A 57671-nucleotide genomic window follows, 5' to 3' on the forward strand; every position below is an offset into this window, starting at 1 on the left:
TGGCTGGCTTTACATCAAAAGCGATTAAAGGTAAGTATGGTATTCGCGCTGGTAATACAGGTGAGCTCTTTTTTGAAGATTTACGTGTACCAATAGAAAACCGTCTTGGCGAAGAGGGTGAAGGTTTCAAAATTGCCATGTCTGCGTTAGATAATGGTCGTTTTACGGTAGCGGCTGGTGCAGTTGGTTTAATCCAAGCCTGTATAGAAGCTAGTGTGAAATACTGTCATGAACGAGAAACATTTGGCAAGCCGATAGGAGAGCACCAGCTCGTTGGGCGAATGCTTGCTAATATGGAAGCTGGCTATCAAATGAGCCGACTTCTTGTCTACCGCGTTGGAGAATTAAAAAACAAAGGTGTTCGAAATACAAGAGAGACATCTTTAGCAAAATGGCAGGCTTGTGATTTTGCTAATAAGGCTGCAGATGATGCGGTACAAATTCATGGTGCGTATGGTTATTCAGACGAATATCCTGTGGCTCGTTATTTACGAAACTCAAAAGCACCTGTTATTTATGAAGGAACGCGTGAGATTCATACCATTATGCAGGCTGATTATGTTTTAGGCAAACGTCTAGATAAGCCGTTAACTAAAATGTTGCCTAAATGGCCATTTGAAGAATAGAACGAGAGGGGAATTATTCCCTCTCGTCTTTTTTTTTGTGTGAAGCCCCTGTTAAAAAATTTCAGAAAAATGTAACTTTCCAACCTTTTGCTAGTCTAATTGATAAACAAGTATATGAAGGGAAGGATAAATGATGAAAAGTAAGTGGTTGGCAATTATGCTGATTGTCGTTCTAGCTATCGTGCCTGGCATTTTCACATGGACGATTACTACAGATGTTACTGCAAAGGCAGCAAGCACAAGTATGGCCGAGCAAAGCTGGCAAGCATCTTTTTCAGTTGCTTTAAAGAAAAACAAGATAACTAAAGACTATGTCTTTATTACAACAGAAAAAGGTCAAAAAGTACCCGCAACAATTGAATTGCTAGAAGATCAGAAAACATTAGTTGTAAAGAAATTAAAACCAGGTAATTATCAATTACATGTGAAGAAAGAAGCATTCTCACAGGGGGGATTAAATGTCTCATCACAAGTTATTCCATTCACCATTATAGAGACGTTAACTGCTGTAAAATCTGAAAAAGAACTACAACAATATTTCAAAAAACTGTTGTCGACTCAAAGAGTAGGAATTAGAGAGGAAGAAAAAGCAGATAGTGCGACTAGTTCAGCGGTTGAAGATAATGCAACAGCTAATAACGAGTCTACGACCAATAATCAAGTAGAAGGGGTAGAAGAGGGTGATATTGTTGTCGTAAAAGAGGGCTTTATTTACAGTGCGAAAGATCAAAGCATCACAGTTGTGAATGCTAAAGACCCAAAAAATTTAAAATTGACTACGAGCATTAAACTGAAAGAATCACGATATATTTCTAAACTTGCATTATATGACAATTTATTAATTGCCATTGGGGATGAGTATATTGAAAAAGCAGGTACAGCCATGGTAACAGCCTCCTTTTATGATATTTCGAATCCAGGCAATCCAAAGCATGTACGAGATGTTGGGCAAGAGGGCTTTTTACAGGATATTCGCATTACGAAGGATACATTATATTTAATTGGTAATATGTATCCGAATTATTGGATGCTCCAAGAAGATGTAAAAGCAGATTTAAAACCTAAAACATTTGATAGTATGGTAGGCACAGCATACAAAAGTCTACCTTTAGAGAAAATCTCGATATTACCTAATACAATGGATGGTACTTATAGTTTAATTACAGCTGTTGATTTAAAAAATGGGGCTAAGACAACAGCCAATACAAAGGGGTATCTGGGTGGTAGTAGTGGTCTTTATATGTCGGAAAATGCTCTGTATTTAACGACTCCAATATATGAAAGCAATCATGCGGCTTCATCAGATAAACGTGCTATGGACATGATTTGGTTACCACGAGCAGCAGACACTCAAATTTTTAAGTGGAATGTAGATGGAACGACTTTGAACTTTGCTGGAAGTACGGAAGTAAAAGGAACCGTGTTAAATCAGTATTCAATGGATGAATACAAAGGCAATTTCCGAATCTTCACAACAGAGGGGAATACATGGGATGAGAAAAGTACTTCCTATAATCACCTCTTTATTTTAGATGAACATTTAAAAGCACTTGGTTCAGTGAAAGATATGGCACCTGGAGAAAAAATATATTCTGCACGTTTTATGGGGGAAAAAGCATATGTGGTGACATTTAAACAAGTAGATCCTCTGTTTGTCATCGATGTAGCCAACCCGAAAAAGCCTGCCGTACTTGGAGAATTGAAGATTCCTGGCTTTAGTAATTACCTGCATCCATTAGATGAGACACATTTAATTGGCATTGGTTATGATACAGAGCAACGCTATGATGCTTATACGAAACGTAATTTTACTGTGACAACGAATATGAAGATGTCACTTTTTGATGTATCAGACTACCGTAACCCGAAAGAGCAGTCGACCGTTAAAATTGGTGGGAAAGGGTCATACTCTGATGTCCAGTACAATCCAAAAGCACTTTTCCGTCATGAGCAATACAACTACTTTGGCTTCCCGGTAGTGCTGTATGAGGCAGGTAAAGGGGATGACATTGTTTACCAAGGTCATGGAGCTCAAATTTACGAAATTACTGCAGACAAAGGTATCGTATTAAAAGGGAATATTATCAATCGTTCTACGAATGAGCCATATGAAAATTGGGAGCAGGTTGTACAACGAGTTGTCTATATAGATGACGCATTGTATACAGTAGCGCGTAATGAGGTAAAGAGCTATCAATTAAATAACTTTAAGCCATTAGATACATTAACATTCAAATAGTAAGAAAAGTCCAATGAATCCCGTTAAAAATTCATTGGACTTTTTTAAATTTAATTGTTGGGAATAATACATCCTATTGGCGATAGGGCATAATCTCAGAAACTGTCACGAATTCATAGCCTTGCCCTTGTAAATAAGCTAACACCGCATCTAGTCCATCAGCAGTCGATTGATGAATATCATGCATTAGGACAATGGCATTATTGTGTAAATTATTTTTAATATTTGGCAGTAATTGCTGCGCATTGCGATGTTTCCAATCTAATGTATCAATTGTCCATAACACGACAGGAATAGGAATTTCAGCGTTAATCGTATCATTCGTTGCGCCATAAGGTGGCCTAAAAACTGTGGCACCGTGATTAATAGCTTTCTCGATTTCAGTAGCTGTAGAATTATACTCTTTCATTACTTGTTCTTGCGTAAGCTTTGTTAATACAGGGTGATTCCATGAATGGTTGCCTATTTCATGACCACGTGCAAGAACATCTCTGGCAATATCGGGATAATATTGTACACGACTACCGAGCATAAAGAAGGTAGCTTTTGCTTGGTACTTATCAAGGATATTTAATATTTGTTCTGTTACTTTTGGGTGGGGACCATCATCAAAAGTTAATGCTATACGCTTTTTATTGGGATCACCTGTAGGCGGTGGATTTGTTGGTTTTACATTTTCCATAGCGATTTGAAACTCTGAGGCTAACAATGGATTAATAAGCGAAAGGGGTAGTTTCACTATTGGGGCTCCGGCTGCTCCGCTAGCAATCTCATATTCATCGAAATAGAATTTCAAGGAATCGTCGACAATAGCAAAACGGTTGAAGTTCGACCATTTCGGCTCCGTTGCTTTCAATAATTCATCAGGAAAAAGCGCATCCTTTATTTGGAGGTTTTTTTGCAAATCTTTCCGTACATTTGCTGCTAATGTTGTTAAGTTGTTCTCATCATTTTGCAAGAGTGTTTGGATCGAAATTTGCTCGCCAGTTTCGTTATCAATAAAGAATGTTTTCGTTGAAACTTCATGATTAGCTCCACCTAGGTACAGCATTTTTGTTAGCACAAAGGAATAATAATGCTCTCGGTATGGAAAAGTTTCCAGACTAATATTTAATTCACCCATCGCTGCCTTTTCTTTATTTTTTTTCATAGATCCTAGATAGTTTTCTTTTGAATCCGATATGTATTGTAATACGGCATCATTAAAAACTTCGTTATCTGTTTGAGGGTAGTGAATAGCAAAAGGTGTTCGTTTATCATTAGAAACGTCTGTAACAATTCGTATACCTGGAAACGCAGAACTTTCTGTTGTTAAATTACTATTTACCGATTCTGTATCGGTTTCTTTTGAAGCACTAATCTTTTGAAACTTAAATTCATCCTTTGAAAGGATAATAACAAGTATAATGGTTGTTAAAGTTACAATAAGGCCCAGTAATAAAAAATCAATTATTGGACCACGTCTTTTTCTGCGTTCCTGCATGGTATTGGGTACGCTCCCCTCTTTTTTATTTTCTATACAATCAGACGTGTCAGCCATTAAAAAAGTTATACAAATCTATAAACTTTTAGTGTGAATTTATAGAAATTAATTTACGCCAATTTTCCTTCTTCTAGGTAGTGAATAATATGTAGTTGTACTTCTTTTTAAGTGATTGTAAAATACCTACTGAAATAGAAGAACCCATGCTCAATAATTGTTAATCGATAATAAAATAAATTGAAAGAAAGCCAAAATTTAATACTGAAATTTTCAGTTGAGTTTTTATTGGCAGTTCGATAATATTGGCAAGGAACCTTTAGAAGGAGGCAGATAGCTGTAATGGTCTTACAAGAAGCGGATAATGAACTTACAATTGACTGTTTGTTACTTGCAGGGCGTATTATGATTGAAAGTGGTGCAGAAACATACCGTGTGGAGGATACGATGCTGCGAATGGCACATTCTCAAAATATGCCGAATGCTCAATGTTATGCCACACCAACTGGAATCATTTTTTCGTTAGGCAAAACTCAGCCAACGAGAATTACATCAATTTCCAGCAGGATGACAGATTTGCAAAAAATAGCCTTGGTAAATTCAGTATCTCGGAGACTCACATCTCACATCATAACATTAGAAGAAGCTTATGACGAGCTAAAGTCGATACAAAAAACAAATTATTTTTTACCAACGTATTTACAAGTTATAGCAGCTGCACTTGCAAGCGGTTGTTTCCTTATTATGTTTAAGGGAGGATGGTCGGATTTCCCTGTAGCTTGTTTAGCGGGTGGGTTAGGTTTCCTAGTGCTTGTGATAATCAACCACTTAACAAGGGTTAAATTTTTCTCTGAATTTACGGCATCACTTGTTCTCGGCTTTGTTGCCTTCTTAGCAGTAAAGTATGGATATGGTAATGAATTGGATAAAATAATTATTAGTTCTGTCATGCCACTCGTACCAGGTATTTTGATAACCAATGCAGTTCGTGATTTAATGGCGGGGCATTTTATGTCAGGGATGGCAAAAGGAGCAGAGGCCTTTTTAACAGCCTTTGCCATCGGTGCAGCCATTGCCGTCACTCTAGGGTTTTAGGAGGCGGACAATATGGATATGATGGACATTATTATACAAATAATTGTAAGTTTTTTTGCGACTGCTGGAATTGCCATTATTTTTAACGTTCCTCGAAAAACACTCCTTCATTGTGGTCTTGTTGGAGTAATTGGCTGGATAATTTATTTTGTGTTAACAGAGCAAGGCATGGATGTTGTCAAAGCTTCTTTCTTTGGCTCGTTTGTCATTGCTATAGTGGCACATTTATATGCCCGCCGATTTAAAATACCGATGATTATCTTTATTGTAGGTGGAATTATACCGTTAGTGCCCGGGGGTATGGCTTATAATGCCATGAGAAATGTGGTAGAGGATGATTATTTACAAGGCTTACAATATGGCTTAAAGGCATTTTTAATTACAGGTGCGATAGTGATTGGACTTGTCTTTGCTGAAGTAATTATTCAACTTATTTTCCGTTCAGTTCGTTCAAGTAAGGTAAAATTACAAAAGGTCTATAAAAAGTAAAAGGAGGCTGCGTTTATTTTTCAACGCAGCCTCCTTATTCACTTATTTTTGCTTACTAAGTAAATCCTCAATTTCATCTGGTGTAACAGGCTTACTAATATAATACCCTTGAATTGCGTCACAGCCATAAGTAATTAATAAATCAGCTTGCTCAGCGGTTTCAACACCTTCCGCTACAACTTTCAGTTCCATAGATTTCCCTAGCTGTACCATACCGTGCATAAGCTTTTGGGTCTTTTCAGATTTTAATAGTGAATTCGTAAATGTTTGATCAATTTTCAAAGTATCTATTGGTAAAATTTGCATATATCTAAATGAACCATAGCCAGTTCCAAAATCATCTAAGATGAAGGAGATGCCTTCGTTTTCAAGCTTGCGCATTTGTTGTGCAATAGAAGTTGCAGCTTCGGCTTCTAAAGCAAATTTTTCGGTAATTTCAATTTGTAGTAGATTTGCCGGACAACCAGTTTTTGTGATCATTTCAAGAATGGATTTAGCCATATTTTTATCACGAAACTCTCGTACAGAAGAGTTAATTGATATTTTTAGATCATGTCCAGCTTTTTTCCAAAGCAATGCCTGCTCACAGGCTTTTTCGAGCATAAAGGAGCCAATGTTGTTAATCAGACCTGTTTCTTCTGCAATAGGAATTAACTCGTCAGGTGAAACAACCCCAATTATCTCGTCTTCCCAGCGTACGAGTGCTTCAACTGCTGTAATTTTCCCAGAATAAACATCAATTTGTGGTTGATAGAGTACCTTTAAATTCTTTTGATCTAGTGCTTGAAGTAAACGCTTTTCAATTAAAGCTTTACGATTTAAAGCTTTATGTGTTGCTGTTGATAAGGAAACAATTTTGTCTCCACCAGCTTCACGCACTGTAGAAATGGTAGCAATAGATGCTTTCATAAGCTGAGAGAATGTTGTTTGATCCTCTGGGTATCTTGTGATGCCACCACTAATAGAAATTGGTACTGCAATATTGCCGCTATAAATAGGATGCTGCTGTAAGTAGGATAAAAAGCCTTGAATAAACCACTCACTTAAAGGTGTGATGACAACAAAATCATTTTCATTTATTCGAGCCATCGTACTATCTTGGAAATACATTTTTATACGATTTGTAAATTCAATAATAAGGCTTTGCTCTATTTGTTGATCATGTAATTCTTTTAGCGTATAGAATTTATCAATACTTAAATAAACAAAAGAAAAGTGTCTTTCGTCATCAATCATAGTGGTAATTACTTTTTCAAGGCGATGCGCATTCATCAACCCTGTTTCTGTATCAATATAAGCGATTTTTTCCAATTGATGTTGGATGGTCTTCGATTTAGTAATATCCTTTTCAATTAAGAAAAATTGTTGTTCATTTGTTTCAAGATTAAAGGTAGGGATAGCTGTTAGCAGTACCCAATAAGATTGTCCCGTTTTTGTAATTTTTTCAACTTCCCCCTGCCACGTATGACCGTTGTTTAAATTACGCCAAATAGTATTGCTAACTTTTTCACTTTCATCATTATCAGGGAACAATTGCCAAAATGTTTTACCGATAACACGCTTAGGTGTCCATTGGCTTGTTTTTAGAAATTCATTATTACATTCTAAGATAAAACCATCTTGATCGAGTGTTACAGTCATGAATGTAGCGTCTAAACCTTGCTTGAGATTTACAAATGTAGTGCAATCTGAAACAGCATTTGTCATTAATTCTGGTAGCATAAATATCATTAGAATAAAGCGCTCTCCTTCTTCTATAAAAGGCTTAGTAAGCAAAGCTGTCGTCAGTTCCATATTTGAGGTTGTCTGTACTGTAATTTTATCTAGATACGTGCTGTCCTCATTTTGTAAAATAGATTGAAATGTTTCTACAGGGAGCTGGCGTAGTAGATTTTCGTGTATAGATGGAGTAGTATTTCCTTTAACATCATTTACTGATAATTCAATCAGATGTTCAGCGCTCTTTCCCCAGATAGTCGCTTGTCCATCTTGATTGATGATAATTGCAGGAAAAGGAAGTGAATTTAAATAATGTTCATCAATCGTAAACGATTTATGCATGTGACTCATGATTATTCGATCTCCTTGGGTAATCAATATATACTAATATTATAGATAATTATCGGGAATTAGTCATTATGAATATAATTGTAAATATTTGATGATGAAAAAATATGGGTCTTTTCTCGTGAAATATATGAAAAGATTTGAAGAAAAATAACAGTTTTTAGTACGTTTATAGGAAGCAGGATTGGTATGAAACGGTTAAAAGGAATAGTATTTATTGTCTCGGGAGCTATATTATGGGGAGCAACTGGTCCTTTAATGGAGTGGTTACTTAACCATACACCGTTGACAGTTTCCTTTATGTTAACAATCCGTTTAACGGTTGCAGGTATATTACTACTTACATATTTATTGTTAACTGGAAAAAATATTTTTGGTATTTGGCAGCAAAAACTTTGGGGCAGACAGCTTATTATTTTTGGTATAGCTGGGATGCTAGGTGTACAATTTGCATTTGTTGCAGCAATTAACGAAAGTAATGCTGTACTGGCAACTCTCCTGCAGTTTTTAGCGCCTATATTTGTTGTGGCATATGTCTCTCTTAGTTTAAAGAAGATGCCACCAAAATATCAAGTATTAGGTATTATTGGTACCCTTATAGGGTTATTTTTATTACTAACGAATGCTTCATTTGAGAGTTTGCTAATTAGTCCAAAAGCCTTGCTGTGGGGGATTGCGGTAGGCTTAACATTTGCCTTTTACACATTATACCCTGCACGCTTAATGAAGGAGTGGGGAGTGTTATTAGTAGTTGGTTGGGGAATGCTCGTAGGTGGCTTCACATTAGGCTTAGTAAGCCGTGTTTGGCAGTCCAACCAATGGGGTGTTTTAACAGATTTTAAAATCCTCATATTATTAGCTGCTTTAATCTTTTTTGGAACAGTAGCCTTTATTTTGTTTTTAAGTAGTATGAAATATATTACGGCAGTTGAAACCAGTATTCTCTCCAGTATCGAACCACTAACAGCAATGATTATTTCGGTTATTGTATTCGGCACCTCTTTAGGTTTCTGGCAATTAATTGGAGTATTCGTTATGCTTGTTTGTGTAACTTGGCTTTCAGTAGCGGGTGAAAAAGCATAAATCTATTATGAAGTTAGGAGTTTTTAACTATAATAAAGTTGATTCTTACAACAAGGGGGAAAGAATATGAAAGAAGTTTTTTCCTATGTAAAACCATATAAATGGACAGCCATCTTTGCTTTATTTTTAATGCTTTTAGAATTATTTGTTGAGCTTGTGCAACCCCTCATTATGGCAAAAATTATTGATGAAGGAGTACGGGCTCAAAATCAAGGGATGATTATGCAATGGGGGGCTGTTTTACTTGCTTTATCATTTACTGCCTTTATGGCAGGAATCATCAATTCATATTTTTCATCCCATACAGCTCAAAGCTTTTCTTATGACCTAAGAAATGCCATGTTTGATAAGATACAATCCTTTACGCTAGCAACCTATCAAAAATTTTCTACTGCTTCTCTTATTACAAGATTAACGAATGATGTTACTCAGGTACAAACGGTGCTATTTATGAGCTTACGTATTATGCTCCGAGCACCACTTGCTGTTATAGGCAGCATTATAATGGCATTTGTTGTGAATGCAAAGCTGGCATTATTTTTAGTTATTGGTGCACCCATTATCTTTGTTTTTCTAATTTTTATGGTGGCCAAGGGTGTTTCATATTTTGGACGGGTACAGAAGAGAGTCGACCGTTTAAATAGGGTTTTACAGGAAAACTTACAGGCAATTCGATTAGTGAAGGCTTATTTACGAGGAACGTATGAAGCTACGCGCTTTGATGAGGTTGCTTCTCGCTTAAAAATAGATACTGTAAAAGCGTTAAGAATAATGGAATATATTATGCCCGTACTATTATTCATTATGAACATGAGTCTGCTCGCAGTCTTATGGTTTGGTACAAAGCAAATTGCGTCAGGAACTACACCGCTTGGCGATATTGTAGCTATTGTCAATTATGCGATGCGTATGACTGGCTCATTTTCAATGTTTGCATTTATTATTATTTTTTATGCACGAGCGAAAGCTTCTGCAGAACGAATGGCAGAAGTCCTTTCTATGGAAAATGAAGTAGAAGATACGTCACTTTCTGAGGAGGTAGGTCATCCTTCGCGCTATGGGGAGTTAATGTTTGAACATGTCAGTTTTACTTATCCGGGGGGAGATGCACCTGTCCTGTCAGATGTGAGCTTCCAAGTTAAGTCCGGTGAAAAATTAGCGATTATGGGGGCGACTGGTGCTGGAAAATCAACATTGTTGCAGCTTATTCCTCGTTTTTATGAAGTAACGCACGGAAGAATATTGGTAGAAGGGCAGGATGTTCAACACTGGGAATTGCAAGAGCTACGCGAAATCATTGGCTATGTTCCACAGCAATCGTTATTGTTTACTGGTAGTATTGCTGATAATGTACGTTGGGGAAATGTAGAGGCCGAAATGGATGCTGTATTACAGGCCACTATGCAGGCACAAATACATGCGTCTGTTGAAGATTTTCCAAATGGCTATGATACCAAGGTGGGACAAAAAGGTGTCAATTTATCGGGAGGACAAAAACAAAGGCTATCGATTGCTAGAGCCCTTTTGAGAAAAGGACATATTTTAATGCTTGATGATAGCACAAGTGCCCTAGATGTAAAAACCGAACAATCATTATGGGAAGCATTGAGTGAAGAGAGGGCAACAATGCTTGTTGTCACGCAAAAAATACGTACGGCTAAAGGTGCAGACCGCATTTTACTAATCGATGCGGGAAAAGTAGTTGGATATGGCACACATGAAGAGCTTTTACAAACGTCAACACTCTATAAAAAAATTGCAATCTCTCAACAGGAGGTGGAGGATTAATGGGATTTTTCCAGAAACCTTTTGGCTATGAGCCGATATTGACAAAAGATGATTTGAAGCAGGTTGTGCAGAAAAAAAAGGGACCTCGTGCATCTGATTGGAAAAGTACATTGCTGCGATTATGGAAAATTGTTGATGAACAACGAGCACTCCTCATCGTAGTACTTCTACTAGTGATGATTAGTTCGGTGTTAGCTTTGGCTGGCCCCTATTTAATTGGTCAAATGATCGATCACTATGTTATGCACGGCAAGCTTTCTGGACTAGGAAAGGGGATTGGCTTTTTAATTGGTATTTATGCCTTGTTAGCTGTCTCACTCTTCCTACAAAATTATTGGATGATCGGGATTGCACAGCAAACGATATATAGACTGCGAACAAGTGTATTTGCTCATTTTCAACGATTGCCCATTGCATTCTTTGATCGCCGTCAGCATGGCGAATTAATGAGTCGGATGACAAATGACATTGAAGCTGTTAGCTCCACATTAAACAGTTCTTTTATCCAAGTGTTTTCAAGCATACTTACGCTTGGTGGAACCGTTATTATTATGCTCAGTTTAAGCCCATTGCTGACAGTACTGACGATGACAATTATTCCACTTATGTTTTGGGCCATGCGTTGGATTACACGAAGGACAGCGCCCTTATTTAAAGAGCAGCAAGCCGCTCTTGGAGCCTTGAATGGCATGATAGAAGAAACTATTTCGGGGCAGAGGATTGTTAAGGCTTTCTCACAAGAGGAACGAATGAAAGCGGAGTTCCGTGAAAAAAGTTTGCGTCTAAGAAGAACAGGTTTTTGGGCACAGACTTACTCTGGTTATATCCCAAAGGTGATGAACTTCTTAAACAATATGAGTTTTACCATTGTAGCAGGCATAGGGGGAGTGCTCGCACTATACGGGCATGTATCGATAGGTGTTATTGTTATATTTACTGAATATGCTAGGCAATTTACACGTCCATTGAATGATTTAGCAAACCAATTTAATACGGTACTATCTGCTATTGCAGGCGCAGAACGAGTATTTGCCTTACTTGACGAACAACAAGAAGAGGAAACTGTTTCAGCTCAAAAGCATCAGTTATTGGGGCATGTGGCATTTAAGCATGTGTTCTTTAAATACGAACAAGAAGAGGAAGCTTATACATTAAAGGATGTTGATTTTAAAGTGGAGCCAGGACAATCGGTAGCGCTTGTTGGTGCAACAGGAGCTGGGAAAACGACAATTCTTCAACTTATTGCACGGTTTTATGAGGTAACAAAAGGTGAAGTATTATTTGATGGCATAAATGTGCAGCAAATAGATCGACAATCCTTACGTTCTCAAATGGCTTTTGTTTTGCAGGACCCGTATTTATTTGAGGCTTCTGTGCGTGAAAACATTCGTTATGGTCGGCTAGATGCCAGTGATGCAGAGATTGAAGAAGCTGCCAAGCGAGCTAACGCACATGATTTTATCATGAAGCTCAAAGATGGCTATGAAACAGTTCTTGCTGCAGATGGACGCGAGATATCACAAGGTCAAAAGCAATTGCTTTCTATAGCGAGAGCACTTATTGCTGACCCGAAAATTTTGCTATTGGATGAGGCAACAAGTAGTATCGATACTGTAACAGAAATGGCAATACAAGAGGCGCTTGATACATTAATGCAAGGACGCACAAGTTTCGTTATTGCCCATCGTTTAAATACTGTGCATAATGCCGATTTAGTTTTAGTTATGCATAAAGGCGAGTTGGTTGAAGCAGGATCTCAGCAAAAACTGATCGAATCTGGTGGTCTTTATGCACAAATGCTTCATTCATCCTCCCATCATCTTGAAGAATAAGTTAACGTAAATAAATGAATAAAAACAGAAAAACCAAACTATTACGGGATACTAAATTGGACATTTCCCACAATAGTTTGGTTTTTTCTTTAATTGATATCCATTTAGCCTCTTGTTAGTTGAATTACAAATGTTATTAATTTGAATAAATGGTATAATAAATGTAAATTATTATATAGTATGAATGATTGTATAGCTTAAAAGTAACTAAGAAAAAAGATTAAATATCTCTAATTTTGTGAAATAAGTATATTATTTTATATCTATGATTTCTAGTAAATTTCAGTCATTTCATTGAACTTTTATAGTATAAATCCTTTTATTATTCCGGTTTTTGAAGTAAAATTCTGATTAACAGCGGTATTAATATATTTTGTTGCCAGTTTATTTTCATTCTTGCTACAATAGGGCAATAGTCTGACATAGGAACGGAGTTAAAGATGAATATTTCAGTGATGACAGTGTCTTTCCCATTAGATGGAGAAACATTGAAGGAAGTAAAATTATTATGTGAAGAAGCAACAGTTCATGATTATCGAGTATACGAAACCATTATGAATGTGCCTATGGCCAGCTCTTTCGAATCAAAGGGTTTTATGGTATTGGCGTACGAGGATGATAAAGATTTGTTAGTTGGTGCTGCAAGTGCCATTGATTTAATTGGGCTTCATACATACGAATGGTCATTAGTGGTGACACCTGCCTATCGACAAAAAGGTATTGGAACGGCATTAGTTGAGAGTATCCAAGTGGGACTAGAGGAAAGAAGAGCAGAGGGACAATTAGCAGTCGTAATTGATGGCTCTCCTTTTGGGCATACATTCATTGAACAAAAAGGGTTTGATTACAGTTTTTCAGAAGCAACCTTAGAGACTAAAGCAGAACCAGTAGCGTTACAAAATGATATTAACATTCAACCTTATGATGGTGAGGAGGCAGAACTAATCTCTATTTATGGTGAGGCGTTTGGCGATTTACCGGAAGAATCTAAGGAACTCATTGCTTTTAACACTACTACTAATGGACGAAAACTTTGGGTTGCCTATCGAGATGGTGATATGGTTGGAACTGTAACGACAGCTAAGGAAAATGAAATCCAGTGGGTAACTGCTCTTGCTGTTCATCCTAATTATGAAGGACAAGGTATTGGAACGGCACTTCTTTCTTTTTCAAAGGATTATGCGAGTAAAGTTGGCGCAAAATTTGTCATGCTCGACGTAGAAATCGACAATAAAAAAGCACTATCTGTCTATGAAAAGGCTGGTTTTATGAAGGCACAACAAATTGATTATTATGTAAAACAATAGGAAAAAGGGCGATGAGTGTTAGTAAACATCAACTCATCGCTCTTTTTTAGCATAATTACCTACTATCTTCATATAATATTAATAAGCTTTAAGAAAGGAGTCGTGATCATGCGCATGCCAGCATTGCCTAAAAAGAAGTCTCCTCCAAAGGAAGCCCCTAGTTCATGGTGGAAAGTAGTAAAAGCTTATTTATCGAAAGGGAAGTTTTATAGATTACCACCAAGAAATTGATGATCGATAAAAAAGTCGCCTTCTAGCGACTTTTTAATTTTCCAATAAAAATGTATTTTTGGATGGGCCTATTAAGTACAGCTCATGCATTGCTCGTGTAAGTGCTACGTAAAGTAGCTTTCGATCAATTGGCGTATCATAGAAAGGTGTATCAAATGCAGCTACAATCACTGCATCAAATTCAAGTCCTTTAGCTAGATGACTTGGTACAACAAGCAACATTTCCTGATTAATCGATTCGTTTTCAGTTAGGAGCTGTGAGGCAATATCGCTCATTTTTAATGTCTGATACATCGTGATAGCTTCCGCTGTAGTTTTGCAAATTAAAGCGATGGAACGATGACCATTTTGACGAATAGCTTCAAAGATCTCTTTAATTTTTAAAGCATCGAAATGATCAGCTTGAATAAAACTTGGTACATTACCGTGACGAACAACTGGCTCTACCAAAGGAAGCTGTTCACTCATTTGCGCTAATATTTGGTTAGCTACTTCCATAATTTCGATGGTTGTTCGGTAGCTTTTTTGTAATGTTCGGAAACTTGCACGTGGAAACAAGCTTTGTACAGGCTCCCAAGCTGTTAATGAACGATAGCTGTGAATCCCTTGGGCTAAATCACCAACCATTGTAAACATATCTGTATCGAGACCTGTTTTTAAAGCAGCAAGCTGGAATAAACTATAATCTTGTACCTCATCAATAAAGACAACACGCATTTTCCATTCATCTGGGATGCCTTTTAGACGGGCTTGTAAATAGTATAGTGCAGCCAAATCTTCAAGTGCCCAATGTTCTTTCCGGTGTGCCTGTAAAAATTGTTGTTGTTCGAGATAATGCCATTCAGGAGCCAGCTCTGCTAAAAGTTCTGCATCAGTGAGTAGGGTGCGATAGAGTGTCTTGATATTATGTTTAGTAAAACGTCGCATATATGCCGTTGCAGTGGTTTTCGTTTCTTTTTCAATAGCTGGAATACGTTCATCGCGTTCATCGATAAATTTAGTAACAACCCGTCGTCGTTTTTCATCATCCCGAATACCATTTAAAGCTTTACCCAATGCTTCATCATACTTTTTATGAAGTGTTGCTAGGACAACTTGTTTTTTTTGACGGACATGGCTTGTTAACACCTTCTTAATATGGGCAAGGCGTTTTTCGATAGGCATATAAGAAAACTCATATAAAAACAGCTTCTTTAAATGGGAAGCACGCATGATACAGTATTTTTCAATATATACATCTTCAAATTGCTCTGCAATCTCCTGTTCTAGCTTTTGAATGTAACGTTCGATGACATCACGATAATAAAGAGAGCCTTTCATTTCAGCGACCCATGCAGTTGGCTCCTGATTTCCTCCAGCAACAAGCGATTCTAATTGCTCATTCGGATTTTGAAGTTTTAGCTTTAATTTAGTGGCGGAAAGAACGTAGTCTGTAAAAGTAGTTTGGCAAATTTTATCGACACCGAGCTCTGGTAAAACATCTCCGATATAATCAATAAATAACTTATTCGGTGCTAAAATCATGAGCTGCTCTGGATTAAAGTTCTCACCCATTGTGTAGAGGAAGTAAGATATACGGTGTAGAGCGATTGTTGTTTTTCCACTACCTGCTGCACCTTGCACAATAATTGGTTGACGAAGGTGTGCTCGGATAATGTCATTTTGCTCCTTTTGAATTGTCGAGACGATTTCGGTTAGTCGAACATCTGCTTTCCCAGCTAACGCTTCTTGCAGTAGTTCATCGTTTGTTGTTAAGTCAATATCACGTATATCGAGTAATTCGCCATTCTCAATCTTGTATTGTCTTTTAGCATAGAGATGTCCTTTATGAACTTCTCCGCGGACATCATATTCCATATCGCCAAGACGTCCATCATAATAGACATTGGCTACAGGTGAGCGCCAGTCAACAATAATGGGCTCATGGGTTTCGCGATGAAAGAGTGAGGTTTTCCCGATGTAGAGAAATTCCTCTGGATCGCCTGTCTTTTGGAAATGAATTCTAGCAAAGTATGGCTTCTTACGAACAGCTTCTAGGCCTTCCTTTTGGTTACGAGCCATTTCAAAGAATCTGGCATTTGTTAAGATATTTAAATAACTTAAACTTGAATCTAAGTAATCAAGGTCAGCCATAGATTTACGAATATTTTCCTGGGCCGATTGTAAATCTCTTTGTGATTCATTGAGTATTTGCTGCATATATCTTTGGGTATATGCCAACCGCTCTACTTCAGCCTGAAAATCTGGATGTTGTACAGTCATTTTTAGCACCTCCTAGGTACTTACAATTTCAAAGTAGATTATCATACTACTATATATAATATTTACCATCAAGTGAAAGCAGAAAAGTTAATTATGCTACTATTACATTGAGGTTTGGAAAGCTTTATTTTTTAAGTTTCTTTAAAGGAAATAGAGGAGGTTAATGATTTTGGATATTTTTGCACATAGAGGTGTCTCGGCACACTACCCAGAAAATACAATTGCGGCATTTCAAGCGGCAGCTAGGCTTCCTATTGCGGGAATTGAGCTAGATGTTCATTTAACAGCAGATAAAGAGGTGGTAGTCATACATGATGAAACAATTGATCGTACCTCTAATGGTTCAGGCTATGTGAAAGATTTTACATTACAACAGTTACGTACATTTGACTTTGGTTCGTGGATGTCGCCGAAATTCAGCGGAGAAACGATCCCTACGCTAGGAGAAGTATTGGAGCTGTTTGCAGGTACAAATCATCGAATTAATATCGAGCTGAAGACAGATATTATTTCATACGAAGGAATTGAAGCACTTGTTCTCAAAGAGGTTGCAGCACAGCAAATGACAGAGCGAGTCATTATTTCATCTTTCAACCATGAATCCTTACAAACCGTTTCACAAATTGCGCCATATATTGAAAGTGCAGCATTGTTCGCAGAGGTTTTAGTGGATTTTACGACTTATATTGCTCTCATCCCAGCTAAAGCACTACATGTTAGTCTACCGACAGCCTTTCGCAAATCAGTTAAATTAGCATTAGCTGAAGGGGCAATCGTTCGTGTTTATACAGTTAATGATGAGCGCCATGCCCGATCTTTGCAACAGCTTGGTATACACGCGATATTTACAGATGATCCTGAGAAAATACTTCTTGCCCTTAGCTAGAGCAATGGGGGTGCTAGGAGACATCAAGCTTCCGTGGAATAACAAGTTATTATAGTAATACCCACGGGAAGCGGCGTCTTCTATAAGATGTGTACTACCATTTAGCGCGATGTTCCTCAATGCCTCCAAGCATCTGTTGAATAACCAGTGTTTCACCATTATCGAGTAGAATGGAGCCATCATAATAACCAAATAGTTGATGTACCTCTGATTTAACCAATTTCGCATTTGTTTGAGCAACACGTTCAAAAAATGGAGAGAATGTTAGTGAGACTTGATTAGAGAATTTTGTTTTTACTTTCCAGCGCTGCATATAATCCTCGGAATCATATTGAAACAATAAATCCTCATGTATTTTTGTCATTTTACCATCCACAAAAATTGCATTTTCAGTCATGCCAGTGCCGTCTGTCCATTTACCTCCTAAATTAAGTCCAATGCGTCGTCCACGAACCCGCTGGGAAGCCATTCCCCAATTCCACAATGCCTCACGGGGCCAAATACCTCGTCCATAATCTAACACTGCAAAATTTTCTTCAGCTGAGAAATTAAAACGTCGAGTACCAATTGTGACAAAACCTGAAGTTGGTAGTATATGATGCTTGCCTGTAAACTGAAATGTTTTACGATTCCAAGGGATGACAACATTTAAAGTTTCGTCTGTAGGAGGATGTTGAATAATAAGCTTTGCACGTAAAACGTCTCCATCAAAGTTTGGTATGGAAACCGATAAATGGGTTTCATTTTGAATAAATAATTGATCAATCATCATTTCGCTATTTTTAAAGGAAACGGATTCTAAAACCTGTGAAGGCATTTTTAATTTACCACCGAGGGGAATTGTAATCGTTTTTTCGAAATAGCGCTGTGTTTCATATTCAAGAAAATAAACGAAGCAGACTGCTGCATAATCTAGATGACTAATTGTAGCAGAGAAAAGGATTTCATCACCATAGACACACCAATAGTTCCATTTCTTTTTACGCATGATATGACCGCTTAAATTACTATTAATGAGTGGTTTACGTGCAAATCCGATGGCTGCTGGATTTAAATTACCCTTTTTATCGCATAAAAGAGTTGGCTGCAAAATTTCTTTCTCAGCATGCTGCTTCACATTGAACATCCCTTCTGGTCATTAAATAAAATCTACATTTCTTTAAACCTTATTGTAGCAAAAATGTTCTTGAAAATGGAAAAGAACATGCTGATTATAGCTGTTTTCAGGTAAGAATAAGAGGAAGGACCTAACTAATAGAAATATATAAGTAGACATATGATGGCATGAGGAGGGGATGTATGGCGAAAATGTATAACAGACAGGCTGCTGTTCAGTATGCCAATTTATGGTGGAATAGACGTAATCCTGCGTTTCCTAATTTTGATGTTGATTGCACAAATTATATATCTCAGTGCTTACTAGCAGGCGGCGCACCAATGCGAGGAGCACCTAGCAGAGATAAAGGGTGGTGGATGCAACAAGGGAATTGGAGCTTTAGCTGGTCCGTAGCCCACTCATTAAGATGGTATTTAGAGGGATCTACAACTGGATTAAAAGGCACGCGTGTGCAATATGCTGAGGAATTAGAGCTGGGAGATGTTATCTTTTATGATTTTCAAGGAAATGGAAGGATCGACCACTCTGTGATTGTCACAAGCATTCAAAATGGCATACCTTATGTGAATGCGCATACCTCGGATAGTATTAATCGACCGTATTTTTACGAGGACTCTACAGCCTATACACCGAGCATGACTTACTTTTTCTATCATATAGACGACAGCTTTGCATAGAGGTAGTGTTAAAGCATATCATTTTATGATAATGTGAAAGATAGAAGAAATAATTTAAATATGTTGTCTTGTGGTAGAAGGAGAATAGATATATGAGCGAACAAATTTTATCTGTTAGAGATGCAATTATACAACGACGATCCATTAAAAAATTTAATGGTCAGCCTGTAGAGCGTGAAGATTTAATGGCTATTATTGATGATGCAGTATGGGCCCCGAATCACGGTAACCGAGAGCCTTGGCGCTTAGTTGTAGCTTGTGGAAAGGAAATTGTAGATCTGCATCATTTATTACGTGACCTGACTATTCCAAAATGGCAGGAGCTTTCAAGTGAAGATTTAGCAAAGCAAATGATGAAGTTTACATTACCAGGTGGTTATGCCTTTGTTATCGTGCCAGAGGATGCTCGTCAAAAAGAGCGTCTAGAAGATTACGCTGCTGCAAGTACCTTCATTCAGAATATACAATTATTGGCGTGGGATAGAGGAATCGGCTCTTGCTGGAAAACACCAGCCTTCTTAGACAATCCAAAATTCCGTGAGGCCCTGAAAGTTCAACCAGGAGAGCGTGTCATTGCCATGCTACAAGTTGGCTATTTTGATGAAGTGCCAAAAGGTAGAGAACGCAAACAGGCTGCTGAAATTGTCACTGTGTTTGGTGAGTAACAAAAAATCCCTTCGCTAAAAAGCGATGGGATTTTTATTTGTTAGAAACTATTATTTTTGTAATTCAGCAACCTCGAATAAATAGTCACTTAAAACACGTAAGCCTTTATCGAAGTTTTCTAGATGGAAGTGCTCGTTTGGTGCGTGGAAGTTTTCACTTGATAGACCAAAGCCCATTAACACCACAGGTAATGCTAAAATTTCATCAAATGCAGCGACGATAGGAATAGAGCCACCACCACGTGTGTAAGCAGTTGGTACATTATACACTTTTTCATAAGAACGTCCTGCTGCTTGGATAAATGGATGGTCGAATGGAGTTAAGAATGGACGACCTTTATCGAATTCAGAAATGTTAATTTCCACACCAGCAGGCTTATGCTTTTCAACATGCGCTTTTAAAAGGGCGACAATTTCATCAGGCTCTTGGTTTGGAACAAGACGACATGTGATTTTAGCGCCAGCTTCAGCAGGTAAAACTGTTTTGATGCCTTCACCAGAGAAACCACCAAATACACCATTCACCTCAAGTGTTGGACGTGCCCAAGTTCGTTCTAAGTATGAAAACCCTTGTTCACCGAATAATTCTTTTACGCCAACTTCCTGTTTAACTGATTCTTCATCAAAGCCAAGTGCAAGGTAAGCTTCACGTTCTTCCTCTGTTAAAGGCAATACTTTATCGTAGAAGCCATCAACTTGAATTGTTCCATGTTCATCACGGAAGGATGCTAAAATTTCAGCTAATGCATGAATGGCATTTTGTACGCCACCACCGTAAAGTCCAGAGTGTAAATCTCCCTTAGCCCCACGAACATCAATTTGAATGCCTGTTAAACCACGTAAGCCATAGCAAACCGCAGGCTTACCAGGACCATAGAGACCTGTATCAGAAATTAAAATTAAATCTGCTTCTAATTTTTCCTTATTTTGCTCTACATAGGCTGGTAGGTGTGGGCTGCCGATTTCTTCTTCGCCTTCATAAATGAATTTAACGTTAACTGGTAAAGTCCCCGTTGTCGCAAATAGTGCCTCAATCATTTTTAAGTGCATAAACACTTGCCCTTTATCATCACTAGCACCACGAGCAAATAATTTATTGTCGCGAATTGTAGGATTAAACGGCTCACTATCCCATAAATTTAATGGATCAACCGGTTGCACATCATAGTGACCGTAAAATAAAATCGTTGGTTTTCCTTCAGCGTGTAGCCAATCTGCATAGACAACAGGGTGCCCAGCTGTTTGGGTAATAGAGATATTTTCAAGATTTAGTTTCTCAAACGCACTAGCTAACCATTGTGCGGCATGTTGGATATCTTCCTTATGTTCAGATAAAGAGCTAATACTTGGAATTCGTAAAAATTCCTTCAATTCATTTAAATGTGCTTCACGATGTTCTACAAAATAAGCATCTAATTGCTGTAAATTAGTCATCTAGCATCCCTCTTTCTAATATTTCGATAATAGAAATAGTATAGCATATCAAAACTCGAAAGTATTGATAGCTGCGATTCTGATTTTATGATTCAGAGGGAGTAATTTTTTCTTTCAGCATAGATGCCTGTTTCATATATAAAAGACACTGTTGGCTCAACAGTGTCTTTGGGAGGATCTTCGCCATCGGGGGTTAATTCGGTTTGGTGGAGATCTTTTATTTGTTAGCTCATCTATGAAATTTGTAGGGAAGATGAGTTTATATTAACTCTTTTTTGTTTTACTGCTACTAATGTTTGGTGATGGTGGTGAGTTGTAGACACGTGAATAGGGTGGGATTGAATTCATTAGCCAAATATTACTGCCTAGCACTGAATCATGGCCGATCGTCGTCTCGCCACCTAAAATTGTTGCACCTGCATAAATAACGACATTATCCTCGATATTAGGATGTCGTTTAATTCCTTTAATTGGATTACCATTTTCATCAAGAGGGAAGCTTAATGCCCCTAATGTAACACTTTGATAGATTTTGACGTTATTGCCTATGTTACATGTTTCACCGATAACGACCCCTGTGCCATGGTCGATAAAGAAGGATTCTCCAATTGTTGCCCCTGGATGAATATCGATTCCTGTTAAACTGTGTGCATACTCTGACATAATACGTGGCACAATCGGTACGCCCTGTTCATATAGCTCGTGTGCAATACGGTGAATATATACAGCTACGATTGATGGATAGCTTAATAAAATCTCCTCTGTAGAAAGAGCAGCCGGGTCACCGTTGTATGCTGCCTGAATATCTGTTTGCAAAATTTTACGGATATTCGGGAATTGTGAGATTAACTTCATTACAATACGGTCCGCATCCTCTTGACACGTGCAGTTGTCTGTATCGCTATTATATTCCATATTGTAAATTAATACTTTTTCAATTATATCACGTAAATCTAATGCCGTTTCACGCAGTTTATTACTACTTACAATATTGATTCGAGTATTATCGATCGGTGGAGCCGTATGAATACCTGGGAACAGCACTTCGTGAAAATTATCTAAAATTTTATAAATTTGATTGCGCCCAACAAAGCCTATTGAATTTTCGATATCAACATATTGCCGGTTAATATCGTTTAATGAACTTGTGATTTCTGGAACTTTTTCATTTAGCCAATCATTTAAATTCATAAATAAATCACACCCTTCACTTTCATAATATAAAAATACTGATGTAATAAAAGTATATAGCATTTCATCCATTTATGAGATAGTTATTCAAATTCTTTTAACAAGTATTATTTGAGAAGAAGTGTAATAAGTCTATATACAATATTTATATTTATTTGTAGATTACTTTTTTATTTACCTCTGAAAAACTTGTAATTAAAAGGGATTCTCCTTTTGCTGTCGTTTGTTTATCCCCGCTAAAATGAACATACCTCAATATATTTATAAAATTAAATAATAACCTTATATATTTTAGAATTAACTAAAGATTAAAATGCCTGTAGAGGGAGGAGAGTATACTAAAAGTTTCATTTATACAAATCACAAAGTAGGGGGATGGCAGCATGGAATTCCTTGTTGTGATAATCGGAATTATTCGATAAAAATCAGGGGGTATATGATGAGTAACGCAGAATTTAAAAAACAACTACAAGAATGGCGACAACAATTACACAGAATTCCTGAGACTGCTTTCGAGGAAGTAAAAACATCGGCTTATATAGCACAAGAACTCAAAAAGATGGGTTTAGAGGTACATGAAAATATCGGGCGTACAGGTGTTGTAGCAAGCCTTACTGTTGGAGAAGGGAACGGGATTATTGGATTACGAGCTGATATGGATGCATTAAATCTAATGGAAGTGAAGAAACTTCCTTATTGCTCAGAACATCAAGGAAAAATGCATGCATGTGGACATGATGGTCACATGACTACTTTATTAGGAGCCGCTAAATTACTTTCTACTCGAAAAAACTTTAATGGTACTGTTCGATTCATCTTTCAACCTGCTGAGGAAATTGGAAAAGGTGCTCAAGCGATGATGGACGATAAATTATTTGAACGCTTCCCAGTTGACGCAATTTACGGCCTGCATAATATGCCGGGATTACCAGTTGGAACGATTCATACTAAGTCAGGTCCGATCATGGCTAGCGAAGATAACTTTGTTATTCGAATTAAAGGAAAAGGCTCACATTCATCAAGTCCACATATGGGTATTGATCCTTTAGTAATAGCAGCAGAAATTATTCTTGCACTTCAAACAGTAGTGTCGAGAAATCTAGATCCGCTTCAAACAGCAGTTGTATCATGTACAGAAATTCATTCAGATGGAATTCGAAATGCAATTCCCTCTAATGTAGAAATTAAAGGAGATACGAGGAGCTTTACTCCAGAAGTTCAAAAACTTTTAGAAGAAAGAATGAGAAGTATTTGTGAAAGTATATGTGCCATGCACGGTGCAGAGTGCGAATTTGAGTATACTCATGAATTTTCACCGACAATTAACTGGGATGAATGCAATGAAACGGCTATCATAGCAGCTAACAATGTTGTTGGTGTAGAAAATACAAACAGTGATTGTGTACCAATCATGGCCTCGGAGGATTTTGGTAAATTTATAGAGGAAATTCCCGGCTGCTTTGTATTCCTTGGAAGTAAAGATGAAGATGAAGAAGTCATTCCACTGCATAACTCCCATTACGATTACAATGACGCAATCTTAGAAACAGGTGCTGAATTCTTTGCTGAAATTATTAAACTATGTCTAGCAAAATAATAGATTGCTTACAGAGAATTGGAGATGATTAAATATGAAGTTAGTAAAGCTTAATAGAAAGAAAAAACCTAGTATTAACATTGATTTTTTAGGCGTAGAGGAAGCTCAAAAAGTGCATACATTTCACAAAAGTTTCCCACAGTATGAACCAACACCTTTAGCTGTTTTAAATAAGTTGGCTCAGGAATTAAATGTTAGCAAAGTATTTGTCAAAGATGAATCATATCGCTTTGGATTGAACGCATTTAAAGCTTTAGGTGGTTCCTATGCGATTGGACAACACTTAGCAAGTCAATTAAATATTGATCCTGCCAATGTATCTTACGACAAGCTTGTTTCACCTGAAGTGAAAGAAAAATTAGGCGAAATAACTTTTATTACTGCAACTGATGGAAATCACGGCAGAGGTGTCGCATGGACAGCAAAAAAATTGGAACAAAAATCTGTTGTGTATATGCCTAAAGGATCTTCTGAGGAAAGATTACAACATATTAAAAACTTAGGAGCTAATGCATCTATTACTTCTGTTAATTATGATGATACGGTTCGTTTAGCTGCTGAACATGCTGAGAAAAATAATTGGGTATTGGTCCAGGACACGGCATGGGAAAACTACGAGGAAATACCAAAGAGAATTATGCAAGGCTATATCACAATGGTGGTAGAAACATATGAGCAGCTTAAGGAGATAGGTGAAAAGCCTACACATATCTTTATTCAAGCTGGTGTTGGCTCACTAGCAGCAACAGTTCAAGGTTTCTTCGCAAACGTTTATGGTGAAGAGCGCCCAATTACCGTTGTTGTAGAACCAGACAAGGCAAATTGTATATTTAAAACGGCGGAAGCAAATGATGGTGAACTACACTATGTAAAAGGTGATATGGATACCATTATGGCAGGGTTGGCTTGCGGTGAACCAAGTACATTAGGTTGGGAAATTTTAAAAGATTATGCTGACGCCTTTCTTTCCTGCCCAGACAACATCGCTGCGCAAGGAATGAGAATTTTAGCAGCACCGATTAAGGGTGATGTACAAGTTATTTCAGGTGAATCTGGGGCAGTTGGGGTAGGGGCTGTAAGCGAAATTTTAAGACGAAACCAGTACGCAGAATTAAAGGAACAATTAAACCTTACTGCAGATTCAAAAATTCTATTCTTTAGCACGGAAGGTGATACGGACGCCACACATTATAAAAAGGTTGTATGGGATGGGGCATATTCAATATAAACCATCCTATAGGAGATAGCATAATGAGTATTGAAAAAGTATCAACAGATAAGGCATCAGCAGCAATTGGTCCTTATTGACAAGCAATTAAAGCTGGAGATTTTTTATTCGTGTCATGGCAGCTTACTATAAACCCTAAAACAGGAGAGTTTCCAGAAGGGGGAGTAATATTTTCCTAAATTAAAGGTTTAAGTCCGTTGTTTATAGGACTTAAACCTTTTAATTTGAAGGTCCGTTATTTAAAATCTTTTTTTGATAGGCTAATGGAGTCGTACGCATTATTTCTTTAAATTTGCTAATGTAATAACTCGTACTATTAAATCCTACTTGATAAGCGACTTCCGTAACAGAAACATCACTTCGCTGTAATAAATATAAGCTTTTTTTAATGCGATAATCGATCACATAATTTAAAGGGCTCATTTTAAAATATCGTTTAAAATATCTACAGCATTCCGATTTACTAAGCTGCCCTGCACGTGCTATATCTGCTAACGATATCTTTTCCATATAATATTGATGAATCCAACTTAGCATTCCTTTAACTCTATTGTTTTTCAATTCTTCTGATTCTATAAATTCTAATTGAAAACCACTAGCGATTAAATTCCTCCAAATAAACGTTAACTTAATTGATATATCAACCTCATATTTTTGTGGTTTTTGATCAATATATTGATATATTTGATAAATAGCATTTAAGATATTCTTTCCCCAAAGTTCATCCGTATTTATTAGGATATAGGGTAAATTAGTTGCTTCTATATACGGTTTTACATAAATATTATAGAGCTCTTGCGATAAAATATAGTGAGGAGAGACGTTTAAGCAGATAAAAGTGCAACTTGTATTACTTTTTGACATATGCAATCGACCGCTATTTATAAACAAACCATCTCCTTCTTTAAGTTCGATGTATTCCTCATTTACTTGAAAAATTCCTTCACCCTGTAAAACGGAAACAAATTGAATTTCTTCATGCCAATGAAGGGGAACGTAACCATATATATGATTAGAGTTATCGTTTGAGATGACTGATTTATAGCATGCAATGGGCATAACAAAAGTATGATGTTTTGTTAATTCTCTTAAATTTTCATCAGTTGATACAATAATCTTTTGCATAAGTATCACCCCAATACTTTTCTTTTGGATTATTATAATTAATTTTTTCTTTTTTTGTCACTTATGTTAGCTGGTTTTCAAACCTAAAAAAAAGCGCCTGAAATTCGGAAAAAAACCGAATTCAGACCCTTTATGTTTATTAATGAGCAGTGTAGCCACCATCGACAAGTAGAGTTGTACCATTGACAAAGCTTGAGTCGTCGCTCGCTAAGAAAAGTACAGCTTTGGCAATTTCTTCTGGTTTACCAAGACGACCTTGAGGATGAAGGGACGCTAAATATTCTTTCTTTTGAGCATCTACTTCAGCAAGTAAGGGTGTATCAATATAGCCAGGACATACTGCATTTACACGAATGCCTTGTTTAGCGTAAGCTGTACATAAATTTTGAGTTAATAATTTTACTCCGCCTTTTGCAGATGAATAGGCTGTAGGATTTGGTAAGGCAACGAAACTATGAATGGAACCAGCATTGACAATAACGCCACCAGTTCCTTGGGCAAGGAATTGTTCAATTGCATATTTATCAGAAAGAAATACACCTGATAAATTAATATCAATGGTTCTTTTCCATTTTTCGAACGATAGCTCATGTGCCGGTGCATCATCTGCTACGCCAGCATTTGCATACATAATATCAAGTTTACCGTATTTATTAACTGTTTCCTTAATCATATTTTGAATGTCTTCTTCGTTTGTTACATCTGTTTTTATGAATAATGTATCAAAACCTGCACCATTTAATTCTTCTGAGATACTTTGACCACGGTCAGAAAAATCGGCAATGACTACTTGGGCACCTTCTTGGACAAAGAGGCGTACTGTAGCCTCACCGATACCACTAGCACCGCCTGTTACGATCGCTACTTTATCTTGTAATTTCATTTTAAAGACCACCTTTATTGTTATTTTGCAGTTGCTCCACCATCAATAACGAATTCAGCACCGGTTGAGAATGAAGATTCATCAGAAGCTAAAAATAGAACGGTTTGCGCTACTTCTTTGACAGAGCCTAAACGACCTAATGGGAACAAGTTTTTCCCTAACTCATCTTTAGAGCTTCCTATTGATGCTGATGCATAATCTGCCATACCTGTATCAATATAGCCAGGATGAATAGAGTTGACGCGTACACCATATGGGGCATATTCCATTGCGGCATCTTTAGTCATAATGCGAACAGCGCCTTTACTAGCTCCATATAATACATGTCCAGCAGCGCCTGTTAGACCAGCAATAGAAGAAGCATTTATAACAGAACCTTTATTTTGTTTAGCCATAAGTGGCATAATGTGCTTCATACCTAGGAAGACACCTGTTACATTAATGGACATTAAACGATTCCAATCAGATAGTTCGATCTCAGCGAGTGGTTTAATAATATAAATACCCGCATTGTTGAATAGGATATCTACTTTGTTAAATGTTTTTATTGTTTCGTCCGCGACTTTTTTCCAGTCATCTTCATTGCTAACATCATGACGAACAAATAATGCTTCTCCGCCAATAGCTTGAATATCTCGGATTGTGTCGTTACCAGATTGTTCATTTATATCAGTAATGACTACTTTTGCTCCTTCTTTAGCAAATAATAGTGCCGTTTCTTTCCCGATTCCTGTACCTCCACCTGTAATAATGGCTACTTTATTTTCCAGTCTCATTGCTAGCACGCACCTTTCATTATTTCGGTTTTATGGTTACCTAAGGATTCAAAAGTATTCGCATTGTTTAGCGATACTTTCATCTTACTCCTTTCAATTTGAAATACTATCCTATAAGATGCTGTATAATATAGTGAGTGAATATCCTCCATTTATAGGGGTATTTTAGTGTGAAGGAGAAGATTTTCCTATGACGCATCCGTTTCAGTCAGTTGAAGAAGTAACACTGCAGGAATTTGTGTTATTTATTAAAATTCATCATAAACAAATTGAAGAGAATACAAATATTTATCTTAATCTAGAACCTTCTATAGCCGAATCTGATCAAAAAAGGGTAGCTATGCTACTGGATTCGTTTTTACGCTTAACGACACATACAAACATTGATGAATTAAATGAAGATGATAAATCATTTTTTACTACGTGGCTTCAATCACAGCTGTCTATTATTGATAAGAAGAGCTTTAATTTATTTCAATTAATTTTTGAGAAAGCATTGATTACCTTTATGATTCAGCAAAAGAGTAGCCGAACGAACGCCATCTTAATGTATGTGCTATCAAAATTTACGTTTCTAGTACAGCTTTACTATGGGGAAGATCACAATGCTAATTATCGATCTACAGATAATCAGGAATTGAAGTATTTACAGTTACTGGATAAGCTTGATAAATTGTTGATTAGTTCCACAGGTTATCAGGACTTAGCCTATATTTTAAAAAAATGCGAAGAGTATTTTAGTTATAAAAGATGCGTTTTTTACGCTTATGTCCCATGGTCCAATCAATTTTATGGAGTTATTGGAGCAGAGCTTTCTAAGGTGCAAAGTATGAAAGGGCAGCTAACTGGGGATAACACGATACTTAGTTCAAAAAAACCCATTTATTTAAAAAACCCTAAAAATTACGTGAAGGAGGAGCATATTCAGTTATTTAATTTATCCTCCATTATTTTTATCCCTATTATGCGACGAGACCAGTTATTTGGATGGCTGACATTCGATCAGCTAGGTGAAGAATTTGATTGTACAAAAGAAGAGTTATTGCTTCTAGAAGAAGTGGGAAATCGTCTAGGGTTATTTTTATCGCGTAAGGGTGAGAAGGTAGAAAAAAATACAGAGCTACATTTAACAGAAAGGGAGTCAATGATACTTGGCTTGCTTGCTGAAGGCTATGACAATAAAAAAATTGGCGGTTTCTTGTTTTTAAGTGAGCATACAGTCAGAGATTATGTAAGTAGTCTAATGACAAAACTCAAAGCGAAAAATCGAACACAGGTCGTTGCCTCTGCTTTTCGTCTAGGACTGTTAAGCTAAACAAACACATGCACTTCTGCTAGGAGTGCATTTTTAGTATGTTGTCTACCTAAAATGTCTCAACACCTTTCTGAAAATAATTATTATTTAAAATATAGTTATGAAAATAGGGAAGTATTGTCATCTAGTTATCCGCTGCAGGGAAAGAAATATAGTAGTAAAACAATTTTTACGAATATTACAAGCAAAAGCGTTTAAGCTTACACGATTGTAATGAAATTGAAAGCCAATGCGATAGAGTGTAATACATTATTTTGCGAGAATGTGTATAGAAGCAAGAACAAGAAGCGGAGGCATACACAATGAATGAAAAATTAGAAGGCGTATACGAGGAGTACAATCGTTATATATATCACTTATGTTTAAAACTAACTCGCAATAATGTAGAAGCTGAGGATTTAATGCAAGAAGTTTGGGTTAAGGTTGTACGCTATGAAGACAGCGTTGCTGAGGTGGAGCATATTAAAGCTTGGCTAACAACTATTACAATGAATACTTTTAGAGACCGCTATCGTAAAAAAGTGCGTCGTAGTAAATATATGATGAACCAACCTGAAACATTAGACGTACCGATTTTAGATTTGGTTCCCAATAATGATATTTCAACAGAAGAAAAAATTGAAAAGGATATTGTCACAAAACTAGTCCAAGATAAAATGGAGCAATTAGATGCCATTTATCGAAAAACTTTATGGTATTTCTACATAGACCAATATTCACTTGCAGAAATCTCTACGATTATGAAAGTTTCCATAGGAACTGTGAAGTCTCGTTTGTTCCGTGCAAAGGCTCGTTTAAAAGAAATGCTCATGTCGGATACAGCTATTGTGGAATCTGTGCTACCAGCGTAATAAAAGCCGATTGGTCGCCTACCACAAGTACTTAGACAGAAGTATTCGTTCGGCTAATCAAAAAAAGATGCATTCGCAAATATTTGCGAATGCATCTTTTCATGTTGTGAAAGAAATGAGGTAACTAATAGAAAAAGACCTTTTGACTGGGCTGATTTTCGTTCCGCCGGCTCCCATTTCAGGCGAGAGTCCGATGAGTCATTTCACTTTGTTCGCTCAAGGGTCTCATCTGGGAGCACATAGAAGTGACATTGTCTCCTCTCCAATCAACTAAGCTACAAAGGCTTTATGCTCATTATAACTATTTTTAGAGAAAGGAAAGGCTCTCTATAATTAGTCACAATAACAATAAAATGAGTAAACACTTTCATTTTGTATGCGAGACCTTTGCCAAAAAATAACATTTTTGCGAAAGGGTAAGCCTTTTTTACCTTTTACAAAAATGCTATAGATTGTTTTGAGTTCTTTATTCTGATCGATTCGTCTCAACATCCAATAGACATTTAGAAAAAATATTTCGTAATGTTTGCAGTTCTTCTGCTGTTAGCATCCCAAACATATTGTTAATAATTTCGCTCACTTGTTGACGAGATTCTTTTAAGATATTTTCTCCTTCAGCAGTTATGACAAGTTGAGAAGCTCGTCGGTCTGTAGCGTGCTGTGTTTTTTCAATAAAGCCTCCATTAATAAGCTTTGTTGTTAACACTGTGACGCCACCAGTGGTTACTTTTAACCGCTCAGCAATAGCAGAAGGGCGTTTTGGGCCCTCCTGCGATAAGTAGTCTAAAATTAAAATATGGGATTTTGAAAAGCCGAGCACATTATGATTATTCCACTCGTTTGCCCACTTACGCTCAATAGATGAAACGACTTCAAACAATGAGGTAATGGCTTTTTGTTTTTCTTGATCCATAGAAGGTCATCTCCAAAACTGTTTTAGCTTTCTTGTGCCAATCTTGTCATCGCATTTAATTCGTATGCACGCACTTTACGTGGGATAAAACGACGGATGTCCATCTCATTGTAACCAACTTGAATACGTTTTTCATCTATTAAAATAGGGCTTCGCAACATTCTTGGGTGTGCCTGGATAATAGCGAATAGCTCTTGAATAGAAAGTTGTTCAATATCGATATTTAAGTTTTTAAAATCATTCGAGTTAGTTGCGATAATTTCATCTGTGCCATCTTCCGTCATACTTAGAATTTCTTTAAATTCTGCAAGAGTAAGAGGGTGAGATGTAATACGTTTTTCTTTATATTCAATGTTGTGATCTTTTAACCATTTAAGTGCTTTTCTGGATGAAGAACAGCTCGCTTGTGAGTAAATTGTAACTGTCATTCTTCATTCCTCGCTTTCTTTTTTAGATTATATTTTACAAATAGCTTATTAGTAAGTTAAGTGGTCTATATATATCTTACTAGTAAGCTATATATAAATCAATAGTTAATTGAAATATTTTCTCAATAGCAAAATATTTTTTTAGTTATATTAAGTATACGAAGCATACAGCAAAAGGTTTCATTTATTCAGCTTACAATGATGTAAGTATAGTGTCTTGGTGTAATGAGTTTTGGGTTACCCACGGGCTTGTCCTAGAGGAGAGAGATTATAAAATATAAATGTAAATTGTTAGTCCACTGATTATATTATGTTTAAAGATGTCTAATTATACATAGTAATTTCAAAAAAATTAAAAGAGCAGCCCCTATAATATGTGGGAACTGCTCTTGATATTAGCTTTGTTGTCCAGAAGTGAACCAATCTTGTACATTCCAAACCTTTGTTACTAGCCCGTCATAGAATTCTGGTTCATGGCTTACTAGTACGATGGTGCCTTTAAATTCTTTCATAGCACGTTTTAGTTCATTTTTTGCATCTACATCTAAATGGTTTGTCGGTTCGTCAAAAAGAAGCCAGTTAGCTTCTTCCATCATTAATTTACATAAACGAACTTTCGCTTGCTCACCACCAGATAATGAATTGAGTGGGCGTGTAATATGGTCCGTTTTTAAACCAGCTCTTGCTAAAGCGGCACGAACCTGCGCTTGTTCCATAGAAGGAAAGGCATTCCACACATCATCAATTGGAGTGATTTTCTCTGCTTTAACCTCTTGCTCAAAGTAAGATGGATAAAGGTAATCACCTCGAACCACTTTCCCGCCAAGGGGATTAATTTTCCCTAGCATCGTTTTTAGTAATGTTGATTTACCTACACCATTCATGCCAACTAGCGCGATCTTTTCGCCACGTTCAATGGCAAAAGTTAGTGGAGGAAGCAATGGCTTGTCCTTATCGTAACCTATGACTAAATTTTCAGCCTCTACAACATAGCGGCCAGATGAACGTGCTTCTTTAAAACCAAATTCAGGTTTTACAGCCGTCTCTGGTCGATCAATTCGTTCTAAACGATCGAGCTGCTTAGCACGAGATTTTGCACGTCCAGTAGTAGAATAGCGCGCTTTATTTTTAGCGATAAAGTCCTCTTGTTTCTTGATAAATTCCTGTTGCTTTTCATATGCTTCAATATGCTGGCGTTTATTAATTTCAGCAAGCTCTAGGAATTTTTCATAGGTTGCTGTATACCGCGTTAATTTTGAAAACTCAAGTTGGAAAATAACATCCACTGTCTCGTTCATAAATTCTGTATCATGTGAAATTAAGAGGAATGCATATGGATAGTTTTTTAAATAGTTCTTTAGCCAAGTAATATGTTCCTCATCTAAATAGTTCGTAGGCTCATCTAGTAATAGGACTTTCGGTTTTTCTAATAACAGCTTTGCTAGTAAAACCTTTGTACGTTGTCCACCAGAAAGGGCAGCTACATCACGTTCTAAGCCAATGGCATCAAGACCAAGTCCGCGTGCAACCTCTTCAATTTTCATATCAAGAGAATAGAAATCGCCCGCATCGAGTGCATCTTGAACTTCCGCCATTTGCTCTAGCAGAACCTCTAATTCTTCAGGTGATGCTTCTGCCATTTTCCCTGTAATGTCATTTAGCTCTTCTTCTTTTTTGTATAATGGTAAAAAGGCATCGCGTAGCACCTCACGCATTGTTCTGCCAGCAGTTAGTACAGTATGTTGGTCTAGATACCCATAATGTGTACCAGGAAGCCACTCAACTTTTCCTGTATCATGAATTGTTTGCCCCGTTATGATGCCCATTAATGTAGATTTACCTACACCGTTAGCTCCTACGAGTCCAATGTGATCACCTTCTACTAATCGAAACGAAACATCTTTAAAGAGTGTACGATCACCAAAAGAATGACCTAAATTTTCAACTGTTAATATTGCCATATTAGTTCCTCCAACTATCCTTCGTGTTTACATTTTATAGTTCAGCTAATTGTTTATTAAGTTCTGCTAGCTTAGCTTCCATATTAGCAAGGCGTTGCTCTGCTTTTGATACCTGATCGTTGTGCCCAGTAGACTCTAATTTTTCGATATCACCTTGTAAATTCATATAGTCCATTTTTAACTCTTTAATTTGGTATTCAATATCGCTTTTTGTTGGCATGATTATGACTCCTTTATGAGAATGTTTGTATAGCGAATGCGTGTAAAAGCGATGGAGGTTTTTTTGAGCCCCCACCGCTTATAATTTAAATCAATCGGGTTCTGATAATTTTTGAATCTGCCTATGTTCCAACTTTCACAAGAAGAGCTGGAGTGAAAAATTCTTATATATTGTATCATAATCATCTTCGAAGTAGCACTAAGTAGAAGCGATATTATGACGATCATAAGCAAAATCTAAAAGTAAAGCTTGGAGTGTTTCGTTGTTTGCTGCAAGATTGAGTTGTCGCTGCTTTCTTACAGCCCGTTCACTGCGAGCTTCATGTAAAAGGAACTCCATAACAGCATTTTGGATTTGTGATTGCTTCATTTTACGACCAAGTCCAAGATGAATGAAGCCGTTATGCTCCCGAGGGAAAGCATGTAGTAGTTCAGCTTCAGTTTGTGCAAGTGTAATGCAGGGCACACCATAAGAAGCAATTTTATAAGGTGTATAGTTAGCATTACAAATAATGACATCAGCTTTCGGTAATAGTTTAAGGAGTGCGTTTTTATCGCGAAGAATAGCGGTATTGCGACGACTTAGAACCATCATTTGCAAATCATCTGTTGCATGGCGATAGCTATCGTCAATCATAACTGTAATTTGTAGTGGGATTTGTAGTTGAGTTAAGTGTCGAAGTGTTCGGTAGGTTAAATTATGCTCGTCCCCATCTTCGAAAGCAACAACGATATGGGGAGGGTTTTCAGGTGTTTTATTGTCAGGGATGTCGTCAAACTGTTGATAAGCTTCTGGTAGTGCAAAAACAAAACTTCCGCCAATATAATGCGACGGTAAATAATCTTTAACTTCTTGATAGAGTGCTAGTAATACACAATCACAGGCTTGACCACCTTCACCAAAGTCATCGAAGTGAATAATGGTTTTACAGAAAGGTCGTAAATCTTGTACTTGCCAGCTTTCAGAGTTACGCCCATCTCTGACAATTAAATCAGGCTGAATTCCTTTAATTTGCTTAGGCAGTTCGTTAAAATGGTCAAATAAAATAGGAGAAAGACCTTCATTCATTAAAATTTGAATACCTTCATTCGAAGGAGTCTTTACAAATATAAGAACTTTCTCATTAGTAAGTAGCTTAGCTAATGTTGAAACCCGTTCAAAAGGATACAGCCCTTTATCAATACAGCTTTCAATAATGAAAACAATCGTTTTTTTTGGTTCAATTGCTTGCGTTTCTTTTTGCAAATGTATCCCACCCTTTCCTCTGTCTCTTTAAATTATGGCGAAGAAAGAACAAGTATGTGTAAAATTTAGGATTTGGTCACGATGGACTTTAGAGAATCTTCTAAATTGCTATCTTGAAGGACATCATAATTAACTTTTTAATCATCATAAAATTGGTCGATATATATAGTAAGGCCAAGATAAGGAAAGAAACATACGTTAATGTAAATTATGGAGAAGGAGGGGAGAAGCATGAGCATGCGTGCGGCGATTGTTGTAGGGGCAACAGGTTTAACGGGTTCCTCTCTTGTTGAACAACTATGTAACAATAATGAATATGTTTCAGTAACAGTTATTGCACGGAGAAAACCAACTTTTACACATCCAAAGCTAGAAGTGAAAATTTGTGATTTTGATCAGATAGAAGAACAAGATATTGAATTTGCTCATGAATTGTATTGTTGCTTAGGAACAACTATAAAAAAAGCAGGTTCTCGTGAGATGTTTGAAAAGGTAGATTTTGAATATCCATTAGCAATTGCCTCCTTAGCAAAAAAACGTGGCATTCCTCATTTTATCGTCATCACAGCAATGGGAGCCAATGAAAATTCGCCTTTTTACTATAATCGGGTTAAAGGAAAACTAGAGCATGATTTAGTGGAGTTGGGTTTACAGAGGCTTTCTATTATCCGACCATCACTGTTAGTAGGAGATCGGGATGAATTTCGATTAGGGGAAAAGGTAGGAGAAAAACTATTAAAGTTTGCACATCCTCTACTAATAGGACCTTTTAAACGCTCTAGAGCAATTGATGCCTCACAGGTGGCTAAGGCTATGATCATCATTGCCTTATATGGTAAGCAGCAGTCAGTCACCATTTATTCGTCAGATGAATTAGCAACATGCGAGTATCCCGAAGCTTCAGAAGATACCATTTCAAGAGAGGTATTATTTAACTGGGATAAGCTACATGAAGGCGAGAAAGTAAATCGTGATGTAGTTATTAATCGAGATAAATATAAGCTTGAGGAAACAGTTATTGATAAGGAAGTCCATTTTCGGCATCGCGATCAAGAGAAAAAATAATGTAAATAGTGTTTCCGTTCCGCCTAAAGACTGAAATTGTTCCTTTCCACACTACAATTCTTCCCGAGCCACTTTTCATTTGTTACAATATTATTGTAGAAGATGAATGTGGAGGCAAAGTAAAGATGAAAATTTTACTCGTTGATGGCACAATGTTTGGTCGTAAAACAGGTGCTATTTTAGAGCAAGTGGAACAATATATTAAAGAATTAGATGCTAGTTTCGAGTTAGAAATGATGCATTTTAGTCAATATAAGCATCAAATTGTGGATGGTTCACCACTCAACGATGATATGAAGAAAATGATTCAACAATTTGAGGAAGCAGACGCTTATATTATTGCAACACCTATTTTTCAAGCGTCCATTCCAGGTGTTTTGAAAAATGCTTTCGACTTCTTACATCCTAAAACAATGCGTTATAAGCCAGTATCCATTGTTGCGAATGGAGGCACATATCAGCACCATCTTGTAGTCGAAAATCAATTAAAGCCGATTTTGGATTACTTCCGTGCTCTTGTAACGCCTAACTATGTATACACACACACATCACATTTTGATGCAGATAATAAAATTGTAGATGAAGATGTGCACAGCCGGTTACGTGAATTAGCACGTGTATTTGTTCAATATTGCGAAATGAGCAAGAATTTGCCGAAGGAAACAATTGATCAACATTAAAATAACCCTTGTACGGTGGTAAGAAATCACTGTGCAGGGGATTTTTCTTTGTAAGTATTCTTTTGGGATGTGATAAAATAAAACTTTAGTGACACAGGAGGGAGGGCTGCTCATGCAGGACATCGCTTTACTAGAAAAACAACGCTGTAATCTTATTTTGACCAATAAAGCGAAGGAAGCGGTAGAGGAATGCTCAGCAAACGAGCATGCCTTTTTTGCGTTACAAAGATCTTTTACCGTCTATATTGAAAAACGGAAAGCTAAAACAGTTGGTGAAACATTTTTATCCATCTATTTTAATGCGCAAGACAATGAAAAATTACACGATTTTCTTGCTGAGAAAACCGTTATTATGGATTGTGTGCTAAAGGTGGAAGGATTGCTAGCGACAAATATTCGTTTTGTCCATATGCGTGGGCCAATCAATACGAATCGTCGATTAGTGGCTGCCTTGCAATTTGTTACAAAACCTAACAATGGTGCAGGTATTCCACTAGAGCTTCATACGAAAATAAGACAGCTTCCAATAGCGGAAGAACGTACAGAATATGTAAAAAAACGTATAGCTAGTTGGGAAGGCTATTTAAAAATCCAAGAACGCGATGCGACCATTGACGATATTCATAGCGAATTTAAGCAAAGCTATTTTAACGAGGATTTTACACGGTTAACCATTGTATGTCCCTACATAAAGAATAATGAATGGAAGCAGTTAGAAGGATTAAGTGTAAGCATTCAAGGGGTTCGCGGTGAAATTGGACAAGTTTTAAAAGCGAACGCTGGAAAGCAAACAGTTGAAATTGATTTAAAACCTTTCGTTCAGGATTTAGCTCGTAAAGATCAGCTTAATCTACGCTCGAAACAAGCAAGTTTCAGTAATTTTGCGACACTAAGTCAAATTAGAAGACTACGCAACGGCTTTACAAAGCTAGAGAAGGGAGAGGCAGTGAACCCTAATCTAGAAACAATCCTGTTTGAACGGCGTCCAACAGTCCGAGCGTCCAAGCTACATGAAGATATTGAGTTTCATAATAACTTAAATGAATATCAACGACGCGCTGTTTTAGGTGCATTATCTGTTGAGGATTTATATGTTATACAAGGTCCTCCAGGTACGGGGAAAACAACCGTGATTTCAGAGATTTGTCAGCAAAATGTAAAGGCAGGTTTAAAAACACTTGTTGCGTCGCAATCAAATTTAGCAGTCGATAATGCATTAGGACGGTTGCTATCCAATCAAGAAATTCGTATTTTACGATATGGTAGAACGGAAAGTATTGAGGAGGAAGGCAAAAAGTTTATAGAGGAAAATGTAGCTCTTCAGTGGCGGGAACAAACGTTGGCGGCAATTGAAGAGGCCATATTGGTATTCCCAGAACGTGAGCAAGAGTTAAAAGCAAACGTTGAAAAAGCACAAAATGAACTAGAAAAATTAGAGCAATGGCTAGAGCAACTAAGACAGGAAATAGCTGCAAAAGAGCAAGCGGCTATTGATGAACCTATTTTACAGCAGGAAATTCAAGCATTAAAAAAAGAATTAAAAGCTGCTAAGGCGGATCAACAGTCAAGTGAAGCCCAAAAAGATCATTATGAGAAACAGCTTGCACAAATTGAACCAATTGTACAGCAGCTTGAGCAGACACTTGCAGATTATCCTTCTGTTGAGCAATTACAACGTACGATTCAAGAAACTACACGTAAAGTGGAACAACTAGAAGCGGCAGCTCAATATAAGGAATTGCAAGAACAAAAGCAGCAGCTAACACAGCAATTTCAAGAAATTCAACATAAATATGAAATCGAAAGTAATCGACTAGTTATCATGAAGGAAGCACAAAAGTATATCCATACATTAACATCCTTTGAGCTAATCGAGCGATTTTTACAGCATTATCAAATTCGCCCTTCTCATGTACTGTCACATCAAATGAATCGCTTACAACATTTAGAAGATGCCAAAGATTTAGAGGCATGGTCCACAATCAATGCGCGTCTACAAAAGGCAATTGCGAAGCTAGAGGCTTTAGTTACTCATGAAGTCAAGGAACGAGCATTTGCTAAAAGTAGATTGCAACCAGTACAATCGTTTTCTTTGCAAAACCTTACAGGTGTATTCGCACAGTTAAACACTGCGTTTCAGGATGGCCAAGCACCAGCAAATGATATGATCGAAAGTTATTTGCTTGGGCTATATATGCGTCGTGATTACGTTTGGCAAAAGGGAGTAGCACTAAAACAACAACAAGAGCATAAGGATCAGGAATACGATTCTTTCCGAAAAAATCTCATGACTTTAATTCATCAGGAGTGTGCAATAACTAGCTTTGATGTGCAAAGTTACCAACGACAGCTGCAACCATTTTTACAGCATACAGAGCGTTTACAACAATTAGCAAATACTTTTCAAATTGCTGAGGAGCCAGAAGAATCAGTTGAATATTTAAAGATACTTTCAGCACAATCTCGAGAAGCTCTACAGCAAGCAAGTAAGCAGCTAGAGACAGTGGAACAGGCAAAAGTTCAACTAGTGCCAAAGCAAGCCTCACTGAAGACTGTCACAACAAGCTTACATGATATAGAGCATCAGCTAGCACAAATGGAAGAACGGATAAAAGACATTAATATAGCTGGATTGAAGAAAGAAAAGCAATTAGCAACATATACAAAACTTTTGCAATCAACGCCAGAGAGAACGGCTGAAGAGGTGATGGAAGCTATTCAAACTTCCAAACAAGCAATTGAAACATTGCACAGGCAGGAAAAACAGCTACCACTTCGCAAAAAGCTACAAGAACAGTGGCGTGAAAAACTTCAAAACGCAACAGAGTATGATTTAGATGAAATTCGAAAATTGTATGTGCGTCATGCGAACGTTATTGGAACAACATGTGTAGCGTCCGCAAGTAAAGAATTTATGGAGAATTATCCTACTTTTGATGTTGTCGTTATTGATGAAGTTTCAAAGGCTACACCACCAGAGCTACTACTACCAATGCTTAAGGGAAAAAAAGTTATTTTAGTAGGTGATCATCATCAGCTACCTCCACTGTTAGGAGACGATACGCTGGAGGAAACTTTAAAGGCGATGCTAGAAGAAAATCCGAATTTTGAAGGCGCACAAGAATTGAAAAATCTATTACGAGAGTCATTATTTGAACGTTTATTTAATAATCTGCCTCCAACACATAAACAAATGCTAGCACTACAATATCGTATGCATGAAAAAATTATGCAAAGCATCACACCATTTTATGCGAAGGAGGAAAATGGTTTACAATGTGGTTTACCAGATTCAGATGCAGCAAGGGATCATGGCTTAGAGGGGCAATTTGTAAAACGACATGATCATTTACTTTGGATTGATATCCCTACTGAAAAACCTTATTTAGAGGAGCAAGTTAAGGGTGGAACAAGTCGTTATAATGAAGGAGAGTTACAAACAATCCGTCATATTTTATTAGACTTAAATGATGCAGTTAAGGTAGCAAAAGAAGCAGGACGAATACCGCAAGACGCAAAGAAAAGTGTTGGTGTCATTAGTTTTTACGGTGAGCAGGTAAAGAGAATAAATCGTCTCCTACAGCAAGAATTACAGCTACCGCATTTGCAGTTTAGAACAGGAACAGTTGATAAGTTCCAAGGTATGGAAATGGATGTTATTTTAGTGAGTATGGTTCGAAATACTCCTAAAGGAGGAGACATCGGCTTTGCAAAAGATTATCGTCGCTTAAATGTCGCGTTATCTCGTGCCCGTGAGTTACTATTGCTTATTGGCAGTGCTGAAATGTTTGCGAAACGTGCAAAACATCAAGATACAAGAGAAATGTATACTAATTTATTAAATACAGTAAAATCCTACAACGGCTTGCGTAATCATGAAGGATTGGTGATGTAGATTGTCAAAATTACAGCAACGGCTAATGCGTGAGCTTCAACAAAATCGCAATATTAAGATTGTCAAAACTGCTGAATGGTGTATTCCCATTAGGACAGTAGAAGTAATGTATGAGCCTGTGCGCCGTTCGACAATGGATGTCTTAATGACCATGCTACTAATAAGCATCCAAGAGGCTGATTTTGAAAGTACTCTTGAATTGAGTGAGCTTTTGCTTGTAGATCCATTATTTATTGAGGATTTGGTTTCTTTAATGGTTCGAGTCAACCTTATGAAGAAAGAGGATAACTATTATAGGCTAACTGAAAAAGGACAGCTGCAGCTTGAACAGGGAATCTTTGAGGAAGAGCTAGAAATAGAAAAGACCACGCTTTACTTCAGTCCTTGCCATCAATCATTTCTAACTATTGATGCAGATAATAGAGAAGAATACGATGACCTACCAGAGCTATATCGTTATATTGATAAAAAGGCAGAACAACAGGAGCAGTTTGAAGAATCACAGGTGATAGCAGCATTACAAGAGGAGAATGAAGAGGAAGTGGGCAACTCCCAAAAAGTCATCACAAAAATTGTTCAAACAGAAGCGCAACAAATTAATGATAGCCCATGTTTAGAGTTTGTTCTTTATGATAAAGAACAAGATATACTATTTGTGCGTGTGTGGAATACGTTTCTCAATCGATGGGATCATTATCTTGAGCAACAGCTTACTGACAAAGAGCAACTAACATGGCGAGAGCAATATTTGTCTTGATTCAGCAGAAGTTCAAAATCTAAAACAAAAACGAACGTGTATTGCGTTCGTTTTTTTGTGTTTTCACGATAAATTAAAAAGTCGGGTGATAATGGGAATATTTTTTCGATAAAATACTGCAAGAGTGTACATTTCAACATGGTTAAGGAGGGGACCAGATGTTAACAATTAGTTTATGTATGATTGTTAAAAATGCACAATCTACAATTGAAAGATGTTTAGATTCGGTTCAACATATAGTTGACGAGATCAATATCATTGATACAGGTTCAACTGATCGTACGAAGACTATTATTCAGAATTATACCTCTCGAATTTATGATATTCCTTGGTCTGATCATTTTGCCAAGGCGCGTAATTTTTCCTTTCAACAGGCAACAAAAGACTATATTTTATGGCTTGATGCAGATGACGTCATAACAAAGGAAAACCAATACAAGTTCAGTCAATTAAAGCAATCTTTATTTCCTTCTATTGACGCGGTAACGATGGATTACTACCTATCACTTGATCATGATGGAGTAGTAGAGTGTAGTAAACGAAATGTTCGTCTAGTAAAAAGGGCAAGTCATTTTCAATGGGAAGGTGCTGTTCATGAGGAATTAAAGGTATCAGGTCCGTTTTATCATAGTGATATAGCTATCACACATTTACCATTATCCAGAGATCTTTATCGTAATATTTGTATTTATGAAGGTTTACTAAAAGAGGGACATTCACTTTCAGCAAGAGACCTATTTTTTTATGCTAATGAACTAAAAAAGCATCAACGTTACTTAGAAGCGATCAATCAATACAATACATTTTTGGATCATGATTTAGGAACAGTAGATGACCGTATTGAGGCTTGCTTACATGTTGGGGAATGCTATCGACGCTTACATGATGATAAACAGGCCCAGCAATCTATTTTGCAATCTTTCTTATATGATCGACCAAAGCCAGAAGCATGTTGCCGAATGGGCCAATTTTTTATGGAACAATCGAAATATAAAGAGGCTATTTATTGGTATTCCCAAGCTCTGCAACAAGCTCCTGTTGATACGATGACGATCCAAAAATGGGCTTACTCAACGTGGATTCCCCATTTGCAATTAAGTTTGCTTTATAGGGAGTTACGGTTATTTGAAAATGCCTATCAGCATAATTCAGAGGCGCAAAAATGGAAACCAAATCATCAGGAAATAATAGAGAATGAAAAATATTTGCTCAGACAATTAAAGAGTTAACTACTTATTATGGGAATGGCACATCTATAAACAGAACATAAATAGCTTGACCAATTAACACAGATACACCAACAACAATCGTCATAAAAATCACATTCCGTGGTCTAAAATTTTTCGCTTCCATTCTAATAAATCCTCCTTTAATACAAAGAATATTCGGTCAATTCAAGATATGTTTTGAGGATTTGAGTATGCATAAATAAAAGAGCAAATTTACACTAAATGTAAATTTGCTCTTACGTTGTAGAAGATAGTGATGTTACAGCAAAAGAACGTTTAGCAAGGCGAGGGAGGTGATTTCCTTTCCTCCGTCATCCTTTCTAGGCGCAATATTTGCTCAGTTTGCTTAGTCGAATTTTAAACCTTTCAATGCTTCAGCAAGTGCATTGTTCACTGGTTCCTCATTCTTTTGTTGCTTTAAGTACTTTTGTACGGAGCGTTTATCTACCTTGCCTCCGCCTTCTTTTTTACGTCTTGCCTCAAAGGCTGATAATTTTTCACGATAGCCACATTTACAAACGAAAATTTGACCATCGCCTTCACCGCGAAGCTCTAATTTTTTATGACATTGTGGACAACGTGCATTTGTTGTACGTGAGACATTTTTACGATGACCACACTCACGATCCTGACAGACAAGCATTTTCCCCTTCTTACCATTTACCTCAAGCATTGGTTTTCCGCAATCTGGACAGGATTTAGTCGAGATATTGTCGTGTTTATATTTTTTGTCGCTGCCCTTAATTTCAGACACAATTTCTTGTGTATAATTTTTCATCTCGCTAATAAATACATCTTTTTTGAGCTTGCCCTTTGCAATGAGCTCAAGCTTTTGCTCCCATTCAGCCGTGAGGGCAGGGGACTTTAATTCCTCAGGCACTAAATCAAGTAGTTGACGACCTTTAGAAGTAATATATATATCTTTACCACCACGTTTTTCGATTAAGAAGGAATTAAAAAGCTTATCAATAATATCAGCTCGTGTTGCCACTGTGCCAAGTCCACCCGTAGATTTTAATGTGTCTGCTAGTTTTTTATCATTCGTTGCCATGTATTTTGTTGGGTTCTCCATCGCTGATAACAGTGTAGCTTCATTAAAACGAGCAGGTGGTTTTGTTTGACCAGATGTTTGGGCAAGCAATTTTATTTTTAATATATCACCTTTCTCAATTCGTGGTAGTATTTGTTCCTTTACATCATCCGTCGAGTCGTCATCATCGAAGCGATGTTCATAAACTTCCTTCCAGCCAGCTGATAAAATTGTTTTTCCGCGGGCAATAAAGCTTTCATCGCCTATTTTTGCACGTAATGTTAATTGCTCATATTCAAAAGCAGGAAGTAGCACCGCTAGGAATCGTTTCACAACAAGATCATAAATTTTACGTTCTTTATCTGTAAACGCAGAATAATTTACAAAACCTTCTGTTGGAATAATGGCATGGTGATCTGAGACCTTACTATCATCGACAAAGGCCTTTGTAGGCTTGATTGGTTTAGTAAGTAGTTTGTTAGCGATCGAACGATACTCACCGATGCCACACGCCTTTAAGCGTTCAGGTATTGTTGCCACGATATCTTGAGAAATAAAGCGAGAATCAGTACGTGGATATGTTAATACTTTATGTTGTTCGTAAAGCTTTTGCATAATATTCAGCGTTTCTTTTGCAGAGTAGCCGAAAATTTTATTGGCATCACGCTGTAATTCCGTTAAATCATAGAGGCCTGGAGCATACGATTTTTTAGGTTTCTTTTCAATATCAGCAACGATGGCATTGCTATTTCCAAGTTTCTTAACTAAGATATCAGTTTTTTCTTTATCAAATGAACGGCTATTACCGTTTGCATCCTGCCATGTAAGCTTCAAATTGTCAGTCGTTTGTGCTTCTATACCATAATAAGTTTGGGCTTTAAAATTTTTAATTTCATCCTCACGTGCGGCAATAATAGCGACCGTTGGCGTTTGGACACGTCCGCAGTTGAGCTGTGCATTAAAGCGAGTAGTTAAAGCACGAGTTGCATTGAGCCCGATATACCAATCAGCCTCAGAACGAGCTACAGCAGATGCATAGAGGTTATCATATGCTTTGCCAGGCTTTAGATTGGCAAAACCATCTTTTATTGCTTTATCGGTTACTGAAGAAATCCATAAGCGTTTAAGTGGTTTTTTAATCTTTACTTTATCAAGTATCCAGCGTGCTACTAATTCACCTTCACGTCCAGCATCTGTCGCAATAATTACCTCACTTACATCATTGCGTGTAAGTTGGCTTTTGACTGCATTAAATTGTTTACCAGTTTGTTTAATGACAGTTAATTTTAAGCGTTCAGGAAGCATTGGTAAATCTTCAAGATTCCACGTTTTATATTTCACATCATAACTTTCAGGGTCAGCTAGTGTTACAAGATGTCCAAGCGCCCAAGTAACAATGTATTTATCTCCTTCAAGGAAGCCATTTCCTTTTTTAGTACACTTCAGCACACGTGCAATATCACGTGCTACAGAAGGTTTTTCAGCGATTACTACGCTTTTTGCCATTGTTAACACCCTTTCATAGTTCCATGGTTTTAAATATAGCATAGGTTGAGTGGGTTGGCAGTTTAACTGAAGCGAAATTTGTTAAATGTCGATGAAAAGATCTTGAGCAATTGAGATGATAAAACTAAAATTTCAGAAAAAATATTGAATTCAGAAAATATGTATGTTAGGCTAGTGTACATAAAAATGAAGTGAATGCTTCAAAATATAAATAAAAAAAGGATGCGCTTCTTTTATGGGGAACCAAACAATTCAGCAAATGATTCAAGAGAAATATCAAGAGTTGTCCAAAAGTCAACAAAAGGTAGCTACATTCATCTTAAAAAATTTACAGACAGTTGGAGTTCACTCCGCTTCATATGTAGGGGAAAAGGCTGGAGTAAGTGAAACGACAGTTATCCGCTTTTGTTATGCGTTAGGCTTATCTGGTTATGCACAATTACAACGTCAAGTGACAATGCATTTATTTAATGAAGGAAATGCAAGTAGTTTGCAAAATTATTTGCAATCGAAGCAAGCTCTTTTTGAAAATCCACGTTTTTATGTAAAGACTATGGAAAAAGATGCATCACGCATTTTAAATATGGCTAAGAACATTCATGAGGAAGATTTTAATCGAGCTTCAGTATTGCTCCATGAGAAGAAAAAAGTATATATTGCAGGGAATGGCTCCTCCCATTTAGCTGCACAATGGCTTCATTTTACATTAAATCTTTTGAGACCAAATGTTGTACTGTTAAATTTTGAGACAAGTGAGGTCATACGTGCTATCCAAGAGATTGATGAGGATAGTGTAGTAATTATTCTATCGTTCCACCGTTATTTTAAAGAACCGATCCAATTTGCAGCTGAATTACAAGAAAAAAAATGTGAGATTATTGGCATTACTGATTCTCAAATTGCACCTATTACACAATATGCAACCATTACCTTTGTGAACGAACAACAACAAGAAGTGTCCACAATAGATGCTATGCCAGCACTCATAGCATTTTTAAATACTCTAATAGCTGGGATGACTGCACAAGATCATGACTATTATGAAAATCAACGCGTAAAATATGATGATTTCCAAAATAGCTTTTTAGCAAACCGATGGAGTTGACTACTATGAATCAAGTATTACAAAAGTTACAGCCACGTCTGGCAGATATTTTTAAACATTTACATGAACATCCGGAAGTTAGTTGGCAAGAACACAATACAACGCACTATATAGCAAATTTATTGAGAGAGGCCCAGATGGAGCCGCAGCTTTTTGAAGATATGACAGGACTTTATGTTGATATTGGTAAAGGAACACCTAGAGTAGGGTTTCGCACTGATATAGATGCACTTTGGCAGGAGGTGAATGGTGTCTTTCAAGCTAACCATTCTTGTGGACACGATGGTCATATGACGATGGCTATTGGAACTGCATTGCTGTTAAAGGACATGGAGCATTTATTGTCAGGTGCTGTACGCATTCTATTTCAACCTGCTGAGGAAAAGGCACAAGGAGCCCGCGCATTTGTCGAAAAAGGTATTATAGATGATTTAGATTATTTATTTGGTGTTCATGTTCGACCATTAAAGGAATTACAGGATGGGTCATATGCGCCAGCATTATACCACGGAGCAGCAAAGCTTTTTACAGGGACCATTATTGGGGAAGAGGCACATGGCGCACGACCAGAACTTGGCATTAATGCAATTGAGGTTGGAGCAGCGATTGTCGAAGGTCTTCAAAAAATTTGGACGGATCCAACTATCTCTGCCTCTGTCAAAATGACACAGTTTAATGCAGGAGGCACCTCCACAAATATTATTCCTGGTAAAGCTAGCTTTAGCATTGATGCACGAGCCCAAACAAATGAAGTGATGCAGGTAATCACAGAGGGGGTGGAGCGTGTAAAAGCGTCTGTTGAAGCGATGTATGGTGCCAAGATTTTTTTACAGGTCGATGCTCATATAGTGGCAGCATTGGTGGATGATGAAGCCTTACAACATATGAAGGAAGCTATTATTGATGTAGTTGGGGAAAAGGCTTGTGCTCCACCAGTTGTTACACCAGGAGGGGAGGATTTTCATTTTTATACCTATGAACGTCCGAAGCTTAAAGCTACAATGCTTGGATTAGGCTGTGGGGTTACTCCGGGCTTACACCATCCGCAAATGACCTTTAATCAAGATCGGCTTTTAATAGGTGTAAATATTATTACAAGGGCTATTTTAAGAGCATTATAAAGATATAGAAAGAAGAGATAGCTATGATAGAGATAAGAGAAATCAAAACAATAGAACAACTTGAGCAAGTTCAGCAATTAGAGTTTGATGTGTGGGGCATGCCTGCAATTCCTCTCCATCAAACGCTTACCGCAGTGAAAAATGGGGGCATCGTTGTAGGTGCCTATCAAGAAGATAAATTAGTCGGTTTTAGTTATGGTTTTGCGGGTTTTCGAGAAGGCAAAAGCTATCTATGCTCTCATATGTTAGGGATTGATGAAAAATACCGATCCCTAGGTATAGGAGAAAAGTTAAAGTATGAACAGCGAGCTATTGCTATTGATCGTGGCTATGATTTAATGGTATGGACATTTGACCCTCTCGAAACCCGAAATGCTTATCTTAATCTATCTAAATTAAAGGGTATTTGTTATACCTATATAGAAAATTGCTACGGTGAAATGAAGGATGGCTTCAATAAAGGGCTGCCCTCTGATCGATTTGAGGTGAGCTGGCATTTAACTTCAGATTATGTGGTGAATGACATTGCAATAGAAGTAGCGAATGCAATACCAGTGGCAAGCTGTGAACTTACAAAGCAGGGTTTATTATGTTTAGAAATGACTGAAAATTTGGAATTTAAGGAAGAGATGTATACGCTACCTGTTCCTCAGGACTTTCAAGCCTTAAAAGCACAAAATCCTAGCTTAGCATTGGATTGGCGTTTCAAAACAAGAAATATACTAAAGCAGCTATTTTTAGCAGGGTATGCCGCTATTTCACTGCAGCAACAAGAATACTTTAACGAATATGTTTTCGTGAAAAAAGCAGCTTTAAATTTGGAAGGGGCAAATTAAAATGAAAATTACAGAAATCACAATACGACAACTGAAGATGAAATTAAAAGCACCGTTTACAACAAGCTTTGGCACGTTTGATGAGAGGGACTTTTTAGTCCTTGAGGCTAAAGAGGAATCAGGCTTAATTGGTTGGGGAGAATCAGTTGCCTTTCATTCACCTTGGTACAATGAAGAAACACTCCAAACAAACTGGCATATGCTTGAAGACTTCCTCATTCCTCTTATTTTAAATAAAGAGATTCATCACCCTGATGAAGTCAGTCAATTATTTGAGCCCATTCGTAAAAACAATATGGCGAAATCGACGATTGAAGGAGCAATTTGGGATATATATGCGCAGCAAACTGGCCAATCCCTAACAACAGCACTTGGTGGTAAAAAGGATAAAATTGAAGTAGGTATTAGTATTGGAATACAAAATTCAATCGAGGAGTTAGTTGCGTTAGTTGACGGCTATGTTAAGGAAGGCTATAAACGCATGAAAATCAAAATAAAACCAGGCTGGGATGTAGAGGTTATGCGTACATTAAGGGAAACGTTTCCTGATGTAGCCTTTATGGCAGATGCCAATTCAGCCTATCGTCTAGAAGATGCTGAAACATTGAAACAACTTGATGCATTTAACTTAACAATGATTGAGCAACCACTTGCTTCAGATGATATTATCGATCATGCTTCATTGCAAAAATTAATCGAAACACCAATTTGTTTGGACGAAAGTATCCATTCATTAGAAGATGCACGAAAGGCTGTAGAATTAGGTAGCACCAAAATTATAAATATAAAAATTGGTCGTGTTGGTGGCCTAACGGAAGCAAAAAAAATACATGATTATTGTGAGGCCCATAACATTCCTGTATGGTGCGGCGGCATGTTGGAATCTGGTATTGGTCGTGCGCACAATGTGGCCTTAACAACGTTGTCGAATTTTATATTACCAGGAGATACTGCCGGCTCTAATCGATATTGGGAAAAGGATATTATCGAACCAGAAGTAGTTGTAAAAGATGGTTACATTGAAGTACCACAGCAAATAGGAATTGGTTATGAAATAAATAGGGAAACGGTTAGTTCCTTCACAGTCGCACAGAAAACATATCAATAATTAGACTTAAGTTCATATAATAGAATAGTAGGTGTGCTATGAAAAAAAGTTGGCAGATAGGTGGAGCATTTGTAGGCTTAATTGTTGGTGCAGGGTTTGCATCGGGTCAGGAAATTATGCAGTATTTTACAAGCTTTGGCTTGTACAGTATTATAGGTGCCATTGTTGCTACACTTGCCTTCGCATTTTTAGGGATGAGTTTAGCACAATTAGGGACAGATCTACAAACAACATCACATAAAGAGGTTATCTATCATATTGGAGGGCGATATGTAGGCATTATTTTAGATATCGTTATCACGTTTTTCTTATTTGGTGTTGCTGTAGTTATGTTTGCTGGGTCAGGATCGACATTTCATCAAATGTTTGGCATCAATCCAGTGGTTGGTAGTATTTTTATGGTCGTTGTAACCATACTAACCTTACTATTAAATGTTAACAATATTATTAATTTAATAGCATTAGTGACCCCTTATTTAATGGGTATCATTTTTATTATTTTGATATATTCCATTTTTACAATGGATATATCCATCGCAGAGCAAAATGCTTTAGCGAAAGCACAACCGTCTGCAGCGTCTAATTGGCTAATGGGAGCGTTGCTTTATGTTTCCTATAATATCGCTGCTGGTGCTGCAATGTTAATTGTGATGGGTGGAACAGTAAAAGACCGCAAAGTTGCTGGCAGAGGAGGACTACTTGGCGGTTTAATGCTTGGTGTGTTAATTGTACTAATCAATATAGCCATGTTTGCTAAAATAAATGTTGTTGATGGAGCAGCAATGCCAACATTAGAATTAGCAAAACAAATACACCCTATAGTAGGTGTCTTAATGTCCATTGCTTTACTAGGCATGATGTACAATACTGCGGTAGGAATGTTCTATTCATTTACAGTTCGATTTATTGCGCCAGACCATCAATATTTTAAGGTTAGTATTGTAGTTATTGGATTGATAGGTTTTGCTGCAAGCCTAGTAGGATTTACTACATTAGTTGGTAAAGTCTATTCAACAATGGGCTACTTAGGTTTCGCCTTAATTGTTGCTGTTATTATTTCATGGCTCCGTAAACTACCGAAAGTTGTATAAAAAGGAATTTTCCCTTGTGTTAATGCGAGGGAAATTTTTTTGTATTTTGTAATGAAAGAAAGATGTACATCATACAATTGATTTGTGTTTGTGAAATCCTTTAATTCTGTTTTAGGTAAAAATTATGCTCGAAATTATAGAAAAAAGCTATTTGTTGCTAGACACCAATTTTTGAGAATGCTATATTTATATTGTCATAGTATTTTTATAATTAGGAAAAAACAGAATGCTTTATGGATTTAAATACTTTTTCCTGATTATAAGGAGTGATGGAGTATAGAGCTAGATGAAGGATGATAGGTGCCTATGGTAAAAAAAACGTTAAAACAAAGAATTGTAGACGCTTCAGTTGAATTGTTTCAGCAAGATGGTTATCACAATGTAACTGTCGATCGCATTGTAGAATACATTGGGGCATCAAAGGGTGGGTTTTATCATAATTTTAAATCAAAAGACGAACTGTTATATGAAATTCATGATGTCTTTATTTCGTATGTTATTCAACAATCACAGGATGCATATGACAAATATGATACACCCATCAAACGTCTATGTGCCATGCTACAAACGCTGACACAAGTATTCGATATGTATCAAGCACATATTACAATTTTTTATGAGGAGAGTCGCTCACTTTCAGATGAATATAGTGACACGATTCATAAAAAGCGAGACCACTATCGTGATATTTTACAAAGAGTGATAGCCGAGGGTCAAGAAACAAAAGATTTTCGTACAGAATTACCTTGTACAATTGTCACAATGGCAATTGTTGGGATGATTAACTGGACATATAAATGGTTTAAGCAATCAGGGCCATTAACAATGGAGCAAATTACTGAAGTTTTTACTGATATGGTATTACGTGCGATTGTAACGGAACAAGCAATGGAAGAAGCGAAGCAATTTATGATAAAGGGGTAGCCAGTAGGAAACGCTGGTTTTATTATTTGTTTTTACAGACCGACTAGTCGGTATTTGCTTGTCATTAAGCTACATCTACTATGACAAATTGAACATTAGGGGGATTAGGGATGAATTTTGAATTAACAAAAGAGCAAGCAATGATTCGAGACATGGTGCGTGATTTTGCTGAGAAAGAGATTAAACCGTATGCTCGTGAGGTTGATGAGACATCAACAATGAGAATAGAGAGCTTTAAGAAGATGGCGGAACTAGGTTTATTGGGTATCCCATTTCCTGAAGAATATGGTGGTTCAGGTGGGGATACGGTGTCCTATGCTTTAGCTGTAGAGGAGATTGGTCGTGCATGTGGGGGAACAGGTTTAAGCTACGCTGCTGCTGTTAGCCTAGGCGCTTCGCCAATTTACAACTTCGGTACAGAGGAGCAAAAGCAAGAATGGTTAGTGCCTTTAGCAAAGGGTGAGACATTAGGAGCATTCGGTTTAACAGAACCCAATGCAGGTTCAGATGCTGGTGGCACGCGCACCACAGCTGTTATTGATGGTGATGACTACATTATTAACGGAGAAAAATGTTGGATTACCAATGCAGGATACGCTCGACAAATTATTGTAACTGCGGTAACTGGTAAACGTGAAGATGGAAAAAAAATTATTTCTTCTATTATTGTGCCAACAAATACACCTGGTGTAACGATTAACTGTAATTATGACAAAATGGGTGTTCGTGGCTCCAATACTTGTGAGATTGTGTTGCAAAACGTTCGTGTGCCAAGAGCAAATCTTTTAGGGGACGAAAAGCGAGGCTTTAGCCAGTTTTTAAATACACTTGATGGTGGACGTATTTCGATTGCTGCTCTTTCTGTTGGGATTGCACAGGCTGCTTATGAGAAGGCACTAAAGTTCGCAAAGGAACGTGAACAATTTGGTGCGCCTATTTCGAAGCTACAAGCGATCCAATTTAAATTAGCTGATATGGCGATGGAAATAGAGCTTGCTCGTACATTAGTACATAAGGCGGCATGGCTGAAAGATCAAAAGAAACCATTCGGCAAAGAGGCTGCAATGGCTAAACTATTTGCTTCTGAAATGGGCTTCCGTACATGTAATCAGGCAATTCAAATTCATGGTGGTTCAGGGTATATGAAAGAATACGATGTAGAGCGTCATTTACGTGACATCAAGTTAATGGAAATAGGTGAAGGTACATCTGAAATTCAACGACTCGTCATTTCTCGTCTAATTGGCTGTTAATTCTATTTAATTATGCTTCGGCATAATTTGTCCCGAATCGGCTTTGTGCTTGCACAAAGCACTCCTTTCCGATTCCACGGCATTCGCCGAAGGCTTTCACTTCTTTTAGTGGATGTTTGGACATCCACTGAAAGTAGCTTGAATCCGCATTTATCTCATCACCAATAGAGGTGGGAGATCTCTGCTGAAAGAAGTAAGCATAAATATAAGGGGGATCTTAATGGCAGAACTGGTGTATCAAACAATTGGTCAATTGCTAGATGAACAATCGAAAAAGTATCCACAGAATGAAGCTTTAGTTTACGCTGATAGAGATTTACGTATGACTTATGAGCAGCTAAATTATCAAGCACGACTTGTTGCGAGAGGTTTAATGGCTTTAGGAATTGAAAAGGGTGACCATATCGCGGTGTGGACAACGAATGTTCCGGAGTGGGTACAGCTTCAATTTGGTACAGGGAAGATGGGTGCGCCCATCGTTACGGTCAATACTAATTATCGTGCAAGCGAGTTGGAGTATTTACTTAAACAATCTGATGCCAAAACGATTTTTTTAATTGAAAATTATCGAGACCATTCTTTTATTAATACACTACAAGAGTTATGTCCAGAGCTTGAACATTGTGAACCAGGTAATTTGCAATCAAAGCGACTGCCTTTATTAAAAAATGTTATTTTAATCGGCGAAACTAAATATCCCGGTGTACTAAATTGGTCAGATGTATTGAAGGCTGCAGAGAAAGTGACTGAGGAACAGTTAGAACAAAGAGAGCAATCTCTACATTATGATGATGTCATTAATATTCAATATACGTCTGGTACAACAGGCTTTCCTAAAGGTGTGATGTTAACGCATTTTAACTTAGTTAACAATGCTGTCAATATTGCGGAGTGCATGCGTTTAACAGCGGAGGATCGTCTATGTATTCCGGTACCATTTTTCCACTGTTTCGGTTGTGTTATAGGAACTTTAGCTATTACAACAAGTGGGGGAACGATGGTACCTGTGCAGGAATTCTCACCTGAAGAGGTGCTAAGAACTGTTCAACAAGAAAAATGTACAGCATTACATGGTGTACCAACGATGTTCATTAGCGAGCTTAATCTACCAAACTTTGCGTCCTTCAATCTTTCGACCTTACGTACAGGAGTGATGGCAGGTTCAAATTGCCCGATAGAGGTCATGAAAGCAGTTATTGAGAAAATGGGTATGACAGATATTACAATCTGCTATGGTCAAACAGAATCATCGCCAGTTATTACACAGACGAGAACAGATGACCCGTTAGAGTTAAAAGTGGAAACAGTTGGCCGTGCATTACCCAACTTGGAAGTGAAAATTGTTGTTCCAGGTACAACGGATGAAGCGCCTAGGAATGAACAAGGCGAGTTATGTACAAGAGGCTACCATGTAATGAAGGGCTACTATAAAAACCAGGAAGAAACAGAGCTTGCTATTGATCAGGAAGGCTGGCTGCATACAGGTGACTTGGCAACAATGGATGAAGCTGGTTATGTGCGTGTGACAGGTCGTTTGAAAGATATGATAATTCGCGGAGGAGAAAATTTATATCCTCGTGAAATTGAGGAATTTCTTTATACACATCCAAAAATTTCAGATGTCCAGGTTGCTGGTGTACCCGATCCTATTTACGGAGAGGAAGCGGCAGCTTGGATTATTTTGAAAGAAGGGGAGCAAGTGACCGAAGAAGAGATTCGAGAATTTTGTCGAGATAAGATCTCTAGACATAAAATTCCAAAACATATTTTCTTTATCGATAACTATCCAATGACTGCATCTGGAAAAGTTCAAAAATATAAATTACGAGAAGATTTTATGATGACCGTACAGTAAGGGGGGCTAGTGGATATGTTCAACAAAATATTAATTGCCAATCGTGGGGAGATTGCTAGACGTGTGATTAGGACATGTAAGCGCCTAAATATTCATACGGTTGCTATATATTCCGAGGCAGATGCAGAAAGTTTGCATGTAAAGGATGCAAATGAGGCTTACTGTGTTGGAAAAGCACCTGTTGCACAGAGCTATTTAAATATTGACCGTATTCTTGAAATCGCAAAAGAAAGTGGCGTAGAGGCCGTTCATCCTGGATATGGTCTACTATCAGAAAATGCAGAGTTTGCGAAGCGATGCACAGAGGCAGGTTTAGTATTTATTGGACCAAGTGCTGATGTAATAGCTTCAATGGGCAGTAAATTAGAGGCTCGTAAAACGATGAAAGCTGCTGGTGTGCCTATTGTAGAGGGAGTAGAACATCCTGTCAAAGATGTAGCAGAAGCTACTAATATCGCCGAGCGTTTAGGTTATCCAATTATGTTAAAGGCCTCGGCTGGAGGTGGCGGTATCGGTATGCAGCTTGTTGACAATGCTGAGGAACTAGCCAAGGCTTTTGAGGGAAATCAAAAGCGTGCTCAGTCATTTTTCGGTGATGGCACAATGTATATGGAACGATTTATCGCCAATCCTCATCATGTAGAAGTGCAAATTATCGCAGATCATCAAGGTAATGTCGTTCCTTTATTTGAACGTGAATGCTCTATTCAACGTAGAAATCAAAAAGTTGTAGAAGAAGCGCCATCACCGTTTATTTCTCAAGAGACTAGAGAAAAAATGCTTGAAGCATCAGTTAAGGCTGCAAAGCATATTGGCTATGTCAATGCTGGAACAATAGAGTACTTGGTAGATGAAAATCAAAACTTTTACTTCTTAGAAATGAATACAAGATTACAAGTAGAGCATCCCGTAACAGAGGAAATTACCAAGCTTGATCTAGTAGAAGAGCAATTAAAAATTGCTGCTAAGCAAGCTCTAACATTTACGAGAGAAAGTATTACTAAAGAAGGGCATGCCATTGAGGTGCGTATATACGCTGAAAATCCTTCTACGTTTTTCCCTTCGCCAGGTACTATTACAGCGCTTGAATTACCAACAGGTGAAGGGATTAGACATGAATGTGGTGTCGAAGCAGGTTCAGCCGTAACACCATTTTATGATCCAATGATAAGTAAGCTAGTAGTGTGGGGAGAAACGAGAGAAATTGCCTGTGAAAGGTTAATCCAAGCATTAAAAGCATATAAAGTCGAGGGAATTCAAACGAATATTCCAATGCTATTGAAAACTGTGACACATAATCAATTTTTAAAAGGCGATACAACAACTAAATTTGTAGAGCAATATTATTTACCACAATTAGCAGAAACAAAATAGAATTTCAATGCATTCGTGCTTCTTAGAAAGGGCGAATGCATGACTAAATAACGAGGAGCGAATGACAATGGCAACAGTAAAAGCAAGCATGGCAGGTACAGTGTGGAAAATCGTTGTAACAGAAGGTGAGAAAGTGACAGCAGGTCAAGATGTAGCTATTTTAGAATCAATGAAAATGGAAATTCCAATTGCTGCAGAAGAGGATGGCGTGGTGACAAAAATTATCGCTAATGAAGGAGATTTCATTAACGTTGACGATGATATTTTAGAAATTGAATAAGAGGAGGCCTCTTTATGCAGCTACCTAAGCATGTCATGATCAAAGAAGTGGGTCCCCGTGATGGTTTGCAAAATGAAAAAACACATATTACCACGGTAGATAAAGTACAACTAGTCAATCTATTAAGTCAAACAGGATTAAGTTACATCGAAGTGACTTCATTTGTTCATCCGAAATGGATTCCTCAATTGGCGGATGCAGTCGAAGTTCTTCGAGCTATCAAAAGGAATAAGGATATTACCTATGCAGCACTTGTACCCAATATGCGTGGCTTAGAACGTGCATTACAGGCTGAAGTAGATGAAGTTAGTATTTTCATGTCTGCAAGTGAGAGCCATAATCAAAGCAATATTAATAAAACAATAGAAGAGACCTTTCCAATATTAGAGGAAGTCGTTATAGGGGCAAAAGCAGCAAAGAAAAAAGTTCGAGGTTATATCTCAACAGTTATTGGTTGTCCCTATGAGGGATATATCCATCCAGACAAGGTACTGCGTGTAACGGATAAATTACTGGAAATGGGCGTGGCTGAAATATCACTTGGTGACACAATTGGTGTTGGTGTACCAACACAGGTTGAGTATCTTTTAGAGGAATTACTAAAAAGATATGTACCTGAAAAGTTTGCCATGCATTTTCATGATACACGAGGCACGGCACTAGCTAATATTATGAAATCCTTAGAAATGGGGATTACAAAGTTTGATAGTGCACTTGGTGGATTAGGGGGCTGTCCATATGCTAAGGGAGCTTCAGGAAATGTAGCTACAGAAGATTTGTTGTATTTATTCGATGAGATGGGCATTGAAACAGGAATAGATCGCCAGAAAGTGCTAGAGGCAGCACTCTATATTGAAGAGAAATTAGGAAAAGCTGTTGCATCGAAGCAAATGGCCATTGTCCGTAATGAAAGGAGTGCAAATCAACTATGACGCAACTTGTTCGTTTTGAATTACTGGAGGGGAGTGTTGGGCTTATTACCCTTTCGAGGCCAGAAGCTGCAAATGCAATGTCTGTTCAGTTACTTCGTGAGTTGTCAGACACACTTGATCAAATGAATGGCAATCCTGCAGTGCGTGTAGTTTTACTGACAGGTGAAGGGGAAAAGGCATTTTGCGCAGGCGCTGATCTAAAAGAGCGCAAAGGGATGTCTGATCGCCAAGTAAAGCAAATCGTGCAACTAATTGGGTCGACGGTGGCAAAAGTTGAGACACTTGCACAGCCTGTCATAGCAGTGCTTAATGGCGTAGCTTTTGGAGGTGGTCTAGAGTTGGCATTAGCTTGTGATTTACGTATTGCCGCTACACATGTCCAGCTAGGTCTAACTGAAACCTCTCTCGGAATTATTCCAGGTGCTGGTGGAACACAACGCCTTCCACGTCTAATTGGCCTAGGTAAAGCGAAGGAATTGATTTATACAGCACGTAGGCTGAATGCTGAAGAAGCTAAAAATTACGGTATTGTTGAGCATGTTTATGAAGGACATGAGGTAATGGAAAAGGCACAACAGCTTGCGCTGGAAATGGCTAAAAATGCACCACTTTCTTTAGT

The 57671-nt window shown here is 37.5% G+C and carries 47 protein-coding genes (2 of these 47 cut by a window edge); 32 read left to right on the plus strand and 15 right to left on the minus strand.

The genetic code is table 11. The features are described from left to right. Both MKY49_RS01885 and MKY49_RS01890 read left to right on the plus strand, forming a co-directional pair. Positions 1 to 626, plus strand: the 3' portion of a protein-coding gene (locus MKY49_RS01885; protein ID WP_341385484.1) for an acyl-CoA dehydrogenase family protein. It extends 568 nt beyond the left edge of the window; only the last 626 of its 1194 coding nucleotides appear in the window; its start codon lies beyond the left edge, outside the window; its stop codon occupies positions 624 to 626. Positions 627 to 759: 133 nt separating this feature from the next. Further along, positions 760 to 2865 carry a beta-propeller domain-containing protein gene (locus MKY49_RS01890; RefSeq protein ID WP_341385485.1) on the plus strand — a complete coding sequence of 702 codons (2106 nt, stop codon included), beginning with the start codon at positions 760 to 762 and terminating at the stop codon, positions 2863 to 2865. Positions 2866 to 2938: 73 nt separating this feature from the next. Here the strand turns inward: MKY49_RS01890 and MKY49_RS01895 are convergent, their stop codons facing one another. After that, the gene (locus MKY49_RS01895) at positions 2939 to 4348 is read right to left on the minus strand and encodes a polysaccharide deacetylase family protein (protein ID WP_341385486.1); all 1410 of its coding nucleotides are present in this window, start codon (positions 4346 to 4348) and stop codon (positions 2939 to 2941) included. Positions 4349 to 4687: 339 nt separating this feature from the next. On the opposite strand from MKY49_RS01895, the gene MKY49_RS01900 reads away from it, so the two are divergent. Both MKY49_RS01900 and MKY49_RS01905 read left to right on the plus strand, forming a co-directional pair. Beyond that, positions 4688 to 5440: a threonine/serine exporter family protein gene (locus tag MKY49_RS01900; RefSeq protein ID WP_274795420.1), complete on the plus strand. Its 753-nt coding sequence runs from the start codon at positions 4688 to 4690 to the stop codon at positions 5438 to 5440. Positions 5441 to 5461: 21 nt separating this feature from the next. Further along, positions 5462 to 5929, plus strand: a complete 468-nt coding sequence (locus tag MKY49_RS01905; protein WP_274797256.1) for a threonine/serine exporter family protein — start codon at positions 5462 to 5464, stop codon at positions 5927 to 5929. A gap of 42 nt (positions 5930 to 5971) precedes the next feature. Here the strand turns inward: MKY49_RS01905 and MKY49_RS01910 are convergent, their stop codons facing one another. Beyond that, positions 5972 to 7999: an EAL domain-containing protein gene (locus MKY49_RS01910; RefSeq protein ID WP_312505094.1), complete on the minus strand. Its 2028-nt coding sequence runs from the start codon at positions 7997 to 7999 to the stop codon at positions 5972 to 5974. Between the two features lie 186 nt (positions 8000 to 8185). On the opposite strand from MKY49_RS01910, the gene MKY49_RS01915 reads away from it, so the two are divergent. The 4 genes from MKY49_RS01915 to MKY49_RS01930 all read left to right on the plus strand — a co-directional run bounded on the left by MKY49_RS01915 (position 8186) and on the right by MKY49_RS01930 (position 14006). Next, a complete protein-coding gene (locus MKY49_RS01915) occupies positions 8186 to 9079 on the plus strand; it encodes a DMT family transporter (RefSeq protein WP_274795423.1) in 894 nt (297 codons plus the stop codon). A 66-nt stretch (positions 9080 to 9145) separates the two neighbouring features. After that, positions 9146 to 10867: an ABC transporter ATP-binding protein gene (locus tag MKY49_RS01920; RefSeq protein WP_274795424.1), complete on the plus strand. Its 1722-nt coding sequence runs from the start codon at positions 9146 to 9148 to the stop codon at positions 10865 to 10867. Next, the gene (locus tag MKY49_RS01925) at positions 10867 to 12699 is read left to right on the plus strand and encodes an ABC transporter ATP-binding protein (protein ID WP_341385487.1); all 1833 of its coding nucleotides are present in this window, start codon (positions 10867 to 10869) and stop codon (positions 12697 to 12699) included. The genes MKY49_RS01920 and MKY49_RS01925 overlap by 1 nt, the downstream gene beginning before the upstream one ends. Before the next feature lie 440 nt (positions 12700 to 13139). Then, positions 13140 to 14006, plus strand: coding sequence for a GNAT family N-acetyltransferase (locus MKY49_RS01930; RefSeq protein WP_341385488.1), 867 nt, complete (start codon positions 13140 to 13142; stop codon positions 14004 to 14006). A gap of 264 nt (positions 14007 to 14270) precedes the next feature. On the opposite strand, the gene helD is transcribed toward MKY49_RS01930, so the two are convergent. Continuing rightward, on the minus strand, positions 14271 to 16499 hold the full coding sequence (helD, locus tag MKY49_RS01935; protein WP_341385489.1) for an RNA polymerase recycling motor HelD: 2229 nt from the start codon (positions 16497 to 16499) through the stop codon (positions 14271 to 14273). Between the two features lie 169 nt (positions 16500 to 16668). Between helD and MKY49_RS01940 the strand changes: the two genes are divergently transcribed. Next, positions 16669 to 17385 carry a glycerophosphodiester phosphodiesterase gene (locus MKY49_RS01940; RefSeq protein WP_341385490.1) on the plus strand — a complete coding sequence of 239 codons (717 nt, stop codon included), beginning with the start codon at positions 16669 to 16671 and terminating at the stop codon, positions 17383 to 17385. 94 nt (positions 17386 to 17479) lie between these two features. Here the strand turns inward: MKY49_RS01940 and MKY49_RS01945 are convergent, their stop codons facing one another. Then, positions 17480 to 18502 carry a DUF2804 domain-containing protein gene (locus tag MKY49_RS01945; RefSeq protein ID WP_274795429.1) on the minus strand — a complete coding sequence of 341 codons (1023 nt, stop codon included), beginning with the start codon at positions 18500 to 18502 and terminating at the stop codon, positions 17480 to 17482. A 182-nt stretch (positions 18503 to 18684) separates the two neighbouring features. Between MKY49_RS01945 and MKY49_RS01950 the strand changes: the two genes are divergently transcribed. Continuing rightward, complete coding sequence (locus MKY49_RS01950; RefSeq protein WP_274795430.1) at positions 18685 to 19179, plus strand: amidase domain-containing protein; 495 nt, start codon at positions 18685 to 18687, stop codon at positions 19177 to 19179. Between the two features lie 92 nt (positions 19180 to 19271). Then, entirely contained in the window at positions 19272 to 19844 is a 573-nt protein-coding gene (locus MKY49_RS01955; RefSeq protein ID WP_341385491.1) for a nitroreductase family protein, read from the plus strand. Between the two features lie 51 nt (positions 19845 to 19895). On the opposite strand, the gene MKY49_RS01960 is transcribed toward MKY49_RS01955, so the two are convergent. Together MKY49_RS01960 and epsC are read right to left on the minus strand one after the other, a co-directional pair. Then, positions 19896 to 21278 carry a dipeptidase gene (locus MKY49_RS01960; RefSeq protein WP_274795432.1) on the minus strand — a complete coding sequence of 461 codons (1383 nt, stop codon included), beginning with the start codon at positions 21276 to 21278 and terminating at the stop codon, positions 19896 to 19898. A 264-nt stretch (positions 21279 to 21542) separates the two neighbouring features. After that, a complete protein-coding gene (epsC, locus tag MKY49_RS01965; protein WP_274795433.1) occupies positions 21543 to 22469 on the minus strand; it encodes a serine O-acetyltransferase EpsC in 927 nt (308 codons plus the stop codon). Between the two features lie 439 nt (positions 22470 to 22908). Between epsC and MKY49_RS01970 the strand changes: the two genes are divergently transcribed. Beyond that, positions 22909 to 24066: a M20 aminoacylase family protein gene (locus tag MKY49_RS01970; RefSeq protein WP_341385492.1), complete on the plus strand. Its 1158-nt coding sequence runs from the start codon at positions 22909 to 22911 to the stop codon at positions 24064 to 24066. 34 nt (positions 24067 to 24100) lie between these two features. Beyond that, positions 24101 to 25294 carry a diaminopropionate ammonia-lyase gene (dpaL, locus tag MKY49_RS01975; RefSeq protein ID WP_341385493.1) on the plus strand — a complete coding sequence of 398 codons (1194 nt, stop codon included), beginning with the start codon at positions 24101 to 24103 and terminating at the stop codon, positions 25292 to 25294. A gap of 219 nt (positions 25295 to 25513) precedes the next feature. Here the strand turns inward: dpaL and MKY49_RS01980 are convergent, their stop codons facing one another. From MKY49_RS01980 to MKY49_RS01990, 3 genes are all read right to left on the minus strand, one after another. Next, positions 25514 to 26419 carry an AraC family transcriptional regulator gene (locus tag MKY49_RS01980; RefSeq protein WP_341385494.1) on the minus strand — a complete coding sequence of 302 codons (906 nt, stop codon included), beginning with the start codon at positions 26417 to 26419 and terminating at the stop codon, positions 25514 to 25516. A 139-nt stretch (positions 26420 to 26558) separates the two neighbouring features. Next, positions 26559 to 27302, minus strand: coding sequence for an SDR family NAD(P)-dependent oxidoreductase (locus MKY49_RS01985; RefSeq protein WP_274795437.1), 744 nt, complete (start codon positions 27300 to 27302; stop codon positions 26559 to 26561). A gap of 20 nt (positions 27303 to 27322) precedes the next feature. Then, positions 27323 to 28078, minus strand: a complete 756-nt coding sequence (locus MKY49_RS01990; RefSeq protein ID WP_274795438.1) for an SDR family NAD(P)-dependent oxidoreductase — start codon at positions 28076 to 28078, stop codon at positions 27323 to 27325. A gap of 190 nt (positions 28079 to 28268) precedes the next feature. On the opposite strand from MKY49_RS01990, the gene MKY49_RS01995 reads away from it, so the two are divergent. Together MKY49_RS01995 and MKY49_RS02000 are read left to right on the plus strand one after the other, a co-directional pair. Then, positions 28269 to 29393, plus strand: a complete 1125-nt coding sequence (locus tag MKY49_RS01995; protein ID WP_341385495.1) for a helix-turn-helix domain-containing protein — start codon at positions 28269 to 28271, stop codon at positions 29391 to 29393. Positions 29394 to 29695: 302 nt separating this feature from the next. Further along, positions 29696 to 30244 (plus strand): RNA polymerase sigma factor, encoded by a 549-nt coding sequence (locus tag MKY49_RS02000; protein ID WP_155592487.1) that lies wholly within the window; start codon positions 29696 to 29698, stop codon positions 30242 to 30244. 466 nt (positions 30245 to 30710) lie between these two features. On the opposite strand, the gene MKY49_RS02005 is transcribed toward MKY49_RS02000, so the two are convergent. From MKY49_RS02005 to MKY49_RS02025, 5 genes are all read right to left on the minus strand, one after another. Beyond that, a complete protein-coding gene (locus tag MKY49_RS02005; RefSeq protein ID WP_274795440.1) occupies positions 30711 to 31157 on the minus strand; it encodes a MarR family winged helix-turn-helix transcriptional regulator in 447 nt (148 codons plus the stop codon). A 23-nt stretch (positions 31158 to 31180) separates the two neighbouring features. Continuing rightward, a complete protein-coding gene (spx, locus tag MKY49_RS02010; protein WP_274795441.1) occupies positions 31181 to 31585 on the minus strand; it encodes a transcriptional regulator Spx in 405 nt (134 codons plus the stop codon). A 395-nt stretch (positions 31586 to 31980) separates the two neighbouring features. Continuing rightward, complete coding sequence (locus MKY49_RS02015) at positions 31981 to 33546, minus strand: ABC-F family ATP-binding cassette domain-containing protein (protein WP_274795442.1); 1566 nt, start codon at positions 33544 to 33546, stop codon at positions 31981 to 31983. Positions 33547 to 33580: 34 nt separating this feature from the next. Next, on the minus strand, positions 33581 to 33766 hold the full coding sequence (locus tag MKY49_RS02020) for an SE1832 family protein (protein ID WP_274795443.1): 186 nt from the start codon (positions 33764 to 33766) through the stop codon (positions 33581 to 33583). Between the two features lie 198 nt (positions 33767 to 33964). Next, positions 33965 to 35011 (minus strand): PseG/SpsG family protein, encoded by a 1047-nt coding sequence (locus MKY49_RS02025; protein WP_274795444.1) that lies wholly within the window; start codon positions 35009 to 35011, stop codon positions 33965 to 33967. Positions 35012 to 35242: 231 nt separating this feature from the next. Here MKY49_RS02025 and MKY49_RS02030 point away from each other — a divergent pair, with 231 nt between their 5' ends. The 5 genes from MKY49_RS02030 to MKY49_RS02050 all read left to right on the plus strand — a co-directional run bounded on the left by MKY49_RS02030 (position 35243) and on the right by MKY49_RS02050 (position 42637). Beyond that, a complete protein-coding gene (locus tag MKY49_RS02030) occupies positions 35243 to 36076 on the plus strand; it encodes an oxidoreductase (RefSeq protein ID WP_274795445.1) in 834 nt (277 codons plus the stop codon). Positions 36077 to 36201: 125 nt separating this feature from the next. After that, complete coding sequence (locus tag MKY49_RS02035) at positions 36202 to 36756, plus strand: NADPH-dependent FMN reductase (protein WP_274795446.1); 555 nt, start codon at positions 36202 to 36204, stop codon at positions 36754 to 36756. 112 nt (positions 36757 to 36868) lie between these two features. After that, a complete protein-coding gene (locus tag MKY49_RS02040; protein ID WP_341385496.1) occupies positions 36869 to 40651 on the plus strand; it encodes a DEAD/DEAH box helicase in 3783 nt (1260 codons plus the stop codon). A gap of 1 nt (position 40652) precedes the next feature. Then, positions 40653 to 41408, plus strand: a complete 756-nt coding sequence (locus tag MKY49_RS02045) for a hypothetical protein (RefSeq protein WP_341385497.1) — start codon at positions 40653 to 40655, stop codon at positions 41406 to 41408. A gap of 158 nt (positions 41409 to 41566) precedes the next feature. Further along, positions 41567 to 42637: a glycosyltransferase family 2 protein gene (locus MKY49_RS02050; RefSeq protein WP_341385498.1), complete on the plus strand. Its 1071-nt coding sequence runs from the start codon at positions 41567 to 41569 to the stop codon at positions 42635 to 42637. Between the two features lie 346 nt (positions 42638 to 42983). Here the strand turns inward: MKY49_RS02050 and MKY49_RS02055 are convergent, their stop codons facing one another. Then, positions 42984 to 45173 (minus strand): DNA topoisomerase III, encoded by a 2190-nt coding sequence (locus tag MKY49_RS02055; RefSeq protein ID WP_274795450.1) that lies wholly within the window; start codon positions 45171 to 45173, stop codon positions 42984 to 42986. A gap of 235 nt (positions 45174 to 45408) precedes the next feature. Between MKY49_RS02055 and MKY49_RS02060 the strand changes: the two genes are divergently transcribed. The 12 genes from MKY49_RS02060 to MKY49_RS02115 form a co-directional block, all read left to right on the plus strand. After that, positions 45409 to 46278: a MurR/RpiR family transcriptional regulator gene (locus tag MKY49_RS02060; protein ID WP_341385499.1), complete on the plus strand. Its 870-nt coding sequence runs from the start codon at positions 45409 to 45411 to the stop codon at positions 46276 to 46278. Between the two features lie 5 nt (positions 46279 to 46283). Then, positions 46284 to 47399, plus strand: a complete 1116-nt coding sequence (locus MKY49_RS02065; RefSeq protein ID WP_312505058.1) for a M20 peptidase aminoacylase family protein — start codon at positions 46284 to 46286, stop codon at positions 47397 to 47399. Between the two features lie 23 nt (positions 47400 to 47422). Further along, entirely contained in the window at positions 47423 to 48235 is an 813-nt protein-coding gene (locus MKY49_RS02070; RefSeq protein ID WP_274795453.1) for a GNAT family N-acetyltransferase, read from the plus strand. 1 nt (position 48236) lies between these two features. Then, positions 48237 to 49343 carry an o-succinylbenzoate synthase gene (gene menC / locus MKY49_RS02075; RefSeq protein ID WP_312505057.1) on the plus strand — a complete coding sequence of 369 codons (1107 nt, stop codon included), beginning with the start codon at positions 48237 to 48239 and terminating at the stop codon, positions 49341 to 49343. 38 nt (positions 49344 to 49381) lie between these two features. Continuing rightward, a complete protein-coding gene (locus MKY49_RS02080; RefSeq protein WP_312505055.1) occupies positions 49382 to 50434 on the plus strand; it encodes a YkvI family membrane protein in 1053 nt (350 codons plus the stop codon). 306 nt (positions 50435 to 50740) lie between these two features. Continuing rightward, positions 50741 to 51358: a TetR/AcrR family transcriptional regulator gene (locus MKY49_RS02085; protein WP_274795455.1), complete on the plus strand. Its 618-nt coding sequence runs from the start codon at positions 50741 to 50743 to the stop codon at positions 51356 to 51358. A gap of 110 nt (positions 51359 to 51468) precedes the next feature. Continuing rightward, positions 51469 to 52611, plus strand: a complete 1143-nt coding sequence (locus MKY49_RS02090; RefSeq protein ID WP_274795456.1) for an acyl-CoA dehydrogenase — start codon at positions 51469 to 51471, stop codon at positions 52609 to 52611. Between the two features lie 220 nt (positions 52612 to 52831). Continuing rightward, complete coding sequence (locus MKY49_RS02095; RefSeq protein WP_312505052.1) at positions 52832 to 54466, plus strand: AMP-binding protein; 1635 nt, start codon at positions 52832 to 52834, stop codon at positions 54464 to 54466. A 15-nt stretch (positions 54467 to 54481) separates the two neighbouring features. Continuing rightward, the gene (locus MKY49_RS02100; RefSeq protein WP_274795458.1) at positions 54482 to 55840 is read left to right on the plus strand and encodes an acetyl-CoA carboxylase biotin carboxylase subunit; all 1359 of its coding nucleotides are present in this window, start codon (positions 54482 to 54484) and stop codon (positions 55838 to 55840) included. Between the two features lie 67 nt (positions 55841 to 55907). Next, entirely contained in the window at positions 55908 to 56120 is a 213-nt protein-coding gene (locus tag MKY49_RS02105; RefSeq protein WP_004225532.1) for an acetyl-CoA carboxylase biotin carboxyl carrier protein subunit, read from the plus strand. A gap of 14 nt (positions 56121 to 56134) precedes the next feature. Then, a complete protein-coding gene (locus MKY49_RS02110; protein ID WP_322604830.1) occupies positions 56135 to 57052 on the plus strand; it encodes a hydroxymethylglutaryl-CoA lyase in 918 nt (305 codons plus the stop codon). Continuing rightward, positions 57049 to 57671, plus strand: partial view of an enoyl-CoA hydratase gene (locus MKY49_RS02115; RefSeq protein ID WP_341385500.1) — the 5' portion only. The gene runs 160 nt beyond the window's last position; 623 of the gene's 783 nt are visible here — the first part of the coding sequence; it begins with the start codon at positions 57049 to 57051; the stop codon falls past the right edge of the window. The genes MKY49_RS02110 and MKY49_RS02115 overlap by 4 nt, the downstream gene beginning before the upstream one ends.

Source organism: Lysinibacillus sp. FSL M8-0134, from assembly GCF_038069745.1.
GTDB classification, from domain to species: Bacteria; Bacillota; Bacilli; order Bacillales_A; family Planococcaceae; genus Lysinibacillus; species Lysinibacillus irui.

Excerpts from the sequence above, each read along its gene's own strand:
- MKY49_RS02040 (WP_341385496.1), top strand. The coding sequence starts at position 36,869 with ATGCAGGACATCGCTTTACTAGAAAAACAACGCTGTAATCTTATTTTG.
- MKY49_RS01900 (WP_274795420.1), top strand. The coding sequence starts at position 4,688 with ATGGTCTTACAAGAAGCGGATAATGAACTTACAATTGACTGTTTGTTA.
- helD (WP_341385489.1), bottom strand. The coding sequence starts at position 16,499 with ATGACTGTACAACATCCAGATTTTCAGGCTGAAGTAGAGCGGTTGGCA.
- dpaL (WP_341385493.1), top strand. The coding sequence starts at position 24,101 with ATGAAGTTAGTAAAGCTTAATAGAAAGAAAAAACCTAGTATTAACATT.
- MKY49_RS02090 (WP_274795456.1), top strand. The coding sequence starts at position 51,469 with ATGAATTTTGAATTAACAAAAGAGCAAGCAATGATTCGAGACATGGTG.
- MKY49_RS01985 (WP_274795437.1), bottom strand. The coding sequence starts at position 27,302 with ATGAAATTACAAGATAAAGTAGCGATCGTAACAGGCGGTGCTAGTGGT.
- MKY49_RS01895 (WP_341385486.1), bottom strand. The coding sequence starts at position 4,348 with ATGCAGGAACGCAGAAAAAGACGTGGTCCAATAATTGATTTTTTATTA.
- MKY49_RS01920 (WP_274795424.1), top strand. The coding sequence starts at position 9,146 with ATGAAAGAAGTTTTTTCCTATGTAAAACCATATAAATGGACAGCCATC.
- MKY49_RS01960 (WP_274795432.1), bottom strand. The coding sequence starts at position 21,278 with ATGACTAATTTACAGCAATTAGATGCTTATTTTGTAGAACATCGTGAA.
- MKY49_RS01905 (WP_274797256.1), top strand. The coding sequence starts at position 5,462 with ATGGACATTATTATACAAATAATTGTAAGTTTTTTTGCGACTGCTGGA.
- MKY49_RS02035 (WP_274795446.1), top strand. The coding sequence starts at position 36,202 with ATGAAAATTTTACTCGTTGATGGCACAATGTTTGGTCGTAAAACAGGT.
- MKY49_RS02060 (WP_341385499.1), top strand. The coding sequence starts at position 45,409 with ATGGGGAACCAAACAATTCAGCAAATGATTCAAGAGAAATATCAAGAG.
- MKY49_RS01930 (WP_341385488.1), top strand. The coding sequence starts at position 13,140 with ATGAATATTTCAGTGATGACAGTGTCTTTCCCATTAGATGGAGAAACA.
- MKY49_RS02015 (WP_274795442.1), bottom strand. The coding sequence starts at position 33,546 with ATGGCAATATTAACAGTTGAAAATTTAGGTCATTCTTTTGGTGATCGT.
- MKY49_RS02065 (WP_312505058.1), top strand. The coding sequence starts at position 46,284 with ATGAATCAAGTATTACAAAAGTTACAGCCACGTCTGGCAGATATTTTT.
- MKY49_RS02080 (WP_312505055.1), top strand. The coding sequence starts at position 49,382 with ATGAAAAAAAGTTGGCAGATAGGTGGAGCATTTGTAGGCTTAATTGTT.
- MKY49_RS02000 (WP_155592487.1), top strand. The coding sequence starts at position 29,696 with ATGAATGAAAAATTAGAAGGCGTATACGAGGAGTACAATCGTTATATA.
- MKY49_RS01890 (WP_341385485.1), top strand. The coding sequence starts at position 760 with ATGAAAAGTAAGTGGTTGGCAATTATGCTGATTGTCGTTCTAGCTATC.
- MKY49_RS01995 (WP_341385495.1), top strand. The coding sequence starts at position 28,269 with ATGACGCATCCGTTTCAGTCAGTTGAAGAAGTAACACTGCAGGAATTT.
- MKY49_RS02050 (WP_341385498.1), top strand. The coding sequence starts at position 41,567 with ATGTTAACAATTAGTTTATGTATGATTGTTAAAAATGCACAATCTACA.
- MKY49_RS01915 (WP_274795423.1), top strand. The coding sequence starts at position 8,186 with ATGAAACGGTTAAAAGGAATAGTATTTATTGTCTCGGGAGCTATATTA.
- MKY49_RS02020 (WP_274795443.1), bottom strand. The coding sequence starts at position 33,766 with ATGCCAACAAAAAGCGATATTGAATACCAAATTAAAGAGTTAAAAATG.
- MKY49_RS01910 (WP_312505094.1), bottom strand. The coding sequence starts at position 7,999 with ATGAGTCACATGCATAAATCGTTTACGATTGATGAACATTATTTAAAT.
- MKY49_RS02030 (WP_274795445.1), top strand. The coding sequence starts at position 35,243 with ATGAGCATGCGTGCGGCGATTGTTGTAGGGGCAACAGGTTTAACGGGT.
- spx (WP_274795441.1), bottom strand. The coding sequence starts at position 31,585 with ATGACAGTTACAATTTACTCACAAGCGAGCTGTTCTTCATCCAGAAAA.
- MKY49_RS01950 (WP_274795430.1), top strand. The coding sequence starts at position 18,685 with ATGGCGAAAATGTATAACAGACAGGCTGCTGTTCAGTATGCCAATTTA.
- MKY49_RS01980 (WP_341385494.1), bottom strand. The coding sequence starts at position 26,419 with ATGCAAAAGATTATTGTATCAACTGATGAAAATTTAAGAGAATTAACA.
- epsC (WP_274795433.1), bottom strand. The coding sequence starts at position 22,469 with ATGAATTTAAATGATTGGCTAAATGAAAAAGTTCCAGAAATCACAAGT.
- MKY49_RS01925 (WP_341385487.1), top strand. The coding sequence starts at position 10,867 with ATGGGATTTTTCCAGAAACCTTTTGGCTATGAGCCGATATTGACAAAA.
- MKY49_RS02070 (WP_274795453.1), top strand. The coding sequence starts at position 47,423 with ATGATAGAGATAAGAGAAATCAAAACAATAGAACAACTTGAGCAAGTT.
- MKY49_RS02100 (WP_274795458.1), top strand. The coding sequence starts at position 54,482 with ATGTTCAACAAAATATTAATTGCCAATCGTGGGGAGATTGCTAGACGT.
- MKY49_RS02055 (WP_274795450.1), bottom strand. The coding sequence starts at position 45,173 with ATGGCAAAAAGCGTAGTAATCGCTGAAAAACCTTCTGTAGCACGTGAT.
- MKY49_RS02085 (WP_274795455.1), top strand. The coding sequence starts at position 50,741 with ATGGTAAAAAAAACGTTAAAACAAAGAATTGTAGACGCTTCAGTTGAA.
- MKY49_RS02095 (WP_312505052.1), top strand. The coding sequence starts at position 52,832 with ATGGCAGAACTGGTGTATCAAACAATTGGTCAATTGCTAGATGAACAA.
- MKY49_RS02105 (WP_004225532.1), top strand. The coding sequence starts at position 55,908 with ATGGCAACAGTAAAAGCAAGCATGGCAGGTACAGTGTGGAAAATCGTT.
- MKY49_RS01990 (WP_274795438.1), bottom strand. The coding sequence starts at position 28,078 with ATGAGACTGGAAAATAAAGTAGCCATTATTACAGGTGGAGGTACAGGA.
- MKY49_RS02110 (WP_322604830.1), top strand. The coding sequence starts at position 56,135 with ATGCAGCTACCTAAGCATGTCATGATCAAAGAAGTGGGTCCCCGTGAT.
- MKY49_RS02005 (WP_274795440.1), bottom strand. The coding sequence starts at position 31,157 with ATGGATCAAGAAAAACAAAAAGCCATTACCTCATTGTTTGAAGTCGTT.
- menC (WP_312505057.1), top strand. The coding sequence starts at position 48,237 with ATGAAAATTACAGAAATCACAATACGACAACTGAAGATGAAATTAAAA.
- MKY49_RS01970 (WP_341385492.1), top strand. The coding sequence starts at position 22,909 with ATGAGTAACGCAGAATTTAAAAAACAACTACAAGAATGGCGACAACAA.
- MKY49_RS01955 (WP_341385491.1), top strand. The coding sequence starts at position 19,272 with ATGAGCGAACAAATTTTATCTGTTAGAGATGCAATTATACAACGACGA.